Origin of the sequence: Roseateles sp. PN1, from assembly GCF_038419725.1 — a bacterium.
Lineage (GTDB): Bacteria > Pseudomonadota > Gammaproteobacteria > Burkholderiales > Burkholderiaceae_C > Paucibacter_A.
The window spans coordinates 1-54290 of the sequence record NZ_JBCARA010000020.1; the positions used below are offsets into that span (position 1 = coordinate 1).

A 54290-nucleotide genomic window follows, 5' to 3' on the forward strand; every position below is an offset into this window, starting at 1 on the left:
ACGGTTTACCTGCCGCCGGCTGCATTGGGTTGTTCTGTCACCGCCGTGCGGCGGCAGATAAACGCTAACTGTTAGGCATTTCATGAGTGAACTACCAATGGCCGATGCGGCTCCCTTCAATACGAAGGATGACTTTCGCGCCAAGGCGGCTTCCCGTGGGTTGGTCGGTGCGGCCAACAACACGAAGTGGAACGAACTCATCTCGTTCATGCGAGCCCTCTCCGACTGGAGACCGTCGTACCGATCTAAGTCAGTGACCGGGCATATCTCCGGGTGGGACGCTGAGTGGTTCTACCATTTGCCGCTCCCATTTGCTTGCGTGCAGTGGTTGGATATCGGCTTGCATGAGCAGGTTTCAGTTGGCAGGCTTCTTCCTCCAAAGATTACAGATCACTCTGAACCAATTCTTTCCGAACTCCGGAAAATCGGGTTGGAGTTCGAAGTGCGTGGAGACGTGGTTCGCATATGGGGCTACTTGCCAAAATGCTATGAAGACTTTCCGCCCGCAAAGGCCTAACCACTCGCTCAACCGGACCCGCAACGGCATGCCACCTACGGGCCTCATTTCATTCTGGCCCTCCGGCGTCATGCCGTCGCAGGCCGGTTAGCTCAAACGTTAGGGGTTAAACAGTGGAAGACCCAATAGAGCTGCGCAAAGGCTTCGAACGTGCCGGACGCGCTGCAATTCGAGTCCAGCAAGAAGCCAACCGAGCAACCGGCGCTCCTATGCAAGACCGAGAAATTGAGGCTCGTAAATGGCTTCATGAGCTTGAAGAAGCAGATGCTTTGGCAGCAGCTTCTAAACGAGACCTACGAGAAGAAGAAACCTTGTCTATCGCGCGTCGTGCTTTGGCAAATTCAGAGCGGGCAAACAAAATCGCAATCAGCGCAATCGTGTTCGCAGTTATTTGCGCAATCATCAGCGCGGTGTTCACGTGAGCCCCCCTAACAATGCGCTCAAATCGTTCGCTTCGCTCACTGGGACCGCGTTCCGCGGCCCCTTAGCTTAATCGTTAGACCGCATGGACTCCGCCCGCGCAAACCTCGTCACCTTGCCATCGTTCTTCTTCGTTCTGAACGGCAGCGGGTGGATGAAGCTTGCGCCTGAGGCAGCAATGCATGCGTGTCGCGGTGCAACCGAAGCTGGGCTGGTTGTTGTTCGAGTTGAAGGCGGGATCTGGCAAAACCCAGGATTCGAGGCACGAGTCGATTGCATCTGGGACGGAATCGACCCGCCAGCCACAAGCAGCGAGACGTCGATCAACAATGGAAATGCCGCTGCCTTCATCGGCCAAGAAGCCCTGACTCACTCCGCGTTCGTGCTTACCTGCGCTCCACTAACTGGCTATCGCCACAGGACAAGCACGAATGCGGTCTAACCGGTCGCTCGAGTGGACCTCAACCGGCTGGCCGCACTCCGCTCAGCAGGTAATCATCGCTTCGTGCGGCCAGCCAGTTTCGGCCCCTCAGCTCCAACGTTAGGCTTTCATTTTCCACCACTTGGTTTATTCGTCATTTGGCGAGGCGTCACATGCGCATCAATGAGGCTGTAAGTAAATTCGAGCAACTCGTAGCGCGTGCGGGCTTTGCTGTCCTGCGCGAAGAAAGTCCACATGACTTTGGCTCGTCTGTCACTCGAATCCACAATGAAGATGCGGAGCTCAGGCTTGTTTGGGATGGAAGAGACGAATACCTGAACGTGCAGATTAGCCATGGACCACCAAAGGGCGAAAAGGCTGGATGGCTGGAGCTATGGGGGCTCAAATGCATAGCTGGCACGTTCATAGAAAGTCCAGACGCCGATGTGACGTTTATGTCCGCTGTTGAGTATGGCGTTGAGCTCATGTCGCCACGGCGTTCACCTCAATAGGCAAGCCGAAAGGTCTAGTATGGCAACGTTTGAAGCACCTCTCACCAGCCTAACAGGTCGTTCAACAGGGACGTCAATGCTCCGCATTGCCGCCCGTTAACTTTGGCGTTAGATTTCCTGAACTCCGCTATGCCACTCACTCAGCCGCTCAAGATGAGCGACTACCTGCATGATCGGCCAACGCCTTCTGGCGTCGACGTCCTCTGCAAGCTTCAGCATTTCGCGATCATCACTTATGCAGTCGATCCGAGGCGATTTGCTGGCTTGATGCCCGCGCGATTCGCATTGGATACGGTCGAGATCGACGGCTGCGAAAGAGCTCTCATCTCTGTTGTGCCCTTCATTGATGTCGATTTCACTTCTGCGGTATTCCCGTTCCCAAAGTTCACGATGGGGCAAACGAACTACCGCATCTACATCATCGACAGGCTGACGGGGGAGCGATGTGTATGGTTCCTGGGAACGACACTTGATTCCTGGACTCTGGTGGTTCCACACGTGCTCTGGAACTTGCCCTGGTTCGCCGGGAATGTTTTCTTTGACTGCGAGTTTGATGAGACGGCAGGGCGCTACGCTAGGTACAAGATGCAAACCAAGGCCCGATGGGCCCCAGCTGAGGTCGAGCTCAAGCAGGACGGTGATGAGGCACTGTGCTTCCCTGGGTTTCCCGATACTGAAACCGGTCTTGTGTATCTGACGCATCCACTTGCAGGCTTTTATCACCGGCGTGATGGGAAGTTGGGGACGTACCGGGTGTGGCACAAGCAACTGGTGGTGAGCGCGGCGAGACTCGAGTCAGCGCGCTTTGGTCTGCTCGACCGTATGGGCTTGGTTAGTGAGGCGGAACAGCAACTACCTCACAGTGTTCTAGTGGAGCCAATCAATGAGTTCACCATCTACCTTCCGCCGCAGATCGTGCGCCCGGAAATCTAACCTGTCGCTCGAGTGGACCTCCGCCAGCTGGCCGCGCTGCGCTGCCTGTATATTTTCAGCTCCGCGCGGCCAGCTGGCTGCGGCCCCTCAGCTCGAACGTTAGACCTCGAAAACTCCCGATGCCGCGCTACCTTGTCATTGCAGCTGCACTCGCTCTCGCGGTTGCCTTGGCGGCATTCCTGCTCGGCTCGGCATTCCCGCTTTTGCCCTCGCCGGTCCTTGCTGTCATTCTTCTGTTGTGCCCTTCGCACGCATTCTTCGCCGCTACTGCCGCCTGCTCGCCATTCGACGCATGCTCGTTCGAAATGCTCTTCTGGGTCGCAGCGGCAAACGTAGTGCTCTACACGTCACTTGCTGCCGTGCTGTGGGCCACTCGCCTGCGCTGGCGGAGCGCCCGATACGCGGTGTTCGGCATCGCCGCAAGCGCTTCGGGGTGGTGGGCATCACAGTGGGTCTAAACATTGCACCATCAAGGGCGAGGTCTAACCTTTCGCTCGATCCGACCCGCGACGGCAAGCCGCTGCAGGCCGTCATTTCATTCTCGGCCTTCTGCGTCCTGCCGTCGCGGTCGGCTCAGCTTCAACGTTAAGTCTCATGGAAGCAGTCTGCGCCTTTCGCCTACGTGATCGCTACTTCGTCTATCCGAACAAACGGACGACGGCTGGGCTATGGATTGCGCAGCCTGAGTTCAAGTGTCTGCCGCTCGACGCGACGCCAGAGTCACTGGGGCTCGTCATCTTGGCGGCGTTCGCTCAATCACATGGCGTCATTGCTCATCCAACTGATTGGTCTGCGCTTTCAAAGCCACGCTTAGCTGCCGCAGGCGTTCGGTCAGAGCGAGCATTCATGGTGGGGTCGAGGCTTGTTCAAGTTGAGCGCGGCGAGTGCTTCCGCTTTGAACCAACCCGCAATGGTGGCTCGAGCGGCGACCTACGCGGCTTTGCACGTATATCAGATGGGCTGGTCTCGCTTCCGCTCCACTCGCTTCCTGGCGCTGTAGGCGAAGCTTTTCTCAACGTCCTTGAGGAGTGCGCCGTTGAGACTTAACCTGTCATTGGAGCGGACCGCCTTCGGCGTCCGCTCACTTTCACGTTAGGTTTCAAACACACATTCGGAGTCCGCTTGGATAAGACCTGGAAGTCAGAAGAAGAGATCTCGGAAGCAATCAACTTGCTTCAGTGCCGAATTGATTCTCTCCAAGCAAAGAGCGTTGAACGCGACATTCGCGAGGACTCCGTAAACATCAGAGTTCTCGAATCGGCTTTCACAAATACCATTCGCGAAGTATTCGGCCCGAATTCCCATGAGTTCCACGAATATGGCCGCCTGGACATGTTTCGAGGCCCCCTTCGCGTAGGCATTACGAAGCCCGAGATCGTAGAAGCGCGTCTGAAAGGGCGCGAGTACATGGTCGCCATCTGTGCAGAGCTGATCGGTCGGCTGCAACAGAAAATTCAAATGCTTCGCCGCCGGGCAGCCTCCACGTCATTGCAACATGGAGAGTCATTGCACCCCCGCATCGCAGCTACGACTCAAGAACTCCTTGAAAACGGACACGCATGGGAAGCCGTCTTTGCGGCAAGCAAAGCCCTGGTCATCTATGTCAAAGAACTGTCAGGCCGTACAGACATAGATGGAGTGCCACTGATGCGAACGGTCTTCTCTAAGAACAATCCAGTTCTAAAGTTCAACGCCCTTGCAGACCAAACCGATCTGGATGAGCAGGAAGGAATGATGCATTTATATGAAGGTGCAGTTATGGCTCTGCGCAATCCAGGCGGACATGCCTTCCCTAACGGGCCAGACAAACGCGCGCTTCAATACATACAGCTTCTAAGCTTGCTCGCGTCTAGAGCAGAAGAAGCGGCAAAGTGAACGCCATGAAACCTAACCCTTCCATCGAGGGGATGCCCAACCGGCTGCGCCGGTCGGTCACCCCTCATGTCAAACGTTAGATGGCAAAGACGAACAGAGGAGGACTGCAACATGAGGAAGAGTCTTGGTGCGACGCTCATTGCACTTTTAGTAGCGGCAATCTGGGGGTACTTTGCAGACCTATCGGACGGCCAAGTAGGGTGGTTCATCGGTCGTCTGGTTTTCTGCGGATCCATCGCCTTTGTTGGCGCTCAGGTGAGTCAACGCCCCAAAGGAGAACGACAGCCGTGACGCCCTCAATGCCATCTAACCAGTTGCTCGATCGGACCCACGCCGGCATGCCGCTGCAGGCCATAATTTCATTCTTGGCCTTCCGCGTCCTGCCGGCGCGGTCCGCTCAGCGTCAGCGTTGAACGGCAGAGGCGTATGTCGAAGTTCAAGCATCACAAGTACTTCCCGAAAACGAAGGCTGAGCAGCAGTTCAGATTTCCGTTCGTGTGTTTTGCATGCCGCAAGTCGTTCAAATACCCGGTGAGCTTATTTAAACGAAATTGCCCGCAATGCCGTAGTCCTATGGAGATGCTCAGCCGAAAATTCGCTGCGCCGAAATCCAAAGACTTGGCGCAGTGGCAGAAAGTGAAGTATCTGGTGGATAGCGGGTTTCGCTTCTATTCGGTCTACCGGTCGGTTGAAGGCGGCGGCCAGATCGCCGTTCGCTACCCAGCGACCCTGCAGGAGGCGACGTCCTTTGTTCAAGAATTCGAAGCTCAGGCAGTGCGGCATGCCGTTCAACCCTTTGCTCCAGCGGACGGCTTCGCCGCCCGCTGAGCTCGAACGTTAGGCACTCACCATGCACTACCTAGCAAACTTGATACTCCCCGTTTTCGTTGCACTGGTTGTGGCGCTCACCAGCGACCCAGGGGAGTTGAGTCTTGCCTTGCTTGAGCGCAGGGCAGAAGCTTTGCTCTCTCTGTACGTGATGTTTGCTGCCCCCCATTGGGTGTGGGCTGGCATCGCTAGTCTCAGTGGTGCTGGCAAGTGGACTGTCGTCGGTGGCTTCGTAGGGCTTCACCTTTTGCTTGGTCTCGTATGGTTCTTGGTCGCGCAGTCAACCGAAGCACACGCGGCAAATGGTTGGTTTCTCTACCTACTCGGAGCCCCCGTTTTCATGGCGACGGGCGCGCTCACAGGACGTTTCATGGCTACGCGCAAATCACACCAACTGGCATAGCGCCTCAGTTCAATCAGTCATGACGAAGCTACAAGGCCATGCTTTGCTCACCAGCCTAACTGGGCGTTGAACGGCAGAAGGCACAGCTAAGTGAAATCGAGCGACCGTGATTTGAAGAAGAACTGGAAGTTGCGACAGCGTGAATTGGCGCGCGCGGCTTTTCCTGTGGCCGATTCAGTCCTTGAATCACTGTTTGACTTCGTCGAATCAAATGTGGACAGCCAGGGCTGCAATCACTCGCTACGCTTCACGACCCAATGGGTAAGTGAACACAAGCAACCCGAGAAATCAATTCTCGAGTGGCTTGCGGCCCATGGCGGCAATTGCGATTGCGAGGTGGTTGCCAATGCTGCAGATCACTGGGAGCAAAACCGCTAATGGCAACTGCCGTTCAACCCTTCATTGCAGCGGACCTACGCCAGCTTCGCTGGCTGGTCCGCTGAATTCGAACGTTAGCCATCAAATGCATCGACCAGCCTACGGCGAAGTCTTGGGACTGTGGGAGATCGAAGGATCGCTCAGGGATATCTACATCCCTCAGGTTGGCCTGTTCGACTGGAAGAAGCTTTTGGAGCTTTCGTCTCGATTCATCTGCACATACACGTTCGATGGCGCTACGTCCGCTCCGCCGGAAGTCGAATCCATCTTCTCGAATCGCGGCGGAAGTCATCTGCTTCGAGTGAATCTCGGAACCGTCACTGCCAACTGTCACTTCTTTGTGGTTTCAGAGATTGAGCTTGATCTAGACCCGAGAGAGATTCAAAGCCCAAAGGCGCACGGTGAGGTACTTTCCTTCATTGAGAGCCTGGCTGGCGCCGTCGGAAAGCAGGTGCTTCTGACGCCTGAGAACGGCGAGCGCATTCCATACCTTTCATTTGAGCCGATTGGGGGCAAATGGCATGCTTATGCTTGATGTAGTCGCTGGCGAGTTGATGGCTAACCGGTCGCTCGAGTGGACCTCCGCCAGTTGGCCGCGCTACGCTGCCTGTATATTTTCAGCTCCGCGCGGCCAGCTGGCCGCCGGCCCCTCAGCTCGAACGTTGGGCGTCACTTGGCTACACCGCTATTCGCGAGAGTCTGTTTTAGCTTTCCCGACGACAAGGTTGCCGGGAAAACAGAAACTTGCGGTCTGGAAGTTTTTTTGAAAATTGAATTGATGAGCAAACTGAAGTTACTACTGACCCTGGTGTTGATGGCCATCGTTGTAGCCGATTTACTTGTAGCTATGTTCTTTATCTATACAACTTGGAGGCGCCCACTTGATGGACACAAGACCAAAGACAAGCAGTGGTTGATCTCAACGATTGGCAAGCGAACCTACTACTCGATCGTCGGATTCTTGGCAGTTCAGCCTGCATTCCTTCTCTTCTATAAGTACGCGTAACTGTAGAGCGAAGGTTGAACTCAACCGAGATCGAAATTGCGATGCCTAACTGGTCGCTCGAGTGGACCTCCGCCAGCCGGCCCCGCTACGCTGCCTGTATATTTTCAGCTCCGCGCGGCCCGCTGGCTGCTGCCCCTCAGCTTCAACGTTAGGCCTCAGAACCCACCACCGATGCAGATCCGACGCTTCGTTCCCGGAGAAGAGGCCGCACTCTTCCAGATCTACTACTCCGCAATCCATCTAGTCGCCGTTCACGACTATGCGCAGGAGCAGATCGACGCATGGGCACCTTCGACCGTCGATCCAGAGCTCTGGGCCAGTCGCATTCGCGGAATCAACCCATTCGTGGCGGTGATCGAGGCCGAACCGGTTGGATACGCGGACGTTCAAGCCACGGGATACATCGACCACTTCTTTGTCTCCGGCAGGCATCCTCGGCGGGGTATCGGTGGGACCTTGATGAAGGCTCTTGAATCTGAGGCAAGACGCCTGCATCTGAAGGAACTAACCTCAGATGTCAGCCGCACCGCGCAACCCTTCTTCGAACACTTTGGCTTCGCCGTCGTCGAGAGGAGAGCACCTGTTGTACGCGATATCGTGGTTCCAAATGCCTTCATGCGCAAAGTTCTTTGAAGGCGGCGGATGCAACTGAGGCCTAACCCCTCGCGCAAGCGGAGCGCCAATGGCAGGCCACCAGGCCCAGGCCGGTGGTACGCTGTACATTCTCACCGGCCCGGGCCTGGCGTCCTGCCGTCGTCGCCCGCTTAGCTCGAACGTTAGGCCGCACAATCCACCGCCCCGCTTCTGGAAGCTGAAATTGCAATCCATTTCTCGCGCAACCGCTGCTGCCTCTCTTGGACACAGCCAGAGGGAGATTGCTCAAGAACTGGTGGATCGCGTATTCGACTCGATGCGACGAATGAACGTCCAAGCTGGGATCGTTCAGGACTACTTGACCCCTGAAGAGTGGCACCATCGCACAACAGAGGATGTCGAAGCTGATCTCGCCTATCTTGAAATTCACAGACCGGCGATCTTGGCTGCCCTATCCGGCTACTTGGCTGACGACTCACTTCGAACTCGCGAGATTGATTGGCTCTTTCTGAACTTGTTGACGTACGCGGAATACATAGCAACTGTGACTGAGATCCGCAAGAAGTTGCTTGGAATAGATGCGTACATCAAGAGCCCGCACCCGCCGAAAGCTGACCATACTCCTTCAATCTCCGCACTCGCGTCGCGACCTTGGCAGACTGTTATTGCCTCGGGCGCGACAGCGCTGTCCCTCATTGTTCATCCAGCCCTTGCAGTCGGAGTAGGGGCGCTCTCCCTCTACTGGTACATGAAGCGAAAGAGGAACATCGAGAAGATTGATTCCTTACTGACCGCCATGCTGCGGACCTACGCGTCCTTCAACACCGTGGACGTGAGTTGGTCGCATGTCAGCCGAGCTCTTGAGCAGTCGCGCCTCGAGGGCGCGGTGTGGGATGCATCGCTGTTCAAGCTAGCGGAAGCTCGGCAAGGTGTGACATAACCCATCGCTCAAGCGGAGCGCCAACGGCAAGCCACCAGGCCCGGTCTGGCGGTACGCGGTACATTTTCGCCAGCCCGGGCCTGGCGTCCTGCCGTCGTCGCCCGCTTAGCTCGAACGTTAGGAATCGCACTCCAAATGTCCGATCATCCAAGGCCGTAGGAACCCCAATGCCAGATCTAGCCATTGCATTCGCCGAGCTTCGCAAGATCCTGGCGCCCTACGCCGACATGCTTGCTGCCACCCGGGACGACGATCAAGAGTTGTATCTCGATACTCTTCACATTCAGAAGAACAAGAAGCCCTTGTTCTTCGGCGCCGTCCAGATCAAGAAGTCATACGTCAGTTTCCATCTCATGCCGGTGTACCTGAAACCTGAACTTCTGGGCTCAGCATCACCCGAACTCAAAGCCCGAATGCAAGGCAAGTCGTGCTTCAATTTCAGTGCGCCAGAGCCAGAAGTATTCAAGGAGCTTTCTCTGCTTGTGAAAGCCGGTTACGCGAGCTACAAGGAGCAGGGCTTTGTCCAGTAGCGCTTTCAAGTCAATGCAAGCGCGGCCTAACCGGTTGCTCGAGCGGACCTCCGCCAGCTGGCCGCGCTACGTTGCCTGGATGGTTTCAGCTCCACGCAGCCAGCTGGCTGCGGCTGCTCAGCTTCAACGTTAGAGCGCTCCATGCCAACTCCGACAGAGACCAACGCGTTCCCGGCTCATCTGGCCGCAGACGTAACGGCCGTGATCCCGGCGATCTCTGACTATCAGTTGCACCCTCCGGCTCAAGGCTTCACAGTCAATGTCCAAGGCGAGCAACTCCAGATTCCATACCGGGTTTACTACCGGCAGAGCCAGGTACTCAAGTGCGCCGGGAGACCGGGAGATCAGGGTCACATTGCACTCTGCCTTGGCACCAGGCACCACGATGGCTTGCTACGCGAGGAGTGCACAAAGCAGCTCATTGCCGTCGAACGACCATGGGTCGCGCCCTTCATCACACAACTGATCGGCGAGTACGTTGTCGAGATAGTTCAAGTCATTGAGCGAGAACTTCCGAAGTTGAATGCCCAGATGTATGGTGAGTATCTCAAGGACAACGCCGCTCTCCACGGAACGATAGGCCGTCGCGTTGTGAGCTACTGGAATGAGTACTATCGAAGCCAGTATCCAAAGCTAGAAGCCTATCCTGGCACCCATGTGCTCAATGAGTTCCGCGGTTTTGCCGAAAGCGCTCTAACTCTTTTTTCCAGCGGACCGCCTCCGGCGGCCGCTGAACTCAAGCGTTGGGCGTCTCAATAGTGATAGCGGAGCTGCGCAATCAGAAGAGCATCGCCTTCGACCTTGTAGACCACTCGATCTTCATCCGTAATGCGGCGAGACCAAAATCCCGCGAGCGCATGCTTGAGCGGCTCGGGCTTTCCAATGCCACTAAATGGGTCGCGGCGTATCTCTTGGACCAGCTTGTTGATACGTTCGACCATTTTGCGATCTTGTTTCTGCCAATAGAGATAGTCTTCCCAAGCTTCTTCGGCAAAAATCAACCTCACTTGGTCAGTTCCCGTTCAACGCCCTTGCCCGCACCCAGTTGGGCCACCGCCGACATCAATCGCTTAGCATTTGCTGGGTTGCGCAGCAGATACGCAGTCTCTTCCATGGCTTGAAAGTCCTCCAATGAAAGCATCACCACAGACTGGTCGCCGTTCCTCGTAATAATGAGCGCTTCATGATCATTGCAAACACGATCCATGGTGCTGGCCAAGTTGGCGCGCGCAGCCGAGTATGTAATAGCATCCATTGCGGGACTCCTTCTTTGTACAAGTTATTGTACATATTTAGTTCCGCCATGTCCATGGTTCGGGTCGAGACGCCCAACCAGTCGTTCGAGCCGACTCGCAAGGGCTGGTCTCTACAGGCCCCCATTTCATTCTGGGCCTTCCGCGGCCAGCCGCTGCTCGCGGCTCAACTTCGACGCTAGGCTGCACGGAAGAATTGAGTTATGACACGATTTGACGCTCTTGATCCGAGGGGGTAAGCATGTTCGTAGCGCATCTATTGGTCACAGCAATTCTTCTGCTGTGTGCGTTTGCATTCCGATTTGCTGGGGCTAGGCCGTTGCTCAATACGATTGACTATCGAACCATCGGCGATGCAGCGCAGTTCAATCGCTACGTTGGAACGCGGATGATTGTCCCTGCAGCAGTAGCGGCTTGCTGCGCTGCAGTCACCTACTGGAACCCGGTGCTTGGGGTGCCGCTGATCTTCGCAATTCCGCTTTCTGTCCTGTGCGTCGTCGTCTGGATTGGCATTGGCAGCAAGCGGTTCTCCGCTAGCCATGGCGGTCAAAGCAAGAGTGCAGCCTAACCAGTCGCTCGAGCCGACTCGCGTCGGCCGGCCGCCGCTCGCGACTCAGCTTCAACGTTAGACATCGTGCATGGAACAGACCGCTCTCTATTCAATGATCAGCGACGCCGGCTGTGTTGTTCTCATGTTTGAGGACCACCCGCAGTTCTTCGGAAACTGGCGTGCCATGGTCAGGCGGCATCAGAAGACCCTCGAAGTCGTAAGCGATCGCCGGGACGGGTGGCTTTCACTTTGGCTATATGAAAGTGGCAAGGGCGAAAAGCTTTTCGAGGTCGAATCGACGAGACTCGATCAAAGCCAGGAGCTGGCCCAAATCGCTGATTGGCTGGCGGACATTCCAAAATGAACACCCGGTCTAACCATTCATTGCAGCCGACCCAGGCCAGCTGTGCTGGCCGGTCTGCTGGCCTGAAACGTTAGGCATCGTCAGATTTCGACCGCGCCAATAGCTCCGCTTTCAATGAATATCGTCCTCAGCTCGCCCGATCGAACGCTCTTGTCGCTCACTCGCGAGGAGTTGGTTGGAATTTCGAATGCGCTAAACGAGGCATGCAATGGCGTTTACATCGGGGATGAGGAGTTCGAAGCTCGAATGGGCACGAGCCGAGAAGCACTTCGTTCGGTTCTTGCCGCACTGCTAGCCGGTCCGGATCCCTCGCGTCAGGTGCTGGAGCGAGCAGATGTCTGGTCAGATCACGGGGCGGTCATGGTGTGTTCGATCAACGCCTTTGGCGATCCAGTTGAAATGGGCGAATCGTCAGCGTTGGCTTTCTCCAAGCTGTTGCAAGTCGCAATCGAGGAGGCATCATGAGACAGAATCCGCTGCCTAACCCATCGCTCAACCGGACCCACAACGGCATGTCCGAGCACGCTGAATCCGCCGCGAAGCTTTGCCCAGAGTTGCAGGCGATCCTCCGCGCCGAACTGCAGGCGGGAAATGCTATCTCTGAGAGTTGGTCCGAATGGGGACTCGGAGTCCTTCTTCGGGACCCATTTCATCAAACGCACTATCACTCTGGGCGTATCGAGTATCGCGACCTGAATGACCCGCACTACTGGAAGGCCGAGTATTCGTGTCCAGAGCTGAAACAAATCGTCGGCTGTCGATTCTGACGTGCCATCCAACCTATTGCTCCAACCGACCCTTGCCAGCCACGCTGGCGCGGAAGGCTTAGCGCCGACGTTAGGCCAACTACAAACCCAGCACAAATTTAGGAGCCAACCATGAGTGAATTCAGTTCCCTAATAGGTATTGGCGCAGCACTCTGCGTTGGTGCAGCAAGCCCCGGCCCTAGCTTTGTTATGGTTGCTAGAACTGCTGCATCCGCCGGCAGGACGAACGGCTTAAACGCGGCCTTGGGCATGGGGCTTGGTGCATTGCTTTTTGCTGCTGCGTCGTTGCTCGGTTTAAATGCCCTCTTCCTGGCCGTACCTACGCTCTATGCTGCACTCAAAGTCGTAGGCGGCTTCTACCTAGCCTACATCGGCATTCAAATTTGGCGTGGCGCGTCGCAACAGCTTGATGTAAGCGACGCAAGGCTTGAAAGCGCTAAGCCACGCAAAGGCTATTTTTTGCTTGGTCTAGCAACACAAGTCAGCAACCCAAAAACAGCCATCGTCTATGCCAGTGTATTCGCAGCGTTCCTACCCGCCACGCCGACCATTCAATTCAACCTACTAGTTGTCGCTCTAGTTTTTCTCATCGAGGCTGGCTGGTATGCCATCGTTGCAACCGTGTTGTCGTCCGAAGCTCCACGCAGCGTATATCTCCGGTTCAAAAAATGGGTTGATCGCTCCGCCGGTAGCATCATGGGGGCGCTAGGGCTGAACCTGGCTGCATCAGCCACTCAACACTAAATGCAGCGCACGGATTCACATGTGAAGTGCAACACTCTGCCTTCGCGCGCGGGCCTAACTGGTATTTCAAGGGGCAATAATACTTCGCATCATTGCCACTTAACTTTGGAGTTAGGCCGCGCAAATCTCCTGCCAGATCCCAACCGCAGTGAGGCTATCATTTCCGGCTCGGTTCGGACATCACAGCAGCGCACCTCATACTGGAAACGACCATGCTAGATTGGATTGAATTGACGATTCGCCAGCGAATGGTTTGTGTACTTCTGTCACTACTTTTCGCGGCGGGCATAGCTGCTGATTTTTCCTCCAAACCAACGAGCCCGGCCTCAGCCCTTGAGGCAATCGCCCTAGTTCTATTCTTCGCATCTCTGCTGTCCAATCCGCACCTGGTCAGGGTCAAATTTAGCTTGGCTAGAAGTTACCCACAACAGTTCGCCGGCAAACCGTTCCCGGCAGCATGCAAGTCGCTACTAATCGCCGCGCTCGGAGCATTTGTCCTCAGTCGCGCCGTAAATGCGGTTTGGTAACTGCCACTACAGCTCGTGTCTACCTGCGCAGCTACGTGCGGCCTAGCCCCTCGCTCAACTTGACCCGCAACGGCGCGGCGCCTGCGGGCTTCATTTCATTCTGGCACTTCGTCGTCCTGCGGTCGTGAGCCGTTTATCTTCAACGTTAGGCCCTTCAATTGCGATTTGTCTTCTGGGGAGGATGCATGAACATGAACAACGTAGTACTTCGAGAGAGAGCTCTCTTGTCAATTGGCTTGCTCCTGGCGGCAATCGCGGGACTCGTCACGTTTAAAGCCGTTCCTGGATTCATGGACGTATTCCAATCCCTTGGCGTTGACTTGCCCATGCTGACTTTGTTGGCGCTGCAGTTCTATCCGGCGCTATTGGCTTTGCCGCTTCTTGTCCTTGCAGTGTGGTTTGCTTGGCCCCAAAAGGAGAAGCGTGGCCGCGTTGCTTTTGTTGTGGGTGCCGCAAGCCTTCTGTTGGTTCCGTTGCTGCTGGCAGCGGTGATGTATCTGCCCATCATGGGGCTTGGGTCGTAGCGTGCCAGGGCCTAACTGGTCGCTCGAGTTGACCTCTGCCAGCTAGCCGCGCTGCGCTGCCTGTATATTTTCAGCTCCATGCAGCCAGCTGGCTGCGGCCGCTCAGCTTCAACGTTAGCCCGCACAAACGGAGTTCGCTTCTTTGAACAAGCTGATCATCTTTCTCGCCATGTCTCTTCCTCTGGTCGCGCAGAGCGCTTGGATCGACTCGACCGGCAAGCAAATCCCTGACACAGAAAGCATGCGCAGTGTCGGCAGTTTTGGTGCGCAGGTAGTGCTCACGCCCGATGAAAGACAGTTTCGGCAGACGTGGAACTCAACCAAAGGAACTCCAAAGCTCATCTCCACCGACGCTGTTCGCCTTGGATCGTCGGTATCGGCAGTCATTCTCTTTCACGGTTGCGCACCAAGCGAAAAAGGAACCTGTGATGTCGTCTCTGAGTTCATTCTTGAAAATCCTGATGGAGTAGCGACCCCTGCAGGTGGTGGTGCGGTATGGTCCTTTGCCCCTATGCAGAGTGGCGTGATACAGCTCGGCCAAGCTAGCGTGACAATAGAGTTTGACAAGACCGATCCGGTGGGTAATTACAACGTTATCGCAAACGTCAAAGATAAAGTTTCCGGGCGCGCTCTTACCGTCATTGGAAAACTGAAGGTAGCGAAGTGAGTGCTGAGACAGTGCGGGCTAACCCTGCGGTCGAGCCGACTCGCAACGGCTGGTCACTCCAGGCCCCCATCTCATTCTGGGCCTTCCGTGCCCAGCCGCCGTTCGCAGCTCAAGTTGAACGTTAGGCCATCGAAAATACTACGGTTTCTCCGGCATGAAGATGAACAAATTACTTCCCAGCACGATGGCTTTCTGTGCGCTTTCCATACTATTGGTTCAGGGAAGCGAGGCTCAGGTTTACAAGTGGAAGGACGCGAACGGTCAGACACACTACTCTGAGAGAAGCGACGGCGCTGGCGTGAAGCCAACTGAGTTGAAGATCAAGGCGTCGCCCGCGGACTCCGCGCCAGCGGCCTCGACGCCACAGCTACGCTGGAAAGAGCAAGCGAGACCGTCGCAGGGCGACCAAGCGGCGACGCCAAAGCAACCACCTCGGCCGCCCAAGTCTCTGTCAAACGGCAGAGAAGACGGAACTGACGTATCGCGTTGTGCCTTGGCTCGAGACGTACTAAGCGGCGCTGTGAGGCACCCCAACGGTGCGAAGACTGATAAACATGATCTAGAAGTCGCAGAGAGCGATGTTCGACTGTTCTGTCGCTAAAGGCCTGCTCCGGCCTAACCATTCCATCGAGGGGACAAACAACGGCGGTCCGGGTCTCGGCTCGTTACGCAGGCTGGTGCCGCCGTCGCTTGCCCCTCATGTCAAACGTTAGGCGTCACCAAAGACATCGAGATCGCCGGTCTTCGTGCTTCCGGCCGACTTGTTCGGCTCACCCGAAATTGCCTACCCGCAATAGAACTACTCTCACTTACATCAAGGCAGACAAAGAATGCAGAACGAGCAACCTGTGGTGGTCGTGGATATCCAGATGAAGTTCTGGTCCATGGTCATTTTCTTGATTAAGCTAGCCTTCGCGTCAATTCCCGCGGCCATCGTGCTCGGCCTCGTCTGGGCAGGACTCCCACTTCTTCTTCGGCAAGCCTTCGTGTTCGTTAGTTAGCACGAGATTCCCGCACTGCTGAGATTCTCAACAATGCTGCCCGCTCGTCCTCGCCAAGCATCGCAAACCTGCCACCAAGGTGACGCCTAACCCCTCGTTGAACTACTGGACCCGCTACGGCGGGCTGTCTTGGCCCGGCCTGGGGTACGCGGCACATTTTCCCAGACCGGGCCAAGCCGTCCCGCCGCTTCGGGCCGGTTAACTCGAACGTTCAGCCGCGATCCATGCTTAAGCGCTCCACCTCCATAGTGCCTTGGCTTGCCCTTGCCTTCGCTGGCTGCGCACAAGTGGCCCCAACGCCGCCCCATCCGGTTGTCGGCAAGTGGCGTTGGATTTCGGATGCCACCCAATGCTCAGAGATCTATGACTTTCGAGAGAACCGCACCCTCGCAATCCAGAGCGGGTTGGAACGGTCTGATGCCAAGTACACGATCTCTGCAGCACCAAATCAGGCTGGGTTCTACTCCCTCAACGTCACCGTGACCCATGATTACGGTGGCGTTGGTTGCGGAGGAGATGATGGAGATAGCAGCGGTGATTCAAGTGATCTCTTTCTCGCGTTTCACACCTCTCGCAGAGAGATGATCATCTGTCGAGAGCAGAGTCTTGATAGGTGCTTTGGCCCTCTGAGCCCGTACTCTTGATGAAGGTGCGGCTTAACCTCTCGGTCAAAGGGGCTTGCCTGAGGCAAGCCCACTACCTCAAACGTTGCGCAGAAAACATGAACACCCGTCACTACTTTTCATGCGCCGCATTGAGGACTTCAATTGTCCTCACGGCAATTGGCGTCTTCAAAGGGGCGGCGGTGTTGGTCGGGTTGGCAACCGCAATCAAACTGATTGCCTTCATCGTCACTGGAAAGAAGATTTGCGGTTAGCAGAGGCAGCAGCGGCTATGTATTCACCTTCCCGATGCCGGAGTATTTTCCTGACCGTCACCCTGTGTTGCGTGGCTGATGCTTGCCGGTAGGCCAGCGGGCGCGTTCAGACTGGCTCAGAAGCCCAGCTCGCGCCACAGCAGCACCAGGGCGGCGCGGGCATAGCGCAACCCCGGCGCCTCCCACTCGCCCTCGATCAGCACCTGGCCGCGCCAGCTGTGCGCGGCCATGCTGGGCGGCGGGGCCGATGCCTGCAGCACGACGCGGTAGACCGCATGCTCGGGAATGTGCTGGCCTTGCTGGTCGCGCGTGGCAATCGAGCCGCCCTGGGCCAGACTCAGCTCGGCGCCCGGCAGCTGGCGGGTGGCATCACGGTCGATGGCCAGCACCTGCATTGCGATGGCCGGGCCTTCGAGGCCATCGGTCCGGAAGCGTCCTTGGTTGCCGATTGCGATGCGGCGCACCGCCTCCTCGTCAAGCCAGGTCTCCACCTGCCAGGCTTGCGGATTGACCAGCAGGGCCAGGCGCTCGCGCCGGGCCACCCATGTGCCAGTCTGCAGCTCCGGGTTGATGTCGCGCAGCACGCCGTTGAAGGGCGCCAGCGGTCGGTACTGGGCCAACTCTGCCTGCAGATTGGCCAGCTCGGCCCGGGCTGTGTCTTCCTCCTGCTGCAGCAGGCCGAGATTGCGGCGCTGCTCCTGATCCACGCCGGCCAAGCTGGCCTGCCAACGCAGCCGTTCCAGCCGTGCCTTTGCTTTTTGTTGGCGCAGCTGCAGTTCGGGCGAGTCCAACTCCAGCAGCAGCTGGCCGGCCGCCACCGGCGCGCCCTCGGTCCAAGGCAGGTTTTGCAGCCGCGCCCCGGCCGGCGCATACAGGGCCATCACCTGAGTTGGCTTGAGCAGGCCCGAACTCGTCTGTCGCTGCGGCCAAGGCAGTATCAAGGCCAGCAGCAGCAGGCCCAGCAGAAGGAGCGGGCGGCGCCAGGCACTCGCCCATGCAGCCCAGGATGAGGCCTTGTCTGCTGCGCCTGCCCGCTGGCGCAGCAGGGCCGGCCACAGCTTGATCTCGCGCCACAGCGGCAGGGCGACGAACCAGAGCAGCTCCAGCACAAAGAGCAGCACCCCGACCGCTTTGATGAAGAAGCCGTAGACCAGCACGGCGATGCCGAGAAAGACCACCAGTCGGTACAACCAGGTGGCGTAAGCGAACAGGATCAGGCCGCGCCGGCGCTGCCGGCTGAAGGTCTCGGGCGGCGGCAGACCCAGTTTGAACAGGCGCTCGCGCAGCTGCCAGCGCGCCAGCGCGAAAGCTCGGCCGTGCAGATTGGGCATGTCGAGCGCGTCGGACAGGAGGAAGTAGCCGTCAAAGCGCATGAAGGGGCTGCTGTTGATGGCCACCGTGGCCAGCCAGGTCGTGGTGGCCAGCATGAAGGCGGCGGAGCGCAGCCCACCGTCTGGCAGCAGGCTCCAGGCCAGGGTGGCCCAGACGGCGATCAGCAGCTCGGTGGCGATGCCGGCACCGGCCACGGCCAGGCGCTGCCTGGCGTCGCGCAGCTTCCAGACTTCGTTGGTGTCCGTGTAGGCCATGGGCCAGAGCACCAGAAAGGCCAGGCCCATGGTGGGCACCCGGCAGCCATAGCGCTTGGCGGTGAAGGCATGGCCCAGCTCGTGCATCAGCTTGGCGCCGCTGAGGGCCAGGCCGTAGCCGAGCAGGCCGCCCCAGGAAAAGGTGTCGACCAGGGTGGCCGAGAAGCGGCCCCAGTCGCGGTAGACCTCGACTAGGCCGATCAGCAGGGCCAGCAGGCTGAGCCGGGCAAAGGCGCGGCTGTACAGCGGCGCCACCCAGGGCAGGGCGCGGTCCAGCCAGCGGTCCGGCCGGGCCAGTGGGATGCGGAAGAACAAATAGTGGTGCAGCAGCCAGGTCCAGGCATTGCCGCGTGCGCGCTGCAGGCGCGCCGCCAGCTGCTGGGCGCTGTCGGCGGCGCGCGGCTGCACCAGTTGGTTGTCGATCAGGAACTGGGCGAAGGCCTGCACATCGTCGGCCTGCGGGCGCAGCGTGGTGCAGGCCTGTACATCGTCGGCAATCCGTTGCAGGTCATCGAGCGCCCAGCGGCGGAGGATCTCGAAGCTCAGCCAGTCGATGCGGAAGAACTGGTGACGCACCGGATCCTGCAAGGTCCAGCTGGGTTGACCGTCGGCCAGATCGGGTCCGGGGTGCAGGGCCAGTTCCTCGCGCAGCAGCGGCAGCCTGGGCGTGCCGCCCGGCCGGGGTGGCTCGAGCCGCAGTGGCGCTGCCATCGAGTCCGACGTCGGCCTCAAGGCGGAGCTGTGGTTCAGCATGCGCTCACCAGCCCAGCACCTGGCGCAGCAGGGCCAGTGGGCGGCGCAGCACCCAGTAGATCAGCGGCACCCGTTCGCCGGACAGCTTGGCCGTGCCCTTGAGACCGACCCGGTGCTCGGTGGCCTGGTCGAGCCGGGCGCGCACCCGGTAGGCATAGCGTCCGTCCGGCCGCTGCACCGCTTCGAAGGCCATGTAGCGCAGCTTGGCCTCAATGGCCTGCAGCGGGCTGGCGTTCAGGTAAAGGCGGACTTCGGCCTGCTCGGGCAGCGGGATGGCATCGCCGAGGTCCAGCCAGGCTTCCAGCTCGACGTCGCCGGCCCGCGCCAGCCGCATGATGCGTTCGCCGGTCGAGACCGGCCGGCCTATCCATTCGCTGGGGTCGTCGAAGAGCACGATGCCGTCTTCCGGCGCCAGCACATGAGCGCGCTCCAATTGCCCTTGCAAATACTCGGCCTCCGCCCGGCGCTCTTCCACCTTACCCATCAGCGGCGCCAGCTGGGCCTTGTAGCGGGGGTCGGAGACGGCCAGCTGGGCTGCTTGGCGGTACTCGGCTTCGGAGCCGGCCAGCGATTGCCGGGCCACCTCCAGCCGAGCTTGCAGGGCCGCGTCGTCGAAGCGGAACAGCGGCTGGCCGGCTTTCACTGCCTCGTTCGGCTTGACCTGGAAACTGCCGAGCACACCCTCCAGCGGCGCGCGGATGACGGCCGGCCGGGCCGGCACCAGCTCACCCGGCGCCAGCACGCTGAGCCGCACCGGCAGCATCGCCACCCCGGCCGCCAGCAGCAGCCAGCGCAGCCGCGGGCGGCGCCACCAGGCGCGCGGCGCTTCGGCCGCTTCTTGTTGCTTGCCGCCAGTCAAGCGGTGCCACCAGCCGCCCTCGGTACGCGGACCGGCTGCGCGCCAGGCATGCGTCCAGATGGCCGCCCATTCCAGCAGACTGGCTTGTTCCTCAGCCGACCAGGCTGGCTCACGCAGCAGCAGCAGACCGCCCTGGCCGTCCAGCAGCGGCAACCACAGGCCTTGGGCCGGCAGCCAGTCGGCCCACTCGCTGGCCAGCTCAGGCGGCAGTGACTCGGCCGTGACCGCGCTCGGCTCGTCACCGGGCTGTGCGGCCAGATGGCCGCACAGCCGCGCCAGATAGTGCACATAGGGCGCGTTGGCCTCGATCTGCACGACCCCGGACAGGGCGCGCACGCCGCCCTCGCGCAGCCACAGCGCGCTCTGCCGGTAGGTCGCCAGCTGCAGGCTGTCGTTGACGGCCAGAAAGCCCAGCACCGCGCGGCTGCCTGCCTGCCGGGCTCGGCGTGCCAGCTCCAGCAGGCGCGCCGCCGAACTGGCATCCGACGCAGGTCCTCCCTCAGCTGCCGTCATGCCGGAGTGGATGCGCCATCGGCGTCAGCCTGTTCAATGATGGGCTGCATCAGGCAGCGCTCCGCGGCGGCGCGGCCACGGCTCGCTCCAGCGGCTGGCCGCGGCCGGCCATGCGGATCTGCTCACTGAAGCTGGCCCGGCCGCTCGGTTTCAGCTGCGCCAGCGGCTTGGGCTGGGCGTCGCGCTTGTGGCCGTCCGTGTGCGGATCGCGCGGCTCGCTGCCGATGAACTCGAAGCTCAGTTCGTCGGCGGGCAGCGCATCAGGCTCGGCCTGCAGCTCGCCAGAGTTCAGGTCCGCCGCGGGCATGCTGCGGCCCGAGGTGGCCGCCCCGGTGCCGACGCTGACCGTGATGCGGAAGATGGCGACCACCTCGCGCCCGTCTTGGTCGCGCGCCACCACCCGCACGCTGAGATCGCCGCGCAGCCCCTGCGGCGGTGTGCCGTTGAAGCTGCCATTGCTGGCATTGAAACTGAGCCAGGCCGGCAGCGGCTGACCATTGACCTGGCTGGCCGCCAGCTGCACGACGGCGCCTGCATCGGTATGAGCAAATGCATCGGCCGGAATGGCGAAGCTGAGTCTGCCGCCGCTGGTGATGGCCTGGTCCGGCACGCCCTTGAACAGCACCAGGGCCGGCTGGTCGGCCTGGGTGACTGCGATCTGGAAAGCGCCGCCACTGCCGCCGCTGCTGGTCAGCACCGGGGCCGCGCTGTTCGGCGTGCCGGTGGCGACGGTGTCCCGGGCCGGCGCTGCGGTGACCGGGCCGCTCGGCTGTGGCGCGGCCGCTGGAGCGGCGAGCGGTGCCGGTGCAGGCACCGGTGCAAGCGCTGCCGGAGCCGGCGCTGGCGCCAGATCGACCGGCAGCGGCTGCACGGGCAGGAGAGGCTGCAAAGGCTGCAGCGGCGAGGGCAGGTTCGGCGCGCCGGGGCGGGTGTCCTGGGTCAGGCCGGTGTCCACGGCCGGTGGCAGGCTGGGGGCGGGCACCGGTGCTGGAGCCGGCACAGGTGCGGGCGGAGCCGGTGGCGGCGGGGCCGGCGGCGGCTCGGGTACCGGCGGAGGCGGTGCCACCGCCGTGATCGCGATCTGGAACTCGCTGCTGGCGGTGGCGCCGCCACTGTCGCTGGCCGTCAGGCGCAGGCGCAGCAGGCCGCTGTCCGCCGTGCCCGGCGTGCCGCTCAGGCTGCCAGTGGCCGGGTCGAAGCGCAGCCAGGCGGGCAGGGGGCTGCCGTCAGCCAGGCTCAGGCTCAAGCTCAGCGGTGCTGTGCTGTCTGGGTCGCTGAAAGCATCGGCTGGCAGGGTCAGGGCCAGTGTCTGGTCCTGGCGGATCTCGACATTGGCCGGCAAGCTGCCGACGCGCGGCGCGTCGTTGCTGCCCTCGAGCCGCACGCGCAAGACGGTGCTGCTGCTGTTGCTGCCGTCGGACACGCTCAATTCGAAGCTCTCCTCGGCCGCGCCGGCCAGTCCATTGATGGCGGCGTTGTCGGGGATGTAGCGGTAGCTGCCGTCGTTGTTGTTCAGCACCAGGCTGCCGAAGCGGCCGCGCAGCGTGCTGAAACCACCGGCTGTGGTGCCGCCGACCAGGCCGTAGCTGAGGCTGCCGCCCTCGGCATCGCTGACCGCGAGGCGGCCCAGGATCTCGTTGAAGCTGTCGGCCGCGGCGGTGTCGCTGAAGACTAGGTCGGCCGGCGCGCTGATCACTGGCGCGTTGTTGCTGGCACTGATATTGACGCTGAAGACGGCGCTGCTCTGCGCGCTGCCGTCCGAGACCTGCAGATTGAAGCTCTCGCTGGCATCGGCACCCAGGTTGGTGATGGCCTGCGCATCCGGCGTGTAGACGTAGGCGCCGGTCGCGGTGTTCAGGCTTAGGCTGCCGTAGCGGCCTTGCAGGCGGCTGATGCCGTCCGTCGTGACGCCGCCGGCAATGCTGTAGCTCAGGCTGCTGCCGGCATCGCCGTCACTGCCTTGCAAGTTGCCGCGGGTCGGCAGCAGCTCTTGCGGCGTCATGCGGTCGTTGTACTGGGCGGCCCGCGGGGTAGGCAGCTGGGGCGCGTCATTGCGGCCGCTGAGTTGCACGTCCAGGTTCATGCTGCTGCTGCCACCATTGCCGTCGCTGACGCTGAGCACGAAGCGCTCGGAGGCATCGCTGAGCAGGCCGTTGATGGCCGCGTCATTGGGGCTGTAGCTGTAGGCGCCGGTGCTGGTGTTCAGACGCAGCGTGCCGTAGCTGCCGACCAGGGTGCTGAAGCCGCCGGCCACGGTGCCGCCCTGCAGGCTGTAGCTCAGGCCTCCGCCTTCTGCGTCAATGGCGCTGAGGCTGCCATTGCTGGCCGCGAAATTGTCGTTCGCCGCCGTGTCCTCGAAGCGCAGCGGTGCCGGCGCCTGCAGCTGCGGTGCATCGTTGCCGGCCGTCACATTGACGGTGAAGCTGGCGCTGCTGCTGAGCTGGCCATCGGAGATGCTGACCGTGAAAGTCTCGCTCGTGTTGCCGGTCAGCGCGTTGATGGCAGCGTCGTTCGGCGTATAGCTGTAGGCACCGGTGGCGGTGTTGACGCTGAGGCTGCCGTACAGGCCTTGCAACACGCTGAAGCCGCCGCTGCTGCTGCTGCCGCCGTTGATCGCATAGCTGAGCGTGCTGCCGGCGTCGGGGTCGCTGCCGGCCAAATTGCCGGTGCTGGCGCCGAAGACGTCGGCGCCGGCCGTATCCACATAGCTGACGCTGACCGGGCTCAGCTGCGGCGCCTGGTTGGCCTTGATCAGATTGACCACATAGCTGGCCGTGCCGGTGGCGCTGCCGTCCGACAGGGTCAGGGTGAAGGTCTCGCTGGTGCTGGCCACCAGGGCGTTGATGGCCGCCGCATTGGGTGTGTACACATAAGCGCCGGTCGTGGTGTTGACGGCCAGGCTGCCGTGCACGCCGACCAGGGTGCTGATGCCGCCGGCCACCGTGCCACCGCTGACGCCGTAGGTCAGCGTGCTGCCGGCTTCGCGGTCGTTGCCGACAAGATTGCCGCTTGCGCTGGCGAAGCTGTCGTTGGCCTCGGTATCGGTGTAGCTGACCGGGGTCGGCGCCGTCAGCACCGGGGTGTCGTTGGCGGCCGTCAGATTGACCGTGTAGCTGGTGTTGACGCTGCTGTTGCCATCCGACAGGCTGATGGTGAAGGTTTCGCTGGTGTTGGCGCCCAGTGCATTGATGGCGGCGCTGTCCGGGGCGAATACGTAGGCGCCGGTGGCGGTATTGACCGACAGCGTGCCGTAGCTGCCGGCCTTGCTGCTGAAGCCGCCGGCCAGGGTGCCGCCGCTGATGGCGTAGCTGAGCGCGCCACCCTCGGCGTCGCTGCCGCCCAGACTACCGTTGACATTGGCGAAGCTGTCGTTGGCCGCGGTGTCGACCAGATTGGCCGCGGCCGGCGTGGGCAGCAGCGGCGCGTCATTAGCGCCGGTGAAGTTGACGGTGTAGCTGGCCGTGGCACTGCTGACGCCGTCAGACACGCTGACGGTGAAGCTCTCGCTGCCATTGGCCGACAGGCTGTTGATGGCCGCCGCATTCGGCGTGTAGACGTAGGCGCCGGTGCTGGTGTTGACGCTCAGCGTGCCGTAGCTGCCGACCAGGGTGCTGAAGCCGCCGGCCACGGTGCCGCCGGTGATGCCGTAGACCAGGCTGGCGCCCGCGTCGACGTCGGCGCCGGCCAGGCTGCCGCTGTCATTGCCGAAGCTGTCGGCGGCGCTGGTGTCGACATAGCTGGCCGGGGTGACGGCGCCAAGGCTCGGCGCATCGTTGACGGCGCTGACCACGATGGAGGCGCTGCCGCTCGCGCTGGAGAAGGCGCTGCTGCCGCCATTGCTGGCGGTGCTGACCTTTTGCGCGCTGCCGAAAGTCGAGGCCGTGCCGCTGCTCTGATCCCAGGCACGGTAGGCGAGGGTGGCGGTCTCACCGTTCTGCCCGTCGGGCAGATAGCGCAGGCGGCTGCTGGCGCTGAGCAGGAGGGCGCTGTTGCCGGACACGGCGCCGACGGCCGCCCAGTTCGTGCCATCGGTCGAGTACTGCCAGCTGCCGTTGCCGCTGCTGGCCGTCAGGGCCAGGCCGGCGAGGGCGCCGCTGTCCACATCGACCCAGCCGCCGCTGGCCAGGATGTCGGACACCAGGTCGCCGGCGCTGGCCGTGTCCTCGTTGGTGCCGGTGAAGACATGGTTGACCCCGCCCAGCGTCGGCGCGTCATTGACGGCGGTGACGGTGATCAGCGAGTTGACCGTGCTGCCGGCCAGGCCGCCGTCGTTGTTGCTGCTGGAGCCGCGCACCGAGAAGCCGGCGCTGCCATTGAAATTGGCCGTGGGCCGGAAGTAGACCGAGGTGCTGATGCCGGCGCTGGCGATGAAGCTGCCCTCGGCGATGACGCTGGTGTAGCCTGCATCGCTGTACAGCGTGCCGCCGCTGATGGCGCTGAGCTTGTAGAAGGCATCGGTGCCGGAGATGGTGATGGCGCCGGAGTCGCTGTCCTCGTTGATAGTTGTGCTGGCCACGGCGATGCCGGTGGAAATGATGGCCTGCACCAGGGCGCCGCCGAGGCCGCCGTCGTTGTTGCTCAGCGAGGCCTGGGCGTTGAAGCTGCCGTCGCTGGCGCCGCTGGGGGTGAACTTCAGGCCGGCGCTGCCCTGGGCGAAGGTGATGAAACTGCCCTCGCTGACGACGGTCGTGCCGTCGTTCAGGTATAGCGTGCCATTGCTGATGCCGGTGATCTTGAAATGACTGACTTCGGCGCCGTCGGCGGCATTGCGGCTGAACACCAGGCCGCTGCTGCTCTGCGTGGCCGGCGTTGTCGCTGCGCCGGTGACGCTGGGTGTGTCGGCCACGGCATTGAGGTTGAGGGTGACGGTGTCGCTGTCATTGAGCGTGCCTGCGCCGTTGTCGCTGCTGCTGATCGTCAGCGTCGCGTAGCCGGCGCCAAAGGCATTGGCCGTCGGTGTGTAGCTGACCGAGGCCAGGGCAGCCTGCACCTGGGCGGCCGTGCCGACGATCTGCACCGAGTTCGTGCCGTCGCCGCTGATGCTGGCGCCGCCGCCGAGCGTGACACTGAGGCTGCCCTTGCCGGCGCCGACGGAGAGCACGGTGGTCAGGATGCTGCCGGCATCGACATCGCCGACCGAGAGCGCATTGCCGTTGCCCGCAGAGAAGACCAGCACCGCGTCTTCGTTGAAGGTCTGGGCGCCGGGCACGGTATTCACCGGCGCTTCGTTGACATTGCTGAGATTGATGGTGATGGTGGCGGTGGAGTCGGCGGTGCTGTCGCCGTCCTCGTCGTCCACGGTCACGGTCAGGCTGAAGCTGGGGTTGCTCTCGTAGTCCAGGGCCGCCGCATTGGCCACGGTGATGGCGCCGGTCGCGGCATTGATGGCGAAGGCGCCGCCGGTGTTGCCGCCGGTGATGGCGTAGTTCAGGCCATTGGTGTCGGTGCTCGCAGTGACCGTGGTCACGGCCGTGCCATTGCCGCTGTTCTCGGCCAGGCCTACGCTGGCGTTGCTGATCACCGGGTTGATGTCAGTGGTCGTCACCGTGATGGTGCGGGTGGCCGTGCCGCCATTGCCGTCACTGACCTGCACGGTGAAGCTGTCGCTGCCCGAGTAGCCGGCGGTCGGTGTGTAGGTGATGGTGCCGCCGGGGGTGATGTCGCCGCCGCCGGAACTGGCCGTGGCTGCGCTGAAGCTCAGCGTGCCATGGCTGGGCGCTGCGCTCTGCGACCAGGTCAGGGTCTGGCCGCTGTCGGCGTCGCTGGCATGCAGCAGGCTCTTGATGTCGGCCGCGCCGGAGTTCTCGTCCACCGTCAGGGTGGTGGTGGCACCGACAAAGCTGGGCGCGAGATTGGGCGGCGTGGCGGCGCTGAGGTTGAGGGTGTCCAGGGCCAATCCCACCCCGCCGCCTGCTGTGGCGGTGAATCGCACCGTGTCGATATTGTTCCAGGCACTGCCGAAGCTCAAATTGCCACCGTTGTAGACGGCGGAGTCTTTGCTGTAGATGATCGCCGAATTGCCGGCCCCATACGTGGAGCTCAGCGCGAAATTGAAGCCGGTCACCTGTGCCACCACGGTGCCGCTGGATCCGCCTTGATAGCCAGTGATGATGAAGTTGCTCGGGAAGCCTCCTATATTGTCCAGCGCGTTGGCGGCCAGTGAGATCAGCCGGAAGTCATCAGCGAGGCCCAGCGAGCTGAACTGAAAGTAGGTGGTGTTCGCGTCGGCGGAGAAAATTGTGTCGTTGAAGATGGCTTTGCCAGTGAAGTTGTTGAACGTATCTGAAAAGTAGCCATTCACGTCGTCGACGATGTCGACTTGGGCTCCGCCATTGCTGCTGAACACGAGGTTGTCGATGGTGCGGCTGGTGCTGGAGTTGCCATTGCTGCTGCTGGATTCGAAGTTCTGATCCGCCGGCTCGGCCAGATTGTTCAGATTGACGGTGACCGTTGCCGTGGCGTCGGCAGTGCTGCCGGCGTCCTCGTCGTCGACGGTGACCGTCAGCGTCAGGCTGCTAGCAGCTTCGTAGTCGAGATCGGCGCCTGCCGCTACGCTGATGGCGCCGGTGCTGCTGTTGATCGTGAACAGGCCCTGGCCGCTGCCGCCGGTGATGGCGTAGCTCAGACCATTGGTGTCCCCCGTCGCGCTGATCGTGCCCACGGCGCTGCCGTCGGCCACGTTCTCATTGACGCTCATCGTCGCGTTGCCCAGCACTGGGTCGACGTCATTGACGGTGACGGTGATGGTGCGTGTGACCGTGCCGCCGCTGCCATCGCTGACCTGCACGGTGAAGCTGTCGCCACCGGTGTAGCCGGCGGTCGGTGTGTACGTGATGGTGCCGCCGGGCGTGATGTCGCCGCCGCCGGAGCTGGCGGTGGCAGCGCTAAAGCTCAAACTGCCATGGCTGGGCGCCGAGCTCTGCGACCAGGTCAGCGTTTGGCCGCTGTCGCTGTCGCTGATGTGCAGCAGGTTCTTGACGTCGACGGCGCTGCTGTTCTCGTTGGCGCTCAGCGTGGTGGTGGCGCCGACGAACACCGGGGCCGCATTCGGCGGCAGCAGCAGTCGGCCTTCCACGCCCTTGTTGCTGGCACCGTCTGAGCTGTTGTCGGTCCAGACGGCGGCAAAGCGATCGCTGCCGACGCCGGTCAACGCGACCGTGTTCTGGTGGCCGCGGCGGTACTGGTTGATCTCGAAGTCACTGCCGTCCACGGCCACGCCGGTGGCCGAGAACCGGCGGCCGAACAGGCCGGACTCGTCGTAGTCGCCGGTGTCGGCCTGCCAGCCGATAACGAAGCCGCCGCCTGACAGGGCGGCAATCGTCGCTGCATCCTTGTAGGTGCCGGCTGCGCCGCTGGTATTGGCCTGGGTGATGCTGCCCTGGGCCGCGCCGGCATTGTTGTAGCGCTGGAAGTAGATGTCGCACTGCGCGTAGCCGGCGTCGTAGGCGCTCCAGGCGACAACGAAGCCGCCGCCGCTCAGGCCGACGACCTTGGCGGCCGGCAGGCCGCTGTTGGCCACGTCGGAGGAGGCCAGGCCGTCGCTGGTGACGTCGATGACGGTGGACGGCGCGCTGCTTACCACGGCCTTGATGTTGTAGCTGTTGCTGTCACCCCAGGCCAGCACGTAGCTGCCATCGCTGAGGGCGGCCAGGCTGGGACTGACATTGCCGCCGCTGGCGTCCAGGCTCAGCTCACCGCCGTTTTTGCTGCCGTCGGCGGCATTGAATTTCTGGGCCTGGACGCCGGCGGCGGTGGTCCAGGCGATGACGAAGGATCCATCGCTCAGCGTGGCCATCGTCGGTGCGGCTTGATCGCCGGCAGTGGCGGTGTTGGCGATCAGCTGGCTGCCCACCGTGCCATTGGCCTCGACGATGCGGTAGCCAATGTCGCGGCCGGTGCCGGTCGTCGTGTAGGCCACGGCGAAGCGGCCGCCGTTCAGCGCGGTGACTACCGGCGTGATCTCGTCCACGCCGTTGGCGGCGGTGGTGATGGCGAACTCAGCGCTCAGCGGCGCGCCCATGGCGTCGTAGATGCGGGCATAGATGCCGTTCTGACCTGCAGACTCACCGCCCTGGCCATCGCTCTGCCAGACCGACACGAAGTTGCCATTGCTGAGCGTGGTCACGCTGGCATTCGTCTGGTCCCGGGTGGCGGTGCTGCTGACGTCCAGGTCGTCACCGAAGTTCAGGTCCTGCGAAGTGGCCGAGACCACGGTGTAGGTCAGGGTCTTGGAATAGCCCTGGCCATTGATCGGGTTGTTGCTGTTGTCGGTCTGATAGCGGTCGTAGTAACGAGCCGTGACCGTGACCGTCTGTCCCACGGCCGGCAGCACGCCCGTGCCCATGCTCAAAGTGGCTGTGTTGCCATTGGCCACGGGAGCAATGGTGAACAGATTGGCGACCGACTGGCTGTCGATGGCCCAGACGCCGCCCGTGGTGTAACCCGTGTCGGCTGGGGTCAGCGTGGCCGCCGCCATGTTCTGGCTGGCGTCCGACAAGACGTAGTTGCGGTTGCTGCCGATGTCCGTCGGCGCATTGTCGGGGCCCACGAACATGCCTGAGGTGGTGGTGGAGTTGGGAACCCCAGAGGACTGATAGCCGATGAAAAAGGAATTGGTCGAGGTGGTGTTCGCGGGCAGGCTGTCGACAAAGCGCCAGGTCGTGCCAGCCACGGTGATGTAGGAGCTGAAGTTGCCATCGTAGTTGTAGGTTGTCCAGGACGCCCCGCCATTGCTGCTGTACTCGAAGCTGCCACGATTCAGGGTGCCGGCGCCAAAGGCGACGGTGGTCGTAGGCTGTGTGCCATGACCAGGGATTTCACAGGTTCCAAAGCTCCAGGTGTCACTGATGCCCCCAGGCCGGGTATAGACCGCGGTGTTGCCCGTGCCCGGATTGGCCACGCGTGGTGCGGGCAGGATGGCGTCGTAGGCGAGGTTGCTGATCGGTTGAGTGTCGGCCACCTCACCGGACTTCGATTCCAGGACCCAGTTGCCGCCCAGTGCAGCCGCGCCCGTGGCGTCGACAGAGGCTGCCACATCGGCTTGGGTGGCGCGCGCCATGGCGTCCACAAAAGCCTGGCCTTCGGCGCCGGCTGCAACATTGCAGCCATACAGCAGCACATCGCCCTGAGGAGCCAGGCTGGCACCGATGGCGGCCAACTTGTCGGCATGGGCGGCCATGTTCTCGCTGGTCAGGGTCACCGACCCCAGGCCCAGCACGCCCTTGGCACCGTGGGAGAGGATGTGCAGGGCATCGATATCGCTGCGCCCGGCCAGCGCGGCCGCGATCTGCGCCAGTCCGTCCTGGGTGGAGTCCAGCACATGGACTTCGGTGCCCGGCTTGAGCCCGTTCAGCAAGGTCTGGTAGTTCGCGACATTGCCCTCCACGAACACGATCTCGGTGCGTTGCCCTGCTGCACCATGGTCAACAGGCGTCGCCCGAACGGGCTCCGGCACTGCCTTTGCCGCCTCGGCCGCCGGTTCCGCATGGTGCTCGGCTTCCACAGCAGTGGCCAGGCCCGCGCCGTCGAACATCAGCCTCGCCTCCAGTGCCATCATCTGCGGGCGGGCGTGCAGGATCTGCCGCGGCCCCTCGGCCGGACCTTCGCGCCGGCTGCTGCTGCGCTTGCCGCGGCCGCTCACATGCTCGCCGACCGCGACGAAAGCCTGAGTGACTTCGTTCCAGATGGAGTTGTAAATGCGGTTCATGCTGAAATCTCCGGCAAATGGACAAGGTCCGCTGGGTGTGCTGCAGGGCGTGCGTGGGGCTTGCTTGGTGCCTGTGTTGGAGCCTGCGCGCCGACTTACTGGCCGCCCGGCGCGACGATGCTGACCCGGCCGCTCATGCCGGCGATCAGCTCCGGGTAGCGGCCACTGATGGTCGCCACCAGACGCACCGACTGGCTGACCGGATCGACCCGCGCGGCGATGCGCTGGACCTTGGCCGGGTAGCTCTTGCGGGTCTCGTCGATGCCGACCTGGAAGACATGGCCGACCTTCATCCAAGCCAGCCATTTGCTGGGCACCAAGAATTCCAGCTCCAGCACGCTGTCATCGATGATGTCCAGAATGGCCTGGCCCGGCTGGATGTACTGCTGCTCGCGCGCCTTCTGCTCGGCCACCCGGCCCGAGAAGGGCGCGCTGATGCTGCATTTGGCCAACATGGTGCTCATGGCGGCGAGCTCGGCCTGGTTCTTCTGCACCTCGGCCTCGGACAGGTCCAGCTCGACCCGGCCGACCGAGTTCAGCTCGGCCAGGCGCTTGTTGGCGGCCCAGCTTTTCTCAGCGCCGACCAGGGCGGCACGGGCCTTGTTCAGCTGCGCCTGCTGCAGCGAGCAGTCGAAGCTCACCAGCACCTGGCCGGCGCGGAAGCTGCCGCCGTCCTGCACCGGCAGGCGCTGGATCTTGGCGCCGATCTCGGCGGCCAGCGTGGTGTAGCGATGCGGCGCCAGTTGGGCGCGGATCTCGCGCTGCTCCAGGCTGGGTTTGGGGGCGGCCGCTGCCGAGGTGCCCGGCGTTGGCAACGGCGCCTGCGCATGCACCGATGCCGCGAGCAAGAGGGTGGCCAGGGCACTCAAGCCCCGGCTGAAGTGGCAAGCAAACTCACGCATCCGGACCGCCTGATTGATGACTGGCTCAACCAGCCGAGGCCGGCGCGGCGAGTTCGCTGTGGCTCGGCAGATCGCCTGCTTCCCAGCGCTGGATCGCAGCCGCGATGGCCGCCTTCAGCTCGGCCAGACTGGCCTCGTGGACGCTGCCCAGCTGCGGCTCCATGCCCAGCGTGGCTTGCAGCCGGCTGGCCGCGGCATGGGCTTGCGCAAGCGATTGGTAGCGGCGCAGCTGGCTCAGGATGGCGGTCGTGTGGTTGGCCACGGTCTCGAGCTTGCTGGATGCCTGGGCTTGCTCGCGGTTGCTCATATGCGTCTTGATGCGGTCATCGACGACCCAGATCGCATCCGAGCGCTGGTACTGCTGCAGCGCGTTGGCGTACTGCAGGCGGGCGATGTGGATCTGGGCCAGCAAGGCCATCTGCGCCGCCAGGCGGCGCTGCTCGGCCAGCGTGACCCCGGCTTCGGCCAGTTTGCGCTGCGAGGGCAGGGAGAACAGATTCAGCAGGTTGAAGGACAGCTGGGCTCCGGCGGCATTCCAGTTGTCATGGACCAGGTACTTGTCGTTGTCGTACTTCAGGCCCAGGTTCAGGTTCAGGTTTGGGAACAGGCGCAGCAGCACCTTGCGCGCCTCGTCGCTGGCCAGGCGGGTGTTGTAGAACTGCTCGCGCAGATCGGCATTGCCTGCGATGGCCGCGGCCTCCATCGTTTCAATCGGCAGTTCCAGCATGCGCCGGCTCAGCGTGCCGTTCGACTCCAGTACCTGCAGTTCCGTGCCGGCCGGTGCATTGACCAGATGGGCCAGCTCGATGCGTGCGGTGGCCAGTTCCTGGTCGATCGACTCCAGCAGGCGCAGGTTCTCCAGCAGCTGGCGTTGGTAGCGCAGCGCATCCAGCGGCGAGCGCAGGCGCTCGTCCTCGGCCTTGCGGGCGTCACTCAAGGCGTCCTCTGCCAGGCTGATGGCCGACTTGACTTCACCGCGCAGCTTCTGCGCGCTGGCAGTGCGCCAGAAGGCGCTGCGAACGTCCTGGATCAGCAGATGCATGGCCTTGCGGCGGCGCTCGACGGCGATCAGCGCGCGGTCCGCGTTCTGCTTGGCGCCGTAGTAGGACAGGCCGAAGTCCAGCAGACTCCAGGTCAGGCCGAGATCACCGGTCGTGTGGCTCTTGTCGCTGGAGATGAAGGGGTTGGCCAGCGAGGGCTGACCGGTAACGGAGTCGACCGCCCGGCTGGTCGCGTACTCGCTGCGTGTGCTGTAGCCGGCCGACGCCACCAGCTTTGGAAGCATGTCGTAGCGGCTGGCGTCTAGCTGGTTGAACGCGATGGCTTCTTCCATCAGCCGGGTGCGTCGGTCCAGATTGAACTTCAGTGCCCGCGCGATCGCTTCCTCCAGGCTTAGCGGCCCGGTGATCGGATCGACGCCTTGCTGAGACTGGCTGCGGTCCAGCGCGGCCTGCGACTTGATCTCGCCAACTTTCAGCGGCTCTGGCTGTACGCTGGCGCATGCCGCCATCAGCGCGGCCAAGCCGAGCACACTGGCGAGCTGCCAGGGCGAGCGACGCTGCGCTTTGCCATTCGCTGCTGCTGCCGATCGAGTCCGCCCGGGATCGTGGCCCTCAGACTCAGTGTCCTTCTGTCGAGCAACTGATGAAGGGCTGCAGGCAACAAATCTGACCATGGCAAAGCTCCGCTGGAAGACGTCGAAGTTGCAGCCTAGCACGCGGATAAATGTGCGCCCTGTAAAAATGAACGACCGAGTTGGCTCAGTTCGACAGCCAACGCATGGCAGTAGTTCTTGCTTGTTGACGGTGGATGCGGTCCGGTGTAAGTCAGCTTGAGATGGTGTGCATGGGGCAGAGTCATCGCGGACGGGCGCCTTGACAATACTGTGTACATGATCAGTATTTGTGTGCCTCGATGTGTCACGCAGGTGTGGGGAATTGGGAAGGTTGCACGACGGACTGAATGCCCGGTATGGGCACGGAACAGCCTACCGGCTGCTCGTCGAGGATTTGCTCCGCTTGGTGCTATCGGCCAGTTTGTGCGCTCGTCACAAGGTCGCCAGTCGGCGGGTGAGTAGTTGCCAACCAAGGTCGGCCTCCGGGCCTAACGTCGAATTCACACTGCCGGCCAGAAGCGGTCGCACTGGGACGACTACTCCACAGCCGGGTCACTCAGTCAAGGTCGCTTCCCGATAGTTCGCGAACCGCCTCGCCAAGCAAACGTACGCCTTCCACGATTTGGGTGCTGCTGAGGCTGGCATAGCCAAGTACGAAGGCCGCGCCTTGCGACGGTGGTTTTCGTGCGGGAGTGGCAAAAGATGTGGACAAGGGATAAACCGCCACCCCGCGGCGTCGGGCCGCAGTGATGAGCGCCAACTCGGCGCCCAAGCCGGTCAGGGGCAACCGCATCACGACATGCAGACCGGCGGCCGCGCCCAGGATCTCTGTGCCTTGGGGCAACTCGCGCGCTATGGCACTTAACAGTGCCTCCCGTCGGCGCTCATACTCGCGCCGCATGCGCCGCACATGGCGTTCATAAGCACCGCTGTCGATCAGTGCCGCCATGCTGCGCTGCTCAAGCACAGGCGCATGCCGATCCGTCAGTCGTTTCGCCTTCTGGAACGGCTCCTGCAGTTCGGTCGGCAGCACGAGGTAGCCCAGCCTCAGCTGCGGCGACAGCGCCTTGGAGAACGTGCCCACGTAGATCACGCGGCCGTCGGTATCCAGCGAAGCCAGTGCATCGATGGGATGTTGCCCATAGCGGAACTCACCGTCGTAGTCGTCCTCGACAATCCACGCGCACTGCCGCCGTGCCCAGTCCAGCAGCTCTTGGCGACGGGCGATCGGCAGCGTGCCGCCCAGCGGAAATTGGTGCGATGGCGTCACGTAGGCCAGCCGAACTCGGTGATCGCCGGGCAAGTCTTGCGTCACCATGCCGTGCTCGTCGACAGGCACGTTCAGCCCTTGTGCGCCGGTGGCCTCGAAGCAGCGTCGGGCCATCGAGTAGCCCGGGTCCTCGAACACGAACGTATCGTCAGCATCGAGGAGCACGCGCGCGCACAAGTCAATGGCCTGTTGCGAGCCATTCACCACGACGATCTGCTCGGGCAGGCAGCGCAGGCCCCGCGTGCGCCCCAAGTAGCCGGACAGTGCCCGGCGCAGGCCCTCGTCGCCTTCCGGCGGTGCGTAATAGAGGCGGGACTGCAGGTCCAACAAGGCCGCCAGGTAGGCCCGGCGCCAGCTCATCGACGGGAAGTCACGCGCGCCGACGGCGCCGTAGAGGAAGTCGAAGCGCAGTGGCGCTGACGCAGGCATGGGTGTGAAGCGCATCGCCTGAAGCCGCTGGCCGAACGCCGAAAGCTTCGCAGGCCGGTGCTTGGTAGCTGGTCGCGCGCGAGTGCCGTTTGCCAAGGTGGCGCCGGCAGCGACTGCCGCCACGCGCGCAGCCCGAGCCGGCGATGTGACGATGAAGCCCTCGGCGGCGAGCTGATCGTAGGCCGCGCTGACGGTGGTGCGCGACACGCCTAGCTCCGCCGCAAGCGCGCGCGTGGATGGCACTCGGGCACCGACGCCCCAGATGCCCTCGCTAATCTGCGCGCGGATGTGTTCGTAGATTCGTCGGCCTGCGCCGTTCGCGCGAGCCGCCTGCGCCCCAGACATCGGTTTCAACTGGCCCACCCATAAAAGCAAAAACTGGATCTTGTCATTGTGCCGGTTGAGCTCGATAGTGCCATCCTCGGCATTGACCACCTACACCCGGCTGCATCACATGTACATCCCCGCGCACTTCGCCATCACCGACCCCGCAGAGCTACACCGCATCGTCCGCGAGCACCCGCTTGGCGCGCTGGTCACGCATGGCGACTCAGGCCTTGATGCCGACCACATCCCCTTCGAGTTCGACCCGGCCACCGGCGCACTGGGCACGCTGACCGCCCACGTGGCGCGCGCCAACACGCTGTGGCAGCGATGCCCCTCGGGCACGCCGGTGATGGTGGTCTTCCGCGGCGCGCAGGCCTATATCTCGCCGAACTGGTATCCCAGCAAACATGAGGCGCACCGCCAGGTGCCGACCTGGAACTACGAAGTCGTGCATGCGCACGGCACATTGACTGTTCACGATGACGAGCGATTCGTGCGCGGCGTGGTTGCCCGGCTCACCCGCCAGCATGATGCGGCCGAACCGAAGCCGTGGAAGATGACGGACTCCGAGCCCGAATTCATCGACGCGATGTTGCGCAATATCGTTGGCATCCAGATCGCCGTGACTTCCCTGGTGGGCAAGTCAAAGCTCAGCCAGAACAAGGAAATGCGCGATCGGCTCTCGGCCGCCGATGCGCTGGCCTTGCGCGGCCACGATGAACTGGCGCGTGCCATGCGCGGTGCACCCTGATTGACAGAACGACCCGGCGGCTCATTCTTGGCGCGCACACCACCGGGCGCCTGCTCTCCTGCCAGTACGTCTGTCCCTTACAAGCCGGACGTGCTATTGCTGCAGAGCGGTGGTGTTGGGCTACATCAGAGTGATCTAACACGGAGGCTCGATTGGCAGTTCAGGGTCGAGAGCCCCTATTCGCCATTCCGAACAGCAGACATTCGCGGCGTGATGACGCCGTGAGCGGCGGCCAGACTGCTTGGCGTGCTGCTTCATCCCCGACAGCGGTCATCGCTGCTGGTGCGACCTCAGGCCACGCTTCGTATCCCTGACTGTGAACTTGGCCACCTGTCGCGGAAGATCGCAATCGCTGCACATCTGCCGGTCGCCGATGCGTCTCGGCTCCAGGCGACCACGCCGACCAGGTCCCTTGACGACGATTCGCCGGGCCTCCAGGCACAATCCAGATGATTGGGGCGAGTTTGGCGTCGGGCCTGCCGGGAATCCCACCTTGAAGAATGGAGCAGCATCAATGGCACTGACGAAGAAGGGCGAGTTCTGGTACGGGACGACGTCGGGCGACACCCAAGCCGAACTGCGCAGCTACAGCGTTGCGAATCGCCATGAGGCCGTCCGGTTTGCGGCCTCCAAATGCGAATGTGGGTGCCGGACCTTCGCGCTGCAGACCGATGAAGAAGCCGGCGTGGCCATCCGCACCTGCACCGACTGCGGGGAGGAGCACCTGATGGGCGACAGCGCGGACCACCTTGAAGGATCCGTGCCCGAGACGCACGAGTGCGTGTGCGAGAACGAGGTATTCGAGCTGATGTCCGGCGTCTCCGTGGTCGAGGGCACACATAACGTGCGCTGGTACTACATCGCTTGCCGCTGCGTGGAATGCAATCTGGTTGGGGTCTTCGCAGACTGGAAGTGCGAAGCGGGTGATGCGGCGGCCTTCCTCGCCAAGGTATGAACGGCCGGTCCCCGCAGAGATCAGGCTCGCAGGCTCGAGGTCACGCGCGACTCAGAGTCAGGGCTCAAATTTCAAGCCCTAGCTCGAGGAATACCTGAGCTTCTCGCGCTGGCGCGCCAAGCCTCGGCACGTCGAAGGCGCCGAGATCGCGCTTATCGCCCGATCTGCCAAGTGGTGTCATGAAGTGGTCGGTGGACTTGGCTGTATCAATAGCCCTAACCGTTGCGGAGCTGAAGTCCGGGGGACTTCAGCATCAGGCTGCTCAGCGACATTCGACCGCAGATTCCTGTCCGTAGCGTCGCTGCATGTTTCATGCTCGGCGGACTCCTTCAAAACCCTTGCGCAATCGATCGAGTTCAGATGCGAGCAGGCTTGTTGAACGAGACCCTAGCCAGCATGCCGGAATCCCCCTTGCCAGGCAGCAGGCTGACGCTGGCGCCGTGATGATCGGCGATGGCTTTGACGATGAACAATCCCAGGCCTTCGCCCTGACTGGCAGCACCCCGCCGATGCCGTTGGAAGAGCTCGGGCTGCAGCGACGCATCCAGCCCCATGCCTTGGTCTTCGACTTCGAGCAGCACCGCGGCGGCCGTCGTCCGGGTGCGAACGACGACGGGGCCACGGCCGTGGGTGAGTGCGTTGTCGATCAAATTGCTCAGCAGTTCATGCAACTCGCCCGGCCAACCTTCTATGGTTGCCGGCTCTAGTTCGAATCCGAGGTCGATGCCGGTGCGTTCCGCGCGGTCGATGAACTCGGCCGCACAGCCCTCGACCGTCAGGTTCAGATCAATGACTTGTGCAGGCAAGCCGCCGCCGGATTCCGAGCTGGCTTTTTCCAGGCTCAAGATGCGCTGCACCAACCGCTGCAGACGCGCGACCAGACTCTGCATCAATTGCAGCCTTTTGCCTTGCGCCGGCCCTGCGGCCGGCTCGGCGGCCAGATCTTCAATGGCCATTTCTATTTGCAGCGACAGGCTGGCGAGCGGTGTGCGCAGTTGGTGGGCGGTGTCACCAATGAACTCCCGTTGTGCGGCAGCGCTTTCGCGCAGCCGCGCCAGCAAGGAGTTGAGCGCAGCGGCCAGGACGGCAGATTCGCTGTTGCCGCTGGGCGGCGTGACGGGGCTCAAATCACTCGCTTGGCGCGCCTCGATCTGCTGTGCGAAGCGCTCAAGCGGTTGCAGGATTCGGCGGGTGCTGAAGTACAACCCCAGCATCGCCGCCGCCAGCAGCATCAGGCCGAGGCGCTCGGAGCGGGCGCGTATCTGCGAGCTGGTCTCGCGGCGCTTGTTCAGTGTCTCTGCCACCACGATGCTGGCCCGCTTCGCTGGGCCTTGGTGATGCAAAGTCACGATTCGCACCGCTTGCCCTTCGAGTTGGCCGAGCAGGCTGAGTTGATTGGCAGGTGGCCGCGCGTTGACAAATGCGGCCAGCCGAATATCGCCCCAAATCAGCTTGGCCTCGCCATCGAAGACGGCGAAAAACAGTTCGTCCAGCGGATCGGCTTGCAGCAGGGCTTGGGCCGACCGGGGTAGGTCCACATCCAAATCGTTGTCGGAATCGATCTCCACTCTGGCGGCCAAGGCCACCGCATTGTTCAGCAGAGCTTGGTCGAAGGCTTGATCGGCCAAGTGCTCGGCGCCGCGCAGATCCAGCAGCAAGCCGGCTGCCAGCACCAATGCCAGCCACAGACCCAAAGTGGCGAGCAATCGCGTGCGCAGCGAGACTCGCTCGAGGGCCGCACTCAGGCGCTGCATCAGGGCCTGTCGCATGGGCGATCCAGCGGCACTTCGGCACGGGCCGACGCTTGTTCCAGCAAGCGGTAGCCCAGGCCCCGCACGGTTTCCAGCTTGAGACCGGACACCGCGAGCTTGAGTCGCAAGCGCGAGACATGCAGTTCGAGAGCATTGGCGCTGAGTTCACGGTCCCAATGCCCCAGGCTGTCTATCAGCTTGCGTTTGGGCACCAGTTGCGGACTCTGCATGACCAGCTCCAGCAGCAAGGCCCACTCTTTGCGGGTAAGCGGCAAAGGCTCGCCGCTCAGGCTGGCGCTGTGCTCGCCCATGTCCAGCGCGAGGGCCCCGAGTTGCACGCAAGCGAGCTTGTTGGCGCTGGCACGGCGCAGCAAGGCCCGCAAGCGTGCCAGCAGCTCCGGCAACATAAAGGGCTTGGCCAAATAGTCATCGGCGCCGAGATCAAGTCCGCGCACCTTGTCCTCCCAGTCGTCACGCGCGGTGATCAGCATGATGGGCAAGGCGCAGGCGCGAGCACGCAACTGGCCCAGCAGGCTCAGCCCGTCAATGCCCGGCAGGCCGATGTCGAGCAGCAAGGCGTCATAGTGAACATCGCGCAAGGCCATGCACACCTGTTCCGCTTGCGTCAGCAAGTCAACGGTGTAGCCCTCCCGGCACAGGGCCTCCACCAGGCTGGCGCCTAAGCAGGGGTCGTCCTCAATCAGCAAGATGCGCATGGCTTCACCTTGTCAGCCTTTGCTTACGGAAAGGCAAGTGGCTTCACTTTGCAGCTGTTTTGAACGCACAAACTTGATCAAAGGCAAGCTGCGTTGCCCACGTTGGTAACGATATGTTTTTGACTGGGTTTCGACAGCATCGCCTCGGTAGATTTGGGCCCATCGCAACCGCTCTATCCTGCAAGGAGGCCTCTATGCAATGCAAGCGACTTGTCCTGTCCGGCGCAGCAGCGCTGCTGCCTTTTTTACTCGCAACTGCTGCCCAGGCACAAACGCCGCCGGTGCCGGCCGGCCGCCTGCTGGCCTCGAACTGTTTCCAGTGTCATGGCACCAATGGCAAGGGGCCTGGCTTCGAGCGCATCGCCGGTAAGTCAAGCCTGGAGGTTTACAAGGAGCTCAAGGAAATGAAGGCTGGCGGCGAGGGTCAGGGCTTGATGACCAAACACGCATTGGGCTACACCGATGCGCAACTGCGCGAGCTGTCGCAATGGCTATCGACGCAGCGTTGAGCCGCGCATCAATCAAAAGGAGTCTGCAATGAAGCGACGTCAACTCATTCAAGCGGCGATGGCCGCTGCGGCCGGCATGACCGCTTGGCACCCCCTGGCCAGCCAAGCCGCCGGTGCGGGAGGCAGGGTGATTGTGGTGGGCGGCGGCATGGCTGGTGCTACCGTGGCCAAGTACCTGCGCCTGTGGAGCAATGGCGGCTTGGAAGTGACGCTGATCGAGCGAAACCCCGCCTATGTCTCCAACATCATGAGCAGCCTGGTGTTGACCGGGCAGCGTTCGATGAGCAGCTTGCGCTTTGGCTATGACGCCCTGAAGACCCGTCACGGTGTTAAGTTAGTCACGGATGAGGTCTTGGAAGTCGATGCCGTCAACGGCTCAGTTTTGCTGGCCTCGGGTCAGCGCCTGGTGGCGGACAAGATTGTCCTCGCCCCGGGCATGCGCTTTGATTTGCTGCCCGGCCAGACCGATCCCAGCCGCATGCCGCATGCCTGGTCGGCCGGCGTGCAAACCGAACAGTTGGCCAAGCAGTTGGCTGCGATGCGCGCGGGCGGCACGGTGCTGCTGACGATCCCCAAGACGCCGTATCGCTGCCCTCCCGGCCCCTATGAGCGAGCTTGTCTGGTGGCCGACTGGTTGAAGGCCAAGAAGCCAGGCAGCAAGCTGATCGTGCTGGATGCGAACCCCGACATCGTGGTGGAGAAAGACAATTTCTCTAAAGCCTTCTTCGGCTTGCATGCCAATGTGATCGAATACCACAACAACGTCGAAATCTCCTCGGTTGACGAGCGGCAGATGGTGCTTTACACCAATGGCGGCGCGGTGCATGGCGATGTCATCAACTTGATCCCGCCCCAAAGAGCCGGCAAATTGATCGAACAAACCGGCCTGGCGACGGCCACCAACGGCCGCTTTGCGCCGGTCGATGTGCTGAGCTACGCCAGCTTGAGCGCGCCCAAGGTGCATGTGATTGGCGACTCCAGCGCCACCACCCAGCCCAAGGCCGGTCATATCGCCAACCAGGAGGCCAAGGTATGCGCCGATGCGTTGGTGCGTTACTTCGGTGGCTTGGCCCCGGATCAAGCGCCAGTCACGAACTCGGCCTGCTTTTCAACTATCACCCGCACGCAAGCCTCTTGGCTGACGGTCGTCTTTCAATACGATCCGCTGTCAAAGACAATGCAGGCAGTGCCCGCCAGCGCCAGTGCCTCGTCCGGTTGGAACGGTGACAATTTTGATGACATGAACCAATGGTTCAAGGCCTTGATGGTGGACTCGTTTGCCTGATGCTCCCCGATCGCAGTCCGATGACGCGCTCAAACACGGCGAGTCTCGGCGCTGCGACTCACCGCCGACGATCCGGCAACGACCTTTTCAACCTCAAGTCCTTAAGTCAATCGAGCCGCGTCAAGCTCTTCGATCAAGCGGCGTTAGTCACTTGAGCCCTTGTCGTTTTGCATTCTGTGCAGTCTTCGCCTCCGCGTTGGCAGCAGCACGGTCATGGCGATCAACGACTTTTTCAACAGAATATGCCCATACCGGGCATTCAGTCCGCCGTTCAACCTTGCCGATTCTTCGTACCAGCGTGACACATCGACGTACAAAATACTGATCATAGAAGCAGTATTTCGAGGGTGCCCGTCCTTGATGACTCTGAACCCGTTACACCCAAGCGCGCTACCTGTGGGCGGTGTTGATTGCGCGGATCTACGAGGCTTTTTCGCTACTGTGTCCTCAGTGTGGAGGCTAAATGAATCAGGTCGCATTTATCGCCGATCGCCCTAAGGTGCGCAAAACACTGGCGCACATCTGAGCCGAGCCTGAGGCCCCGCGCATTACGCCAGCAGGCGGCCCACCACTCTGAGAGGACTGTGATGCGCCGCAATCCGAGGCTGTTTGCGCGCGAGAACCAGTTTTGGACCTTGCGTCGCAGGTCGCTCCATCGCCCACTTGTGTGCATTGAGTCCGGTTTCTGCGCAGCACTTTCTGTCGGAATTTTTTACATCGAACCACCAAGGGTTTTTACCCTCCCATATGCAAATTGTTGATTCTTATAGATTTTGGCCCTTGATCTAGGGGGTGGCACGGTTGCTGCTTAGCCTTTGGCATTGACGCCAAACTTTAACAACCTTGACCCAAGGAGTTCCCCATGTTTCGTCGTCTCACCGCTGTCGCCGCCTTGATGGCTGTTTCCTTCTCCGCCCAGGCTGGCCTGACCACTCTGACCGGCGGTGACTGGCCGCCGGCCGGCAGCTCGGGCCTGCAAGACGTGCTGTTCAACAAGCAGACATCTGCCGGCGGCGCGATGGTCGCGATCGGCGCACATGCCTACAAGAACGGCGCTTTCCTGGCCAACGACGGTGTGCGCAACTTCTACGCCCAGAGCGGCACGTATGCACCGGACGGCAAGAACTATGCAAACTGGAGCTTCGACTTTTCGTACAACCTTGGCGCCAATTGCACAGGCTGCAAGGTGTTCCTGGGTATCGATTCGGACCAGACGGCTGGCGTGAACTTTGTTGATAGCGAGCTCACCGCCGCCTTCGGCCCGGTAGCGCTCAACTCATGGAACATGGAAATGAACTTCCTGAGTCCATTCAACTTCGACCCGTTCTCGGCCAGCAGCACCGATTTCCGCCTGTACGTGACCGACGCCAACGGCGCCCGTCTGGTCAGCTCGGACATCACCGTCAACGTGCCTGAGCCAGGCGCATTGGCCCTGGTCGCAGTGGCCTTGGCAGGCCTGGGCCTGAGCCGTCGCCGCAAGGCATGATGGCAAGCGGGCGCTTGCCCGCTGTACGTTTGCTCACAGCGGCGACCTTCGGGTCGCCGCTTTGCTTTTCGCGGTGCATAGCGCGACCGGTCTGAAAATCGGCAACTCGGGGTCACGGCAACTCGCGGTCAGGCCTCAAATCTAAGGTCGATACCTGTCCCTTGCCCCAGCAAGCACCCGAACCCCTTTGCCAACCACCTTGTCCTGCGTCTTGGTGTCGAAATCGCTTGCCTGATAACGCTCATGCAATTGGCTGGACGGATCATCCCAGTCGCGATTGACCATGGAAGCGAGGGTCAAGTCTCAATTTTGAAGGGCATCAACCGGCTTTTTCGACATTCCAATTCCCCGCCGGGCACCGCCGGTATGGGGCGATGAGGTGAACTGAACCGACCAGGGCCGATACCCGCTTTGGGCACTGAGTTGCCTCGAAATCAATGCACCCGAAATGTCCCAGCCCGTGCTGGGCCGACAGTTGAAACAAGTGCCGCATCGCTGACGTTCGGTTCGCCGACCGTCTTGGTCAACGGCGCCGTCGCTTGACTCAGACCATTTGGCCTCCTCGAAACCCGGGGCGAAACAGGTGTCGCCGTCGGGCACGGCGTGACTTGCGCCGCAGTCCTCTCTGCTTTGTCGTGCCGCCCACATGGGTCAAGAAGGGCCGCCCCGGTACTATGTGTCTCACACACGTACCGCCATGTCGACCTCCTCCATCAGCCTCTCAGGCATGAACGCCGCCCAGACCAGCCTCGGCGCGGCGGCTCACAACATCGCGAACCTCAACACGCCCAATTTCCGGCGCCAGCAGGTGCAGCAGGCGTCGGAGCCAGGCGCAGCCGGAGTGAGCACCTCACCGTCGCAGGCGGCCCAGCCGGGCAATGCAACTGAGACGGATGTCGTTGCAGAGTTACAAGCGAAGAATTCGTTTCTTGCTAACCTGGCGGTCTTCAGGACGCAAGACAAGATGATGGGCGCGCTACTGAACATCTTTGGTTGACGCGCCATGCTGCTACGGCCGGCGCTGCTCGCATTGATCGGTTTTTACGGAGTTGCGCGCGCCGCTGATCCGACGGTATCGCCCTCCGAGCAGCCGCTTCGGCCTTGCGACGTCCCGGTGCGCTTCTCAGCGGAGTACTTTGCTGACCCGGAAGTCGACACCTCGAAATCCACGGCGGAGATCACGAAGCTCGGCAATGCCTTTGGGGCCTCCGAAAGGGGCGTCCATCTGGGTCACGTCATCGTTCAGACGGAGATTTCCGTCGTGCCGCAGGCGACTTGCTCAGGCCTTCAAGTGATCTTGAAGTTTGTCAGGCCGGTCCTGCGTATCGCGAGCAATTTGCCTCCCGGCTCGTGTGCCGAGGCGCTGGTCCGCAGGCACGAGTGGACCCACGTCAAGATCTACCGCGAGATTGCGTACGAGTTTCGACATCTCCAATATCACGGCTTCGGGCCGCTGAGTTCGGCCTCTGTGATGCGGTTCGCGAAGCAGGAATGGAAGCGACTCGAGTACCGCCAAGTGCTCTTCGACAGTCCAGAGGAATACGCCAAGAGCCAAACGATGTGTGAGGGCGAGATTCCGAAGCTGCTGCGTGCCGCAGCGCCGGCGGTTTCCAAGGGCTAGGCTATTGGGGACCTGAGTTGCCGATGGAGCGGACTGGCCAACTCGCGACTGCCACAAATCGGCCAAGAACCGACCTCAAGGCTTGCAGTTCTTTGGGCTGGTTTTTCCATCTTCAAGGCGATATCGCTGAACAAAAGTAAGCGCGCCGGCCCCGCACCGCTAAATTGCTTTAGTTGAGGGAGCTTGTAGCGGTGAGGCTGCAGCATCGCCAAACTGTAGCGCTCGGGTTTTTGAAAGCCTGTCGCGCCCGCGGAGGCCTCAAGGTGCGCCAAGCGGCCAAGCCGTTAGGCCGAAAGCCGTGCATCAGAAAAACAAAATCGCGGCATTCGTCATGGATTGGGCATTGGCGACACAGCGAGCACAGGCACTAATTTTTGAATCGGCGCAGAATTCGTATCAAGTTGTTACCAGTGGTTCGAAAAGAGCTGCTCTTGGCAGCTGTTTCACCGAGGGCAAACCTGTCGAAAGACAGGGACGCAAAGCTTCCGGCCTAAAGCACGACAGTGCTATGGCAGCGGGGCCGCCGGCCTGACTGGGCTTTGCCCCAGGGCACAAATCGATCAACGAATGTGGTCGGATTGAGCAGGCTGTACAGCGTGGCCCTCGCCTCAAATCTTTTTGCGCGCGGCCACCATGACTCCTTACTTCCTCCCAAACCGTATCGGGTTCTTTCGTACACCGGCCGCTTGGGCCGCCAGTGCCCTGTCACTGACCCTGCTGGGTTGCGGCGGCGGTGCTGAGGAGGCACAAGCCCCGGCCAGTGCTAACGCGGTAGCGGCGGCCGAAGCCTCCGTGCTTGTGGAGGGTCGTGTGTTCAAACTCTGGGCGCCCGGCGAGGAGGCCACCGTGCTTGCCGAGCAGCGGCAGGCGGATCCGCAAGCGGATGGCAGCGAGGTCCGCCTGATCGTGCGGCTGAACCCGGCGGCGGTGATGGACAGCGGTCGTGCCTATATGCTGAGTGCCACGGCGGCGGGTGACGGCGGCGAGGGCGCTGAGGGGAGCGCGAGCGACGCAGAAGCCACCGCCGGCGCCCTGCATGCCAAGCAACTGGCCGCCAAGGCCTCGGCTGTTGCGACTGCGGTGGATGCCGTGGTGACACAGTCGGTCCTGGCGGTGTCGCCGAGGGCGCAGGTGCGCCAGCAGTTTTCGCATGCGGTGGAGAGTTTCGTGATCACCGTGCCTTGGGCGCAGGCCCATGAAGTGGCCACCGAATTGGCGCGCAACCCCAGCGTAGATGCGGTCGAGCCCGACCGCGTGTTTTCGACCGGCCAAGTGGCCGGCGTACGCACCCTGGACGCCCGTGCCTGGGGTGTTGACCGCATTGACCAGCGTGCACGTCTGTTTGACAACAGCTTTCGCCAAAGCCTGAGGGGCGATGGCGTCAACGCTTATGTGCTGGACACTGGTATCAACCCGCACAACGAGTTTGGCGCCCGCTTGGTGGCAGGCTTTTCAGCCATCAACGACGGCCGCGGCACTGGCGACTGCAATGGGCATGGCACCCATGTGGCCGGCACGGTGGGCGGGGCCACCTTGGGTGTGGCGCCCGGCGCGCGTTTGGTGCCGGTGCGGGTGATGGACTGCGGAGGTTCCAGCACTGGCAGCTCGGTGCTGGCGGGGCTGGACTGGGTAGCCGCGAACGGCAAACGCCCCGGCGTGGTGAATATGAGCTTGGGCGGTGGCGCCTCGACGACGCTGGACGCCGCCGTGCAGCGACTGGTAACGGCAGGATTCAGCGTGGTGGCGGCAGCCGGCAATAGCAATGTGGACGCCTGCACCCAGTCTCCCGCGCGAGCTGCAGGCTTGATCACGGTGGCGGCCAGCGACAAAGCCGATGTCAAAGCCAGCTTCTCGAACTGGGGCCAATGTGTCGCCATCTGGGCGCCCGGCACCGCCATCAGCTCGGCCGGCCACGCCTCGACCAGTGCGGTGGTCGCGATGAATGGCACCTCGATGGCCGCACCCCATGCGGCCGGCGCGGTCGCTTTGCTGCTGCAAGCCAGCCCGCAGATGGCGCCGGCCCAAGTGCGGGCGCAACTGCTGGCCCAGGCCAGCCTCAACGCCATCACGGGCGCTTCAGCCTCCACCACCCGCAGCCTGCTGTTCGCGGGCCAGGGCGCGGCTGTGACGCCCACCCCCGCACCTGCTCCTTCGCCAGCACCTACACCTGCGCCTGCGCCTGCACCGACGGTCAAGCCGGTGCTGCTGCAAAGCATCACGCTGACCAGCAGCGTCCCCTCGACGGGCAACTGGAAGGCCGACGCCGCCGTGAAGGTGGTCAACCAAGCGGGCGCGCCAGTGAGTGGCGCCAAGGTGCTGGCTCGCTTCTCGAATATGGCGGCTGAAGTCAGCTGCACCACGGCCGCCAACGGTCTGTGCAGCATCGCCAGCGGTGCCGCACCCTGGGCCAACCTGCCTGTGCTGGGCTTTGCCGTCACAGGCATCAGCGGCCCTCAACTGAGCTACACCGGTGGCGTAAAAAGCGCCCAAATAGTGCGGCCTGCTGCACCGGTGGCCTTGCTGACGGCACTGAGCGGCACCATGGCACGCAAGACCCCTACCGCGGCCGAATGGGTGCCGCAGTTCTTGGCCACGCTGAAAGACGCGCGTGGCGCTGCCGTGAGCGGTGCCACTGTCCAAGCCCTGCTGCAAGTCCATGTCGGCGCCCGCGTCGTGGGCCTGCAAACCCTTAGCTGCCTCACCAACGCCGCAGGCCAATGCACGCTGGCTTGGACTGGACCCATCTTGAACGCGGCGCACACAGGCGCCAGCCTACAAGTGCTGGGCGTGCAGCGGGTGTATCTGACGTACCAGCCAGGCGCCATCAGCAGCGCCGTGGTCGGGCGCACCAAGTAAGCATGGGCTTGCGGACATAAGCGCAAGAAAACTCCGACCAAGATGAATCGGTCGGGGTCCGCCAAAAGCGCGTGACCTTGCCCAAAGACGTGGCTAGCTCGATGCTGAATCGATCCGGGCTAGCCCGTGGGGCCGCAGCGTTGAAGGTGTTTGCGCTGGCAGCGCTGGGCCGAGTAAGCCGGTGAAGGCCGGTGAAGGCCGGTAGCCTGGGCGCTGTTGGAAGTGAATCTGCAGCCGTCTAACGGATAGGAAATTCAACCGCCCCACGCCAAGTATGAGGCGCCTGGAACGGTTGACCGATTCTTGACGCTCAATCGGGCCGATTCTGATCGGGGCCGTGAGGCCGAAGAATCGCCTGTAAGTCGCAGTGGAGCAAAACGGTCGGCGAACCGAACGTCTGCTGTGCGGCGCTTGTTCGAAGCCCGGCCTAGCGCAAGCCGGGACATTTCGAGGGAAATGACAGTGTGGCAACTCCGTGCACCTAGCCGCCGCCACCACTGCGCATCCGAAGGACAGGTAACACCTTGGGCGGCATGGCGGTGTTCGGCATCAACGGCGTTGTGCTTGGGCCGCTGATAGCCGCCATGTTCATCGCGGGTTGGCACCTGCACGGCAAAGCCCGTGAATAAGGGGCGTCCAGCCCCTTCACACGTTGAAACGTTTTGCCACGAACTGCCACAGCATGCGCGAGGCATCTGGCCCTTGCGGATCACTGAAGGCCCGCTTGGGCGCCCCACCACTCCAGGCGTGGCTGAGCCGGGCCACTTCCACCCAGGCAACCACCACTTGGCCGGCATGTTGGTATTCGGTCAGGCTGAAGGGATAGCGCTGGCCGCGCTGCATCGTGCGGACCGGGCCCGCGCTGGCCAAGCTGGCCGCAGCCCAGCCTTCGGCTGCAGCTCGGCCATTGGCGGGCACCACCAGAGGATCGGCCTCGCCCTGGATCACCAGCAGATGCGGCAAGCCGGCCGCACTGATGCCTGACCCACTTTGCAGCGGCTTGGCGACACGGCGGCCGCGCATGGCGGCCAGTGCCGAAAGGCTGTTGTGGGCTGCGCCGACGGGCACGCCCGAATGCATCACCACCGCCTTGAAACGCTCGGGGTGGCGCGCGGCCAGCAAGGCGGCCATGCTGGCGCCCGCCGACAGGCCCACCACAGCTACACGAGCCAGGTCCACCGGTTGCCGCAGGCCGAGCTGGTCGATGGCCTTGATGATCAGCGCTGCTTCGCCATAGGCCCGGCCGTTGTCGGTGTCGTACCAGTTCCAGCAGCCCTGCGGATTGGCAAGCCGGTCTTGCTCTGGGTAGAGCACCAAGAATCGCTCACGCCGGGCGATGGCGTTCATGCGGGTGCTGGCGGCGAATTCGGCCGCGTTTTGACCACAACCGTGCAACATGACTAGCAATGGCCGGGCCTCCTTGGCCGCAATGCCGGGCGGTCGGAACAGCCAATAGCGGCGTATTCCCCCTAAGCCACTGACCACACCGCCCAGCCATTGGCCCGCACCCGGCGGGGGCCGAGCGTTGGTCCGTGCGACTGTCTTGGCCCTCGCCCCTGATTTTGCGCTGGCCTTCACTGAGCGTGTCAGCGCCGACACCCCTGCTCGGGCGGCCCGCCGACCCAACGCCGTGGCATTGCGCTGGAACGCTTTGGCCCAAGCGGCGCTCAGCGAGCGCTTGGCCATGCTGCACGGCGGGCCGGCGCGATGCTAGCGCCGGGTCCTGCTTGATCGCGTGGCCGCTGCGCTCGATTTGCACCGTGGCGCGGGCTGAGGACATGGCGGCAGGGCTTTGAAAGGTGATAGGGGTGCATCGCGCGTTGATCGCTGGGGTTTTATCTAGGACCAAGGTAGGCCGGAGCCTTGACGGCGTCTGTGTTCTAGCGCACGCCACGCCGCCAAGCCCCGCTGCAAGAGGGCCTACTCGGAACTCTCCTTGCCGAACTCCTAGCCCGCCAAGGGGTCGGCGGATACCGCAGCGCAGTAGCAACCACCCCAGCGAACGCAGCGCCGCGCCGCGCGGCCAATCTAGCACGCCAGGAGTCATTTCCTTATTCGTCAAGCCAGTCCGCTTGTTGATTGAGAAGACTTGTGTGCAGGCTTTGTGCGACGCCGTCCGAAAGTGGGGGCGAGAGACTCGTCCGGGCACTTTGAAGTTGGATGCAAAGGTCAGGAACGTGCTTGAAGCGGGGGCTTGAGGTTGCCTTTCCTTCTGCGGCTCTAGACCCGTTCCTCACACTCGCCGAACCAGATTGGCAGCAGAGATCCTGTCGTACGGTCCGACACGCAGCGACAGGTCACTCCCGACCGGTGGTCTTAGATCACCGGCCGGGCCGAAGAACGGAGCAAACTTTTTCTTTCAGCCGCCCCTTCTACCGCGATAGCCAAAAAGCATGAATGCCACGACAAAGGCCACGAGGATCAAGCCAATTGGGCCAAGGCCCCAACCCATGCCCATGCCCCAATACAGCCCGCCTCCGCCACCAAACAACAACAAAAGCACAATCACGACAAGTAATAGATCCATGGTTTTCTCCTACGCGCTATGAAGCTTTGACTTTTCAATCGCAGCGGCTGATATGCCGAATTCCAGCGCCGCCGGAATCCCGCCGGGGGGGCAAGCAAGCGGCCATCGTCAGGTTGTTACAAAGCTCACTGACCGTTTTGGTCATGTCACTCGTTTCATAGCGTGCCTGTGAGAACAGGAGTGGCTACTCGCCGCTGCAGTTCAGGCCCGACTTTGCAAGACCCTGACGAGACCGAGAATCCGCCCATCCCTGTCTTGAGTCCGTGCGATGCCGTACGGAGCCAAAAACATCAGCCATTCCGAGCACACCTGCGCGAACACTCCCGTCCGTTCGCAAGCAAGACGCCCGTCTGAGTTGCAACTGGGTCAGGTCGATCGCCGGACAGCAGTCCGGGCGAGCGCACAAGCATGGAAATTGCGTGCCGCGAAAGCCTAGGCAACCCTAGATGGCAAGCTTCGAGCTGCGTCATGAGGCAGCAGCCATGGCGTCATTCAAGGTGGGTTCTGTAATAGGCGCTAGACCCAACCGGCCCGGCGCAATCGGTAGTAGACAAGGACGTATCCCCGTGCGGTCGCGGCAACGGCCATCGGATAGCTGCGCAGTCATCCCGAGCTGTAATGTGCTGCGTCAGTTGGATGAACGAGTCTCGCGGATTCGTTGGTTCGAGTAAATTAGTCCTATGACCGTAGGAACTTCATTTAATTTACAGGATCTGAGTTGCAAAATTCCTACGATTGTGGGAACTTTCTTGTAGCTGGTGGCGTCAGACAGTAAAGTTCCTGCGAATGTAGGAATTTCTTATGAGCATCACCATTAAATCTGTTGCAGACCTTGGTTTGGCGGTTCGCGCCGTACGTCGCAGCGCCAAGGTCCGTCTCGATGACCTCGCTGCTGTTGCAGGTGTCAGTAAGCAATTTGTGAGCGATGTGGAGTATGGAAAGCCAACTGTTCAGCTAGGGCTTGTTCTCAAGCTGCTGGATGAATTAGGTATTCCGATTCAACTCGACATCCCTCAAGACGCGAACGCCGAGCTCATTGCGCTGCAGCAACAAGGAGGGCCGCGCCGCTCGCCCAGCAACGCTGTCTCAGTGAAACGTCGGGCATCCACCAAAAAGAGCCCACCTCGGATCGACCCGCCGGTCATCGAGTCGACTCCGGTGACCATCGACGCAGCAAAGAGTGACGGTGACGCCGATGCGAAGACTTGATGCCTATCTGAACGACCGAAAAGTCGGCACCCTGAGCGAAGGGGACGACCTGTGGCGCTTTTGTTACGAGCCGAGTTGGGTGGATGCACCTGACGGGTTTGATTTGTCACCCGGACTGCCGCGATCCGAGCCGTTTCAGCAAGACGGAGGCAGTCAGCGGCCCGTGCAGTGGTATTTTGATAACTTGTTACCTGAGGAGACCCTGCGCGAGGCTGTGAGCAAGGAGGCTCAAATCAAAGGCGATGATGCCTTTGCCCTGCTTGAATACTTGGGCGCCGAGTCCGCGGGCTCACTCGTGCTGCTGCCTCCCGGGAAAACCTTACCCGCCCGTGGAGAAAGGCGCGCCCTCTCAGACGCCGACCTGTGTCAGCGCATCCAGAACCTGCCACGGGCCACGCTGAGCAGCGGCGCCCCGAAGCGAATGTCTGCCGCTGGCGCACAGCACAAGCTCTTGGTCATTTACCAAAATGACGCACTCTTTGAACCGGTCGGGGCCGAACCTTCTACTCACATCCTCAAACCCAATCATCTGAGCGATGACTATGCGGCGTCCGTCATCAACGAATACATCACGATGAGGCTCGGCCAGACCATGCTGGGCACGGTGCCTGAGGTGTACCGGCGCTACACGCCTGAACCGGTCTATATCGTTGCCCGTTTTGACCGCTACGCCGATGGGCAAGGGCTTACGCAACGGCGGCACATCATTGATGCCTGCCAACTGCTCAACAAAGCGCGCAGCTTTAAGTACAGGCATGCCTCGTTGACGACGTTGGCCGACATCGTGGCCTGCTGCCGCAATCGGGCCAGCACACGCCTGCGCCTTTTTTCTTGGTTGGTTTTCAACGTGCTCATTGGCAATGACGATTGCCACCTTAAAAACCTATCTTTCCTAGTAACGAGTGACGGTATTGAGTTGGCGCCTTTCTACGACTTGCTCAGCACGGCTGTTTATCACACGCGGGCGTTCGCCGAAGAGCGGGCGACTTGGCCGGCGGTCAACATGATGATTCCGCTTCCGAACGCTAGGCGTTTTGGTGAAGTCACGAGAGCGTCGATTTTGGAGGCAGGAGAGGCTTTGGGCCTGCCCCAACGAGTGAGCGAACGTGAGCTCAGCCGCATGATGGCAGTGCTCGTGAAGGCGCTGCCAAACTTGGTTGCCGAGATTGAGGCTGAGAACCAGGGCTGTGCGGAGAATGCCCGACCCTATTTAGGGAACGAGCTGCGGCTCGTTCGAACCCTTCAGCATGTCGTGGTTCCAGAGATACTGGGGCGGATGGCGGCGTAGTCAGCCATGCGTACCGGAATTGGCGGAATTGAGATGGCTCTGCGCAATCCTCCCGAACGGTCGAGCAATGCAGGAGGCTTTTGCTGTTGCATCGCATTCGTAGCGATGTATTGGTGCGAGATGGCAACTTACATACTGAAGGCTGCTCAGTTCGACAGGGCGGATGAAAGCGAGGCCTCAGGTTGCTATACCGCCAACATTGGGCTGACTGAGTCAGTCGGCGTTATCAGGGCACACAAGCCATTCTGAAGAGGGGGGTCAGGACTTGTTTTGAGCCAAAGCGACGAAACGCAACGAAGTCGGGTTCGGGGAGCAGCCGCTCAACGACGACCCGGTGCAGGGCAGTCGCAAAGGCTGCGCGGAGGGTCGAAATTTGTGTCACTTTTTGTGGCGCTCGGATCTGAGAAGTGATGCGTTTGGCTGCGAACTACGAAACGCGGAAAAAGGCGCTGCGGATTCGCGTGTCGTGGTCGCGAACAAAGCCGAACGCATCAGCCAACACATCGGAATTGAGCCCTTGAGCTTCCGGAGACGAGTAGCGTCACCCAAGGGGCGGCCAAGGCGCATTTTCTGCACTGGCTGCGAGTGAGCCCCCGCCGAACAGCGCGGCCGCCGCAACGAAGAACGTCGCGCTGAATCGTGCTGAGTTCCGCATCAAGCCTCCTTGAGTCTTTCTTGCGACTCCCTTCAGGGTCGACAACACGTTTTCGGCTCCCTGACCAGCGGACATTCTCCGCCGCTTTATGCAGCCAGCTTCGTGCCCATTACGGACATTCGCGTCCGGCCTTTATCAAGCAGCTGATGGCCCTGAACGGAATGAGGGCCTGAAGAGACAGCCATTGCGAATCGGCTCGAACGCTGGGTTGTGCCGCACAAGCGTGGCCCCAAGCTGAGAATTCAAGACTCACGGCCAGCTACACATATGAAGTTCAGAACAGAGTGCTGAAGACCGCAATGCCGATCACTGTCACGCAGAACACAAGCTCGACAATCGATAGCTTCCAAATCGCCCGCAATGACAAGAAGCGATTCACGACCCCCTTTTTTTGGGGTGCCTCAGGCGTGCAGGGCATGACTGGCTCATTGCTTCGCATCAAAACTCCTTTGCCGAACAAAGCTCATTCTTTCTTGCGGCATAGCGTTCGAGCTGGGCAGCCCGCGTAGGCGGATACTGTACGCCCGGACTGAGACAACGTACGGAGTACCTAAAGCCAGGCTAACAGTGCCTGCCGTTGCGGGTCGGCTCGAGCGAGGGCTTATGCATCGCCGCGCGGGCTCTTCGGTTTGGGGGCCTTTCCTACAAGAGACTTTCGGGCGAGTAGGAGCCGCTCTGCAAGTTCCGTGACAACCCACTCCTCGGCAATGAGTGAGCCGGAGAAGCGACTCACCACCATCTCACGCCAGACCATTGGCTGTCCTGTGCTTGGGAAGCCCTTGAAAGCCCCTGTGTGAGTAGCGTGCATCGTTCTCTGCCAGGCCACGGTGTCTGCAGACTCAAGGAGGAACTGGACTTCCACGCGCAAGTCAGGAAACGCCCCTCGATACAGCTCAAGGACTGATCGAACCAATGCAGGCCCACCTCGTACGTCTTGATCCGTCATGTGAACTTGATAGTCAGGTGCGAAGTACTTGCCGATGGCTTCAAATTGGCCGTCGCGAAAGAGCGCGGAGGTAGCGCCCAGAATTTGGTTTCGAGCGGGCTGGTTCATATGTGGAAATACGTGTGTTGCGATGCCTAAGGTGCGCGGTAAGCGGACTAGCCAGCGGAACTGGCGCAGGTCCGCTTGACCAACCGGTTATGGGCTTTCTGACTTGCTGTAATCACTCTTCTCCTACCAAGTCTCGGATCGAACGTCTCCAGGCGCGACCTCAAGCATCTCCACGATTCTGGCGACTGGGACCTGAACTATGTGCTGCCCCGCTTCAAACTCAAGCCATCGCGATTCGTCGGAGTCATCGGCTACAACGGTCAGAAGTGAACGGCCGATGCCGGCGATGTCCGCGAACAACTCAAGCTGCTTGCCCGTGTAAACCGTGCCAACCCATTGAAGTCGAACTTCTGGACGAATTACGGTGCGGCTACTCATGACCCATGACCCATGACCCATGACCCATGACCCATGACATGGTTGATGTAATCAGGCTACAAGCGGCCTGCAGCGTGGCTTTGTGCGGCATTTGATGTGCAAAACAACAGCATTAAATAGCAGGCGAAAACCTCACCTAAATTCTGAGCTGCATTCCCAGATGGATTGCTCAGTAGCCACCCAAATCGGTGTAGCGTAGTGCATTGGAGATGCACATGCGTGACCCGTCGATCGCTCCATGGGGGGAACGTAGGCGCAAGGCAACCTCGTCCAGAGCTTGGTCCGCAAACCCGTCAGGTTGCCGCTCTGCAAGAGGTCCAGGGCTAAAGATGCTCAGTCAGGACGACTGCAATGGGCACCTTGCAGTCTGCCGCCACCGTCAGGATCGTGCCCAAAGCCGAAGTTCAGAGAGCCGCAGCACTAGGCTTCCCGCAGTTCTCCAGATTCAGTGATTCAATGACCGCAGCTGCCGATACCGGCCATTGAACTATTCCTCGGACGAATGCCTCTTGCATGAGTCAAAGTTTTGAGGCGACACATAAAGAAGAAAAAACCCGCACTAACGAACTTGCTGCTGAGTCGTGCAATGAATTCCTCCGCCTCCAGCGGCAATGGCGTCGATGTTGAGTTGAACCACTTCGCGACCGTGGAAGTGCTC

Annotated in this window: 49 protein-coding genes and 1 riboswitch; of the genes, 33 read left to right on the forward strand and 16 right to left on the reverse strand. The window is 61.6% G+C overall.

Going from position 1 to position 54290, the window contains the following annotated elements:
- Window positions 1-210: hypothetical protein (locus tag AABB87_RS22010; protein WP_341973511.1), on the reverse strand; the 210-nt coding region annotated here is incomplete at its 3' end.
- On the opposite strand from AABB87_RS22010, the gene AABB87_RS22015 reads away from it, so the two are divergent.
- The 3 genes from AABB87_RS22015 to AABB87_RS22025 all read left to right on the forward strand — a co-directional run bounded on the left by AABB87_RS22015 (window position 161) and on the right by AABB87_RS22025 (window position 1379).
- Window positions 161-517: a DUF6678 family protein gene (locus tag AABB87_RS22015; RefSeq protein ID WP_341973504.1), complete on the forward strand. Its 357-nt coding sequence runs from the start codon at window positions 161-163 to the stop codon at window positions 515-517. The genes AABB87_RS22010 and AABB87_RS22015 overlap by 50 nt on opposite strands.
- A gap of 113 nt (window positions 518-630) precedes the next feature.
- A complete protein-coding gene (locus tag AABB87_RS22020; protein ID WP_341973459.1) occupies window positions 631-939 on the forward strand; it encodes a hypothetical protein in 309 nt (102 codons plus the stop codon).
- Between the two features lie 83 nt (window positions 940-1022).
- Complete coding sequence (locus tag AABB87_RS22025; RefSeq protein ID WP_341973461.1) at window positions 1023-1379, forward strand: colicin immunity protein; 357 nt, start codon at window positions 1023-1025, stop codon at window positions 1377-1379.
- A 107-nt stretch (window positions 1380-1486) separates the two neighbouring features.
- Here AABB87_RS22025 and AABB87_RS22030 read toward each other — a convergent pair whose 3' ends face one another.
- Window positions 1487-1714 (reverse strand): hypothetical protein, encoded by a 228-nt coding sequence (locus AABB87_RS22030; RefSeq protein ID WP_341973462.1) that lies wholly within the window; start codon window positions 1712-1714, stop codon window positions 1487-1489.
- A gap of 309 nt (window positions 1715-2023) precedes the next feature.
- On the opposite strand from AABB87_RS22030, the gene AABB87_RS22035 reads away from it, so the two are divergent.
- From AABB87_RS22035 to AABB87_RS22085, 11 genes are all read left to right on the forward strand, one after another.
- Complete coding sequence (locus AABB87_RS22035) at window positions 2024-2803, forward strand: DUF2071 domain-containing protein (RefSeq protein ID WP_341973463.1); 780 nt, start codon at window positions 2024-2026, stop codon at window positions 2801-2803.
- 119 nt (window positions 2804-2922) lie between these two features.
- Window positions 2923-3261 carry a hypothetical protein gene (locus tag AABB87_RS22040; RefSeq protein ID WP_341973464.1) on the forward strand — a complete coding sequence of 113 codons (339 nt, stop codon included), beginning with the start codon at window positions 2923-2925 and terminating at the stop codon, window positions 3259-3261.
- A 664-nt stretch (window positions 3262-3925) separates the two neighbouring features.
- The gene (locus tag AABB87_RS22045; RefSeq protein WP_341973465.1) at window positions 3926-4678 is read left to right on the forward strand and encodes a TIGR02391 family protein; all 753 of its coding nucleotides are present in this window, start codon (window positions 3926-3928) and stop codon (window positions 4676-4678) included.
- 426 nt (window positions 4679-5104) lie between these two features.
- Window positions 5105-5506, forward strand: a complete 402-nt coding sequence (locus tag AABB87_RS22050; protein ID WP_341973466.1) for a hypothetical protein — start codon at window positions 5105-5107, stop codon at window positions 5504-5506.
- Window positions 5507-5999: 493 nt separating this feature from the next.
- Window positions 6000-6287 (forward strand): DUF2695 domain-containing protein, encoded by a 288-nt coding sequence (locus AABB87_RS22055; RefSeq protein WP_341973467.1) that lies wholly within the window; start codon window positions 6000-6002, stop codon window positions 6285-6287.
- Entirely contained in the window at window positions 6256-6822 is a 567-nt protein-coding gene (locus AABB87_RS22060) for a hypothetical protein (protein ID WP_341973468.1), read from the forward strand. The genes AABB87_RS22055 and AABB87_RS22060 overlap by 32 nt, the downstream gene beginning before the upstream one ends.
- 243 nt (window positions 6823-7065) lie before the next feature.
- A complete protein-coding gene (locus AABB87_RS22065) occupies window positions 7066-7293 on the forward strand; it encodes a hypothetical protein (protein WP_341973469.1) in 228 nt (75 codons plus the stop codon).
- 171 nt (window positions 7294-7464) lie between these two features.
- Window positions 7465-7926 carry a GNAT family N-acetyltransferase gene (locus tag AABB87_RS22070; RefSeq protein WP_341973470.1) on the forward strand — a complete coding sequence of 154 codons (462 nt, stop codon included), beginning with the start codon at window positions 7465-7467 and terminating at the stop codon, window positions 7924-7926.
- A 49-nt stretch (window positions 7927-7975) separates the two neighbouring features.
- Window positions 7976-8827: a hypothetical protein gene (locus tag AABB87_RS22075; RefSeq protein ID WP_341973472.1), complete on the forward strand. Its 852-nt coding sequence runs from the start codon at window positions 7976-7978 to the stop codon at window positions 8825-8827.
- Window positions 8828-8994: 167 nt separating this feature from the next.
- Window positions 8995-9357 carry a hypothetical protein gene (locus AABB87_RS22080; protein ID WP_341973473.1) on the forward strand — a complete coding sequence of 121 codons (363 nt, stop codon included), beginning with the start codon at window positions 8995-8997 and terminating at the stop codon, window positions 9355-9357.
- 141 nt (window positions 9358-9498) lie between these two features.
- Window positions 9499-10116, forward strand: coding sequence for a hypothetical protein (locus tag AABB87_RS22085; protein ID WP_341973474.1), 618 nt, complete (start codon window positions 9499-9501; stop codon window positions 10114-10116).
- On the opposite strand, the gene AABB87_RS22090 is transcribed toward AABB87_RS22085, so the two are convergent.
- Together AABB87_RS22090 and AABB87_RS22095 are read right to left on the reverse strand one after the other, a co-directional pair.
- Window positions 10110-10364, reverse strand: a complete 255-nt coding sequence (locus AABB87_RS22090; protein WP_341973476.1) for a Txe/YoeB family addiction module toxin — start codon at window positions 10362-10364, stop codon at window positions 10110-10112. The two genes, AABB87_RS22085 and AABB87_RS22090, sit on opposite strands and share 7 nt — an antisense overlap.
- Window positions 10361-10612, reverse strand: coding sequence for a type II toxin-antitoxin system Phd/YefM family antitoxin (locus tag AABB87_RS22095; RefSeq protein WP_341973477.1), 252 nt, complete (start codon window positions 10610-10612; stop codon window positions 10361-10363). Before AABB87_RS22095 ends, AABB87_RS22090 begins: the two co-directional genes overlap by 4 nt.
- Before the next feature lie 239 nt (window positions 10613-10851).
- Between AABB87_RS22095 and AABB87_RS22100 the strand changes: the two genes are divergently transcribed.
- The 9 genes from AABB87_RS22100 to AABB87_RS22135 all read left to right on the forward strand — a co-directional run bounded on the left by AABB87_RS22100 (window position 10852) and on the right by AABB87_RS22135 (window position 16631).
- Window positions 10852-11178 (forward strand): hypothetical protein, encoded by a 327-nt coding sequence (locus AABB87_RS22100; protein ID WP_341973478.1) that lies wholly within the window; start codon window positions 10852-10854, stop codon window positions 11176-11178.
- A 70-nt stretch (window positions 11179-11248) separates the two neighbouring features.
- Window positions 11249-11524 (forward strand): hypothetical protein, encoded by a 276-nt coding sequence (locus AABB87_RS22105; protein WP_341973479.1) that lies wholly within the window; start codon window positions 11249-11251, stop codon window positions 11522-11524.
- Window positions 11525-11638: 114 nt separating this feature from the next.
- Window positions 11639-11989 carry a hypothetical protein gene (locus AABB87_RS22110; RefSeq protein WP_341973480.1) on the forward strand — a complete coding sequence of 117 codons (351 nt, stop codon included), beginning with the start codon at window positions 11639-11641 and terminating at the stop codon, window positions 11987-11989.
- Window positions 11986-12291 carry a hypothetical protein gene (locus tag AABB87_RS22115; protein WP_341973481.1) on the forward strand — a complete coding sequence of 102 codons (306 nt, stop codon included), beginning with the start codon at window positions 11986-11988 and terminating at the stop codon, window positions 12289-12291. The genes AABB87_RS22110 and AABB87_RS22115 overlap by 4 nt, the downstream gene beginning before the upstream one ends.
- 111 nt (window positions 12292-12402) lie before the next feature.
- Window positions 12403-13035, forward strand: coding sequence for a LysE family translocator (locus AABB87_RS22120; protein WP_341973482.1), 633 nt, complete (start codon window positions 12403-12405; stop codon window positions 13033-13035).
- Between the two features lie 712 nt (window positions 13036-13747).
- Window positions 13748-14086: a hypothetical protein gene (locus tag AABB87_RS22125; protein WP_341973483.1), complete on the forward strand. Its 339-nt coding sequence runs from the start codon at window positions 13748-13750 to the stop codon at window positions 14084-14086.
- Window positions 14087-14228: 142 nt separating this feature from the next.
- A complete protein-coding gene (locus AABB87_RS22130; RefSeq protein WP_341973484.1) occupies window positions 14229-14753 on the forward strand; it encodes a hypothetical protein in 525 nt (174 codons plus the stop codon).
- A gap of 184 nt (window positions 14754-14937) precedes the next feature.
- Entirely contained in the window at window positions 14938-15354 is a 417-nt protein-coding gene (locus AABB87_RS23140) for a DUF4124 domain-containing protein (RefSeq protein ID WP_445944901.1), read from the forward strand.
- A 1121-nt stretch (window positions 15355-16475) separates the two neighbouring features.
- On the forward strand, window positions 16476-16631 hold the full coding sequence (locus AABB87_RS22135; protein ID WP_341973485.1) for a hypothetical protein: 156 nt from the start codon (window positions 16476-16478) through the stop codon (window positions 16629-16631).
- 116 nt (window positions 16632-16747) lie between these two features.
- Here the strand turns inward: AABB87_RS22135 and AABB87_RS22140 are convergent, their stop codons facing one another.
- From AABB87_RS22140 to pdxR, 6 genes are all read right to left on the reverse strand, one after another.
- The gene (locus tag AABB87_RS22140; protein WP_341973486.1) at window positions 16748-18970 is read right to left on the reverse strand and encodes an HlyD family efflux transporter periplasmic adaptor subunit; all 2223 of its coding nucleotides are present in this window, start codon (window positions 18968-18970) and stop codon (window positions 16748-16750) included.
- Between the two features lie 4 nt (window positions 18971-18974).
- Window positions 18975-20342, reverse strand: coding sequence for an efflux RND transporter periplasmic adaptor subunit (locus AABB87_RS22145; protein ID WP_341973487.1), 1368 nt, complete (start codon window positions 20340-20342; stop codon window positions 18975-18977).
- Window positions 20343-20391: 49 nt separating this feature from the next.
- Entirely contained in the window at window positions 20392-30048 is a 9657-nt protein-coding gene (locus AABB87_RS22150; protein ID WP_341973488.1) for a tandem-95 repeat protein, read from the reverse strand.
- A 95-nt stretch (window positions 30049-30143) separates the two neighbouring features.
- A complete protein-coding gene (locus tag AABB87_RS22155) occupies window positions 30144-30950 on the reverse strand; it encodes an efflux RND transporter periplasmic adaptor subunit (RefSeq protein ID WP_341973489.1) in 807 nt (268 codons plus the stop codon).
- A gap of 25 nt (window positions 30951-30975) precedes the next feature.
- On the reverse strand, window positions 30976-32625 hold the full coding sequence (locus tag AABB87_RS22160; protein WP_341973490.1) for a TolC family protein: 1650 nt from the start codon (window positions 32623-32625) through the stop codon (window positions 30976-30978).
- A gap of 496 nt (window positions 32626-33121) precedes the next feature.
- Complete coding sequence (gene pdxR / locus AABB87_RS22165) at window positions 33122-34609, reverse strand: MocR-like pyridoxine biosynthesis transcription factor PdxR (protein ID WP_341973505.1); 1488 nt, start codon at window positions 34607-34609, stop codon at window positions 33122-33124.
- 109 nt (window positions 34610-34718) lie between these two features.
- On the opposite strand from pdxR, the gene AABB87_RS22170 reads away from it, so the two are divergent.
- The gene (locus AABB87_RS22170) at window positions 34719-35342 is read left to right on the forward strand and encodes an FMN-binding negative transcriptional regulator (protein WP_341973507.1); all 624 of its coding nucleotides are present in this window, start codon (window positions 34719-34721) and stop codon (window positions 35340-35342) included.
- Between the two features lie 514 nt (window positions 35343-35856).
- On the forward strand, window positions 35857-36297 hold the full coding sequence (locus tag AABB87_RS22175) for a hypothetical protein (protein ID WP_341973491.1): 441 nt from the start codon (window positions 35857-35859) through the stop codon (window positions 36295-36297).
- 356 nt (window positions 36298-36653) lie between these two features.
- Here the strand turns inward: AABB87_RS22175 and AABB87_RS22180 are convergent, their stop codons facing one another.
- Together AABB87_RS22180 and AABB87_RS22185 are read right to left on the reverse strand one after the other, a co-directional pair.
- Window positions 36654-38066 (reverse strand): sensor histidine kinase, encoded by a 1413-nt coding sequence (locus AABB87_RS22180; protein ID WP_341973492.1) that lies wholly within the window; start codon window positions 38064-38066, stop codon window positions 36654-36656.
- On the reverse strand, window positions 38051-38764 hold the full coding sequence (locus AABB87_RS22185; RefSeq protein ID WP_341973493.1) for a response regulator: 714 nt from the start codon (window positions 38762-38764) through the stop codon (window positions 38051-38053). The genes AABB87_RS22180 and AABB87_RS22185 overlap by 16 nt, the downstream gene beginning before the upstream one ends.
- A gap of 194 nt (window positions 38765-38958) precedes the next feature.
- Between AABB87_RS22185 and AABB87_RS22190 the strand changes: the two genes are divergently transcribed.
- The 6 genes from AABB87_RS22190 (at window position 38959) to AABB87_RS22220 (ending at window position 46521) form a co-directional block, all read left to right on the forward strand.
- A complete protein-coding gene (locus AABB87_RS22190; protein WP_341973494.1) occupies window positions 38959-39273 on the forward strand; it encodes a c-type cytochrome in 315 nt (104 codons plus the stop codon).
- Between the two features lie 28 nt (window positions 39274-39301).
- Window positions 39302-40558, forward strand: a complete 1257-nt coding sequence (locus AABB87_RS22195) for an FAD/NAD(P)-binding oxidoreductase (protein WP_341973495.1) — start codon at window positions 39302-39304, stop codon at window positions 40556-40558.
- An 862-nt stretch (window positions 40559-41420) separates the two neighbouring features.
- Entirely contained in the window at window positions 41421-42044 is a 624-nt protein-coding gene (locus AABB87_RS22205) for a PEP-CTERM sorting domain-containing protein (RefSeq protein ID WP_341973496.1), read from the forward strand.
- 697 nt (window positions 42045-42741) lie between these two features.
- Window positions 42742-43041, forward strand: a complete 300-nt coding sequence (locus AABB87_RS22210) for a flagellar basal body protein (RefSeq protein ID WP_341973497.1) — start codon at window positions 42742-42744, stop codon at window positions 43039-43041.
- A 6-nt stretch (window positions 43042-43047) separates the two neighbouring features.
- The gene (locus AABB87_RS22215; RefSeq protein WP_341973498.1) at window positions 43048-43665 is read left to right on the forward strand and encodes a hypothetical protein; all 618 of its coding nucleotides are present in this window, start codon (window positions 43048-43050) and stop codon (window positions 43663-43665) included.
- Window positions 43666-44106: 441 nt separating this feature from the next.
- A riboswitch (cyclic di-GMP riboswitch) is annotated at window positions 44107-44193 on the forward strand.
- Window positions 44194-44298: 105 nt separating this feature from the next.
- Window positions 44299-46521 carry a S8 family peptidase gene (locus tag AABB87_RS22220; RefSeq protein WP_341973499.1) on the forward strand — a complete coding sequence of 741 codons (2223 nt, stop codon included), beginning with the start codon at window positions 44299-44301 and terminating at the stop codon, window positions 46519-46521.
- Window positions 46522-47166: 645 nt separating this feature from the next.
- On the opposite strand, the gene AABB87_RS22225 is transcribed toward AABB87_RS22220, so the two are convergent.
- Together AABB87_RS22225 and AABB87_RS22230 are read right to left on the reverse strand one after the other, a co-directional pair.
- Complete coding sequence (locus AABB87_RS22225; RefSeq protein WP_341973500.1) at window positions 47167-48207, reverse strand: extracellular catalytic domain type 1 short-chain-length polyhydroxyalkanoate depolymerase; 1041 nt, start codon at window positions 48205-48207, stop codon at window positions 47167-47169.
- A 673-nt stretch (window positions 48208-48880) separates the two neighbouring features.
- A complete protein-coding gene (locus tag AABB87_RS22230) occupies window positions 48881-49048 on the reverse strand; it encodes a DUF3309 family protein (protein ID WP_341973501.1) in 168 nt (55 codons plus the stop codon).
- An 801-nt stretch (window positions 49049-49849) separates the two neighbouring features.
- Between AABB87_RS22230 and AABB87_RS22235 the strand changes: the two genes are divergently transcribed.
- Window positions 49850-50257, forward strand: a complete 408-nt coding sequence (locus AABB87_RS22235) for a helix-turn-helix domain-containing protein (RefSeq protein WP_341973502.1) — start codon at window positions 49850-49852, stop codon at window positions 50255-50257.
- Window positions 50244-51545 carry a HipA domain-containing protein gene (locus AABB87_RS22240; protein ID WP_341973508.1) on the forward strand — a complete coding sequence of 434 codons (1302 nt, stop codon included), beginning with the start codon at window positions 50244-50246 and terminating at the stop codon, window positions 51543-51545. Before AABB87_RS22235 ends, AABB87_RS22240 begins: the two co-directional genes overlap by 14 nt.
- A 1256-nt stretch (window positions 51546-52801) precedes the next feature.
- Here the strand turns inward: AABB87_RS22240 and AABB87_RS22245 are convergent.
- Together AABB87_RS22245 and AABB87_RS22250 are read right to left on the reverse strand one after the other, a co-directional pair.
- Window positions 52802-53254 (reverse strand): ester cyclase, encoded by a 453-nt coding sequence (locus AABB87_RS22245; protein WP_341973503.1) that lies wholly within the window; start codon window positions 53252-53254, stop codon window positions 52802-52804.
- Between the two features lie 937 nt (window positions 53255-54191).
- The coding region (locus tag AABB87_RS22250; RefSeq protein ID WP_341973510.1) for an agmatine deiminase family protein at window positions 54192-54290 on the reverse strand (99 nt) is incomplete at its 5' end.

What these genes read in the sequence shown, in the direction of transcription:
- AABB87_RS22025 (WP_341973461.1), top strand. Translation starts at nt 1,023, where the DNA reads ATGGACTCCGCCCGCGCAAACCTCGTCACCTTGCCATCGTTCTTCTTC.
- AABB87_RS22030 (WP_341973462.1), bottom strand. Translation starts at nt 1,714, where the DNA reads ATGGCTAATCTGCACGTTCAGGTATTCGTCTCTTCCATCCCAAACAAG.
- AABB87_RS22035 (WP_341973463.1), top strand. Translation starts at nt 2,024, where the DNA reads ATGAGCGACTACCTGCATGATCGGCCAACGCCTTCTGGCGTCGACGTC.
- AABB87_RS22040 (WP_341973464.1), top strand. Translation starts at nt 2,923, where the DNA reads ATGCCGCGCTACCTTGTCATTGCAGCTGCACTCGCTCTCGCGGTTGCC.
- AABB87_RS22050 (WP_341973466.1), top strand. Translation starts at nt 5,105, where the DNA reads ATGTCGAAGTTCAAGCATCACAAGTACTTCCCGAAAACGAAGGCTGAG.
- AABB87_RS22060 (WP_341973468.1), top strand. Translation starts at nt 6,256, where the DNA reads ATGCTGCAGATCACTGGGAGCAAAACCGCTAATGGCAACTGCCGTTCA.
- AABB87_RS22065 (WP_341973469.1), top strand. Translation starts at nt 7,066, where the DNA reads ATGAGCAAACTGAAGTTACTACTGACCCTGGTGTTGATGGCCATCGTT.
- AABB87_RS22070 (WP_341973470.1), top strand. Translation starts at nt 7,465, where the DNA reads ATGCAGATCCGACGCTTCGTTCCCGGAGAAGAGGCCGCACTCTTCCAG.
- AABB87_RS22075 (WP_341973472.1), top strand. Translation starts at nt 7,976, where the DNA reads ATGGCAGGCCACCAGGCCCAGGCCGGTGGTACGCTGTACATTCTCACC.
- AABB87_RS22080 (WP_341973473.1), top strand. Translation starts at nt 8,995, where the DNA reads ATGCCAGATCTAGCCATTGCATTCGCCGAGCTTCGCAAGATCCTGGCG.
- AABB87_RS22085 (WP_341973474.1), top strand. Translation starts at nt 9,499, where the DNA reads ATGCCAACTCCGACAGAGACCAACGCGTTCCCGGCTCATCTGGCCGCA.
- AABB87_RS22095 (WP_341973477.1), bottom strand. Translation starts at nt 10,612, where the DNA reads ATGGATGCTATTACATACTCGGCTGCGCGCGCCAACTTGGCCAGCACC.
- AABB87_RS22100 (WP_341973478.1), top strand. Translation starts at nt 10,852, where the DNA reads ATGTTCGTAGCGCATCTATTGGTCACAGCAATTCTTCTGCTGTGTGCG.
- AABB87_RS22105 (WP_341973479.1), top strand. Translation starts at nt 11,249, where the DNA reads ATGGAACAGACCGCTCTCTATTCAATGATCAGCGACGCCGGCTGTGTT.
- AABB87_RS22110 (WP_341973480.1), top strand. Translation starts at nt 11,639, where the DNA reads ATGAATATCGTCCTCAGCTCGCCCGATCGAACGCTCTTGTCGCTCACT.
- AABB87_RS22115 (WP_341973481.1), top strand. Translation starts at nt 11,986, where the DNA reads ATGAGACAGAATCCGCTGCCTAACCCATCGCTCAACCGGACCCACAAC.
- AABB87_RS22120 (WP_341973482.1), top strand. Translation starts at nt 12,403, where the DNA reads ATGAGTGAATTCAGTTCCCTAATAGGTATTGGCGCAGCACTCTGCGTT.
- AABB87_RS22125 (WP_341973483.1), top strand. Translation starts at nt 13,748, where the DNA reads ATGAACATGAACAACGTAGTACTTCGAGAGAGAGCTCTCTTGTCAATT.
- AABB87_RS23140 (WP_445944901.1), top strand. Translation starts at nt 14,938, where the DNA reads ATGGCTTTCTGTGCGCTTTCCATACTATTGGTTCAGGGAAGCGAGGCT.
- AABB87_RS22135 (WP_341973485.1), top strand. Translation starts at nt 16,476, where the DNA reads ATGAACACCCGTCACTACTTTTCATGCGCCGCATTGAGGACTTCAATT.
- AABB87_RS22140 (WP_341973486.1), bottom strand. Translation starts at nt 18,970, where the DNA reads ATGCTGAACCACAGCTCCGCCTTGAGGCCGACGTCGGACTCGATGGCA.
- AABB87_RS22145 (WP_341973487.1), bottom strand. Translation starts at nt 20,342, where the DNA reads ATGACGGCAGCTGAGGGAGGACCTGCGTCGGATGCCAGTTCGGCGGCG.
- AABB87_RS22150 (WP_341973488.1), bottom strand. Translation starts at nt 30,048, where the DNA reads ATGAACCGCATTTACAACTCCATCTGGAACGAAGTCACTCAGGCTTTC.
- AABB87_RS22155 (WP_341973489.1), bottom strand. Translation starts at nt 30,950, where the DNA reads ATGCGTGAGTTTGCTTGCCACTTCAGCCGGGGCTTGAGTGCCCTGGCC.
- AABB87_RS22160 (WP_341973490.1), bottom strand. Translation starts at nt 32,625, where the DNA reads ATGGTCAGATTTGTTGCCTGCAGCCCTTCATCAGTTGCTCGACAGAAG.
- pdxR (WP_341973505.1), bottom strand. Translation starts at nt 34,609, where the DNA reads ATGTCTGGGGCGCAGGCGGCTCGCGCGAACGGCGCAGGCCGACGAATC.
- AABB87_RS22170 (WP_341973507.1), top strand. Translation starts at nt 34,719, where the DNA reads ATGTACATCCCCGCGCACTTCGCCATCACCGACCCCGCAGAGCTACAC.
- AABB87_RS22175 (WP_341973491.1), top strand. Translation starts at nt 35,857, where the DNA reads ATGGCACTGACGAAGAAGGGCGAGTTCTGGTACGGGACGACGTCGGGC.
- AABB87_RS22180 (WP_341973492.1), bottom strand. Translation starts at nt 38,066, where the DNA reads ATGCGACAGGCCCTGATGCAGCGCCTGAGTGCGGCCCTCGAGCGAGTC.
- AABB87_RS22185 (WP_341973493.1), bottom strand. Translation starts at nt 38,764, where the DNA reads ATGCGCATCTTGCTGATTGAGGACGACCCCTGCTTAGGCGCCAGCCTG.
- AABB87_RS22190 (WP_341973494.1), top strand. Translation starts at nt 38,959, where the DNA reads ATGCAATGCAAGCGACTTGTCCTGTCCGGCGCAGCAGCGCTGCTGCCT.
- AABB87_RS22195 (WP_341973495.1), top strand. Translation starts at nt 39,302, where the DNA reads ATGAAGCGACGTCAACTCATTCAAGCGGCGATGGCCGCTGCGGCCGGC.
- AABB87_RS22205 (WP_341973496.1), top strand. Translation starts at nt 41,421, where the DNA reads ATGTTTCGTCGTCTCACCGCTGTCGCCGCCTTGATGGCTGTTTCCTTC.
- AABB87_RS22210 (WP_341973497.1), top strand. Translation starts at nt 42,742, where the DNA reads ATGTCGACCTCCTCCATCAGCCTCTCAGGCATGAACGCCGCCCAGACC.
- AABB87_RS22215 (WP_341973498.1), top strand. Translation starts at nt 43,048, where the DNA reads ATGCTGCTACGGCCGGCGCTGCTCGCATTGATCGGTTTTTACGGAGTT.
- AABB87_RS22220 (WP_341973499.1), top strand. Translation starts at nt 44,299, where the DNA reads ATGACTCCTTACTTCCTCCCAAACCGTATCGGGTTCTTTCGTACACCG.
- AABB87_RS22225 (WP_341973500.1), bottom strand. Translation starts at nt 48,207, where the DNA reads ATGGCCAAGCGCTCGCTGAGCGCCGCTTGGGCCAAAGCGTTCCAGCGC.
- AABB87_RS22230 (WP_341973501.1), bottom strand. Translation starts at nt 49,048, where the DNA reads ATGGATCTATTACTTGTCGTGATTGTGCTTTTGTTGTTGTTTGGTGGC.
- AABB87_RS22235 (WP_341973502.1), top strand. Translation starts at nt 49,850, where the DNA reads ATGAGCATCACCATTAAATCTGTTGCAGACCTTGGTTTGGCGGTTCGC.
- AABB87_RS22240 (WP_341973508.1), top strand. Translation starts at nt 50,244, where the DNA reads ATGCGAAGACTTGATGCCTATCTGAACGACCGAAAAGTCGGCACCCTG.
- AABB87_RS22245 (WP_341973503.1), bottom strand. Translation starts at nt 53,254, where the DNA reads ATGAACCAGCCCGCTCGAAACCAAATTCTGGGCGCTACCTCCGCGCTC.